49 protein-coding genes (2 of these 49 cut by a window edge) are annotated in these 57671 nt (G+C 63.6%); 25 read left to right on the top strand and 24 right to left on the bottom strand.

Translation table 11 applies throughout. From position 1 onward, the window contains the following. On the top strand, positions 1-730 hold the 3' portion of the coding sequence (locus tag OXT71_11325; protein MDE2926977.1) for a metal-dependent hydrolase. It extends 386 nt beyond the left edge of the window; the window shows 730 of its 1116 coding nt (coding positions 387-1116); its start codon lies off the left edge, out of view; its stop codon occupies positions 728-730. A gap of 72 nt (positions 731-802) precedes the next feature. On the opposite strand, the gene OXT71_11320 is transcribed toward OXT71_11325, so the two are convergent. The 3 genes from OXT71_11320 to OXT71_11310 all read right to left on the bottom strand — a co-directional run bounded on the left by OXT71_11320 (position 803) and on the right by OXT71_11310 (position 2966). Further along, the gene (locus OXT71_11320) at positions 803-1789 is read right to left on the bottom strand and encodes an electron transfer flavoprotein subunit alpha/FixB family protein (GenBank protein MDE2926976.1); all 987 of its coding nucleotides are present in this window, start codon (positions 1787-1789) and stop codon (positions 803-805) included. An 83-nt stretch (positions 1790-1872) separates the two neighbouring features. Then, complete coding sequence (locus tag OXT71_11315; protein MDE2926975.1) at positions 1873-2655, bottom strand: electron transfer flavoprotein subunit beta/FixA family protein; 783 nt, start codon at positions 2653-2655, stop codon at positions 1873-1875. Then, entirely contained in the window at positions 2652-2966 is a 315-nt protein-coding gene (locus OXT71_11310; GenBank protein MDE2926974.1) for a hypothetical protein, read from the bottom strand. Before OXT71_11310 ends, OXT71_11315 begins: the two co-directional genes overlap by 4 nt. Positions 2967-3333: 367 nt before the next feature. On the opposite strand from OXT71_11310, the gene OXT71_11305 reads away from it, so the two are divergent. The 5 genes from OXT71_11305 (at position 3334) to OXT71_11285 (ending at position 7130) form a co-directional block, all read left to right on the top strand. Further along, entirely contained in the window at positions 3334-3591 is a 258-nt protein-coding gene (locus OXT71_11305; protein ID MDE2926973.1) for a glutaredoxin family protein, read from the top strand. A gap of 22 nt (positions 3592-3613) precedes the next feature. Then, positions 3614-4159: a cob(I)yrinic acid a,c-diamide adenosyltransferase gene (locus OXT71_11300; GenBank protein MDE2926972.1), complete on the top strand. Its 546-nt coding sequence runs from the start codon at positions 3614-3616 to the stop codon at positions 4157-4159. After that, positions 4156-4917, top strand: coding sequence for an ATP-binding protein (locus OXT71_11295; GenBank protein ID MDE2926971.1), 762 nt, complete (start codon positions 4156-4158; stop codon positions 4915-4917). Before OXT71_11300 ends, OXT71_11295 begins: the two co-directional genes overlap by 4 nt. Positions 4918-5006: 89 nt before the next feature. Continuing rightward, entirely contained in the window at positions 5007-6293 is a 1287-nt protein-coding gene (locus tag OXT71_11290) for a DUF1015 domain-containing protein (GenBank protein ID MDE2926970.1), read from the top strand. A 75-nt stretch (positions 6294-6368) separates the two neighbouring features. Beyond that, positions 6369-7130 (top strand): RNA methyltransferase, encoded by a 762-nt coding sequence (locus OXT71_11285; protein MDE2926969.1) that lies wholly within the window; start codon positions 6369-6371, stop codon positions 7128-7130. Between the two features lie 54 nt (positions 7131-7184). Here OXT71_11285 and OXT71_11280 read toward each other — a convergent pair whose 3' ends face one another. After that, complete coding sequence (locus tag OXT71_11280) at positions 7185-7490, bottom strand: HPF/RaiA family ribosome-associated protein (protein MDE2926968.1); 306 nt, start codon at positions 7488-7490, stop codon at positions 7185-7187. Between the two features lie 246 nt (positions 7491-7736). On the opposite strand from OXT71_11280, the gene OXT71_11275 reads away from it, so the two are divergent. Further along, on the top strand, positions 7737-10538 hold the full coding sequence (locus tag OXT71_11275; protein ID MDE2926967.1) for a VCBS repeat-containing protein: 2802 nt from the start codon (positions 7737-7739) through the stop codon (positions 10536-10538). A 37-nt stretch (positions 10539-10575) separates the two neighbouring features. Here the strand turns inward: OXT71_11275 and OXT71_11270 are convergent, their stop codons facing one another. Continuing rightward, positions 10576-12477 (bottom strand): hypothetical protein, encoded by a 1902-nt coding sequence (locus OXT71_11270; protein ID MDE2926966.1) that lies wholly within the window; start codon positions 12475-12477, stop codon positions 10576-10578. Positions 12478-12640: 163 nt separating this feature from the next. On the opposite strand from OXT71_11270, the gene OXT71_11265 reads away from it, so the two are divergent. Next, the gene (locus OXT71_11265) at positions 12641-15409 is read left to right on the top strand and encodes an immune inhibitor A (GenBank protein ID MDE2926965.1); all 2769 of its coding nucleotides are present in this window, start codon (positions 12641-12643) and stop codon (positions 15407-15409) included. Between the two features lie 10 nt (positions 15410-15419). Here the strand turns inward: OXT71_11265 and OXT71_11260 are convergent, their stop codons facing one another. The 5 genes from OXT71_11260 to OXT71_11240 form a co-directional block, all read right to left on the bottom strand. Beyond that, positions 15420-16586: a LysM peptidoglycan-binding domain-containing protein gene (locus OXT71_11260; GenBank protein ID MDE2926964.1), complete on the bottom strand. Its 1167-nt coding sequence runs from the start codon at positions 16584-16586 to the stop codon at positions 15420-15422. 20 nt (positions 16587-16606) lie between these two features. Beyond that, positions 16607-17782 carry a dihydrolipoamide acetyltransferase family protein gene (locus tag OXT71_11255; protein ID MDE2926963.1) on the bottom strand — a complete coding sequence of 392 codons (1176 nt, stop codon included), beginning with the start codon at positions 17780-17782 and terminating at the stop codon, positions 16607-16609. A 10-nt stretch (positions 17783-17792) separates the two neighbouring features. After that, the gene (locus OXT71_11250) at positions 17793-18770 is read right to left on the bottom strand and encodes an alpha-ketoacid dehydrogenase subunit beta (protein ID MDE2926962.1); all 978 of its coding nucleotides are present in this window, start codon (positions 18768-18770) and stop codon (positions 17793-17795) included. 21 nt (positions 18771-18791) lie between these two features. Next, a complete protein-coding gene (locus OXT71_11245) occupies positions 18792-19880 on the bottom strand; it encodes a thiamine pyrophosphate-dependent dehydrogenase E1 component subunit alpha (protein MDE2926961.1) in 1089 nt (362 codons plus the stop codon). Between the two features lie 95 nt (positions 19881-19975). Beyond that, positions 19976-20986: a PmoA family protein gene (locus OXT71_11240; GenBank protein MDE2926960.1), complete on the bottom strand. Its 1011-nt coding sequence runs from the start codon at positions 20984-20986 to the stop codon at positions 19976-19978. A gap of 163 nt (positions 20987-21149) precedes the next feature. Here OXT71_11240 and OXT71_11235 point away from each other — a divergent pair, with 163 nt between their 5' ends. The 4 genes from OXT71_11235 to OXT71_11220 all read left to right on the top strand — a co-directional run bounded on the left by OXT71_11235 (position 21150) and on the right by OXT71_11220 (position 26255). After that, entirely contained in the window at positions 21150-22001 is an 852-nt protein-coding gene (locus OXT71_11235; protein MDE2926959.1) for an amidohydrolase family protein, read from the top strand. A 77-nt stretch (positions 22002-22078) separates the two neighbouring features. Beyond that, complete coding sequence (locus OXT71_11230; protein MDE2926958.1) at positions 22079-24331, top strand: nitrite/sulfite reductase; 2253 nt, start codon at positions 22079-22081, stop codon at positions 24329-24331. Between the two features lie 8 nt (positions 24332-24339). Continuing rightward, the gene (locus OXT71_11225; GenBank protein ID MDE2926957.1) at positions 24340-24921 is read left to right on the top strand and encodes a hypothetical protein; all 582 of its coding nucleotides are present in this window, start codon (positions 24340-24342) and stop codon (positions 24919-24921) included. A gap of 140 nt (positions 24922-25061) precedes the next feature. Continuing rightward, positions 25062-26255, top strand: a complete 1194-nt coding sequence (locus OXT71_11220; GenBank protein MDE2926956.1) for an aminotransferase class V-fold PLP-dependent enzyme — start codon at positions 25062-25064, stop codon at positions 26253-26255. A 24-nt stretch (positions 26256-26279) separates the two neighbouring features. On the opposite strand, the gene OXT71_11215 is transcribed toward OXT71_11220, so the two are convergent. The 7 genes from OXT71_11215 to OXT71_11185 all read right to left on the bottom strand — a co-directional run bounded on the left by OXT71_11215 (position 26280) and on the right by OXT71_11185 (position 32136). Continuing rightward, positions 26280-27344: an exo-alpha-sialidase gene (locus tag OXT71_11215; GenBank protein MDE2926955.1), complete on the bottom strand. Its 1065-nt coding sequence runs from the start codon at positions 27342-27344 to the stop codon at positions 26280-26282. A 192-nt stretch (positions 27345-27536) separates the two neighbouring features. Beyond that, a complete protein-coding gene (locus tag OXT71_11210; protein ID MDE2926954.1) occupies positions 27537-28421 on the bottom strand; it encodes a histidinol-phosphatase in 885 nt (294 codons plus the stop codon). 112 nt (positions 28422-28533) lie between these two features. Further along, complete coding sequence (locus OXT71_11205) at positions 28534-29241, bottom strand: hypothetical protein (GenBank protein ID MDE2926953.1); 708 nt, start codon at positions 29239-29241, stop codon at positions 28534-28536. A 44-nt stretch (positions 29242-29285) separates the two neighbouring features. Then, positions 29286-30041, bottom strand: coding sequence for a hypothetical protein (locus OXT71_11200; protein ID MDE2926952.1), 756 nt, complete (start codon positions 30039-30041; stop codon positions 29286-29288). 3 nt (positions 30042-30044) lie between these two features. Next, positions 30045-30572 (bottom strand): PEGA domain-containing protein, encoded by a 528-nt coding sequence (locus OXT71_11195; protein MDE2926951.1) that lies wholly within the window; start codon positions 30570-30572, stop codon positions 30045-30047. Positions 30573-30670: 98 nt separating this feature from the next. Continuing rightward, a complete protein-coding gene (locus OXT71_11190; GenBank protein MDE2926950.1) occupies positions 30671-31264 on the bottom strand; it encodes a hypothetical protein in 594 nt (197 codons plus the stop codon). 11 nt (positions 31265-31275) lie between these two features. Then, positions 31276-32136, bottom strand: a complete 861-nt coding sequence (locus OXT71_11185) for an alpha/beta hydrolase (protein MDE2926949.1) — start codon at positions 32134-32136, stop codon at positions 31276-31278. A 136-nt stretch (positions 32137-32272) separates the two neighbouring features. On the opposite strand from OXT71_11185, the gene OXT71_11180 reads away from it, so the two are divergent. The 6 genes from OXT71_11180 to OXT71_11155 all read left to right on the top strand — a co-directional run bounded on the left by OXT71_11180 (position 32273) and on the right by OXT71_11155 (position 37712). After that, positions 32273-32998, top strand: coding sequence for an ABC transporter ATP-binding protein (locus tag OXT71_11180; GenBank protein MDE2926948.1), 726 nt, complete (start codon positions 32273-32275; stop codon positions 32996-32998). Next, complete coding sequence (locus OXT71_11175) at positions 32995-34344, top strand: ABC transporter permease (protein MDE2926947.1); 1350 nt, start codon at positions 32995-32997, stop codon at positions 34342-34344. The genes OXT71_11180 and OXT71_11175 overlap by 4 nt, the downstream gene beginning before the upstream one ends. A 242-nt stretch (positions 34345-34586) precedes the next feature. Then, positions 34587-35021: a hypothetical protein gene (locus OXT71_11170; protein ID MDE2926946.1), complete on the top strand. Its 435-nt coding sequence runs from the start codon at positions 34587-34589 to the stop codon at positions 35019-35021. Positions 35022-35236: 215 nt separating this feature from the next. Further along, positions 35237-36214 (top strand): VWA domain-containing protein, encoded by a 978-nt coding sequence (locus OXT71_11165; GenBank protein ID MDE2926945.1) that lies wholly within the window; start codon positions 35237-35239, stop codon positions 36212-36214. 88 nt (positions 36215-36302) lie between these two features. Further along, on the top strand, positions 36303-37382 hold the full coding sequence (locus tag OXT71_11160; GenBank protein ID MDE2926944.1) for an Mrp/NBP35 family ATP-binding protein: 1080 nt from the start codon (positions 36303-36305) through the stop codon (positions 37380-37382). Between the two features lie 21 nt (positions 37383-37403). Beyond that, entirely contained in the window at positions 37404-37712 is a 309-nt protein-coding gene (locus OXT71_11155; GenBank protein MDE2926943.1) for a DUF971 domain-containing protein, read from the top strand. A 1-nt stretch (position 37713) separates the two neighbouring features. Here the strand turns inward: OXT71_11155 and OXT71_11150 are convergent, their stop codons facing one another. After that, complete coding sequence (locus OXT71_11150; protein ID MDE2926942.1) at positions 37714-38514, bottom strand: SDR family NAD(P)-dependent oxidoreductase; 801 nt, start codon at positions 38512-38514, stop codon at positions 37714-37716. A 90-nt stretch (positions 38515-38604) separates the two neighbouring features. Next, positions 38605-39333: a hypothetical protein gene (locus OXT71_11145; protein MDE2926941.1), complete on the bottom strand. Its 729-nt coding sequence runs from the start codon at positions 39331-39333 to the stop codon at positions 38605-38607. Between the two features lie 178 nt (positions 39334-39511). Between OXT71_11145 and OXT71_11140 the strand changes: the two genes are divergently transcribed. Genes OXT71_11140 through OXT71_11130 form a run of 3 tightly spaced genes read left to right on the top strand, consistent with a single transcriptional unit; the run spans position 39512 to position 41085 of the window. Then, positions 39512-39934, top strand: a complete 423-nt coding sequence (locus OXT71_11140) for an arsenate reductase ArsC (GenBank protein ID MDE2926940.1) — start codon at positions 39512-39514, stop codon at positions 39932-39934. A gap of 18 nt (positions 39935-39952) precedes the next feature. Further along, positions 39953-40270 carry a hypothetical protein gene (locus OXT71_11135; GenBank protein MDE2926939.1) on the top strand — a complete coding sequence of 106 codons (318 nt, stop codon included), beginning with the start codon at positions 39953-39955 and terminating at the stop codon, positions 40268-40270. Between the two features lie 17 nt (positions 40271-40287). Next, entirely contained in the window at positions 40288-41085 is a 798-nt protein-coding gene (locus tag OXT71_11130) for a hypothetical protein (GenBank protein MDE2926938.1), read from the top strand. Positions 41086-41118: 33 nt separating this feature from the next. On the opposite strand, the gene OXT71_11125 is transcribed toward OXT71_11130, so the two are convergent. After that, the gene (locus OXT71_11125; protein ID MDE2926937.1) at positions 41119-42576 is read right to left on the bottom strand and encodes a sulfatase; all 1458 of its coding nucleotides are present in this window, start codon (positions 42574-42576) and stop codon (positions 41119-41121) included. Positions 42577-42597: 21 nt separating this feature from the next. Next, positions 42598-44874 (bottom strand): Ig domain-containing protein, encoded by a 2277-nt coding sequence (locus OXT71_11120; GenBank protein MDE2926936.1) that lies wholly within the window; start codon positions 44872-44874, stop codon positions 42598-42600. Between the two features lie 100 nt (positions 44875-44974). Between OXT71_11120 and OXT71_11115 the strand changes: the two genes are divergently transcribed. Next, the gene (locus OXT71_11115; GenBank protein MDE2926935.1) at positions 44975-46891 is read left to right on the top strand and encodes a hypothetical protein; all 1917 of its coding nucleotides are present in this window, start codon (positions 44975-44977) and stop codon (positions 46889-46891) included. An 85-nt stretch (positions 46892-46976) separates the two neighbouring features. Further along, a complete protein-coding gene (locus tag OXT71_11110; protein MDE2926934.1) occupies positions 46977-48197 on the top strand; it encodes a M24 family metallopeptidase in 1221 nt (406 codons plus the stop codon). Between the two features lie 57 nt (positions 48198-48254). Here OXT71_11110 and OXT71_11105 read toward each other — a convergent pair whose 3' ends face one another. From OXT71_11105 to OXT71_11095, 3 genes are all read right to left on the bottom strand, one after another. Beyond that, positions 48255-48575, bottom strand: coding sequence for a heavy metal-binding domain-containing protein (locus OXT71_11105; protein MDE2926933.1), 321 nt, complete (start codon positions 48573-48575; stop codon positions 48255-48257). Between the two features lie 352 nt (positions 48576-48927). After that, a complete protein-coding gene (locus OXT71_11100; GenBank protein ID MDE2926932.1) occupies positions 48928-50556 on the bottom strand; it encodes a sodium-coupled permease in 1629 nt (542 codons plus the stop codon). 75 nt (positions 50557-50631) lie between these two features. Next, on the bottom strand, positions 50632-52509 hold the full coding sequence (locus tag OXT71_11095; protein ID MDE2926931.1) for a gamma-glutamyltransferase family protein: 1878 nt from the start codon (positions 52507-52509) through the stop codon (positions 50632-50634). Positions 52510-52800: 291 nt separating this feature from the next. Here OXT71_11095 and OXT71_11090 point away from each other — a divergent pair, with 291 nt between their 5' ends. Further along, a complete protein-coding gene (locus tag OXT71_11090) occupies positions 52801-56430 on the top strand; it encodes a TonB-dependent receptor (GenBank protein MDE2926930.1) in 3630 nt (1209 codons plus the stop codon). Positions 56431-56534: 104 nt separating this feature from the next. Then, positions 56535-57671: the 5' portion of a Gfo/Idh/MocA family oxidoreductase gene (locus OXT71_11085; protein MDE2926929.1), read on the top strand. The gene runs 159 nt beyond the window's last position; 1137 of the gene's 1296 nt are visible here — the first part of the coding sequence; the start codon lies at positions 56535-56537; its stop codon lies off the right edge, out of view.

Genomic DNA, 57671 nt, shown 5'->3' with positions numbered 1-57671 from the left:
TCTGGTCTACATCGTGGATCCCTACCTCTGGTTGATCCTGGGCGGCGCCGTCTTCCTGACCGCCCAAAGGACGCGTGTGACGCGCCCGGTCTGGATCGCGGTTGTGGTCTTCATGTCTTTCCTGGTGGCAAGGAACGCCGAGGCCCGCCCGGACGGTCCGGTGGTGGCGGTTGTTTTCTTTTCGGCTCTGGCGTTGATCCTGGCTCTCAAGCAACGGCGGACGGTTTGGAGCCGCTCACTGAATCTCTGGGCCTTGGGTGGAGTCGCGGTCTATTGGGGTTTGCTGCTCATCTCCCGAACCGTGACCCTGACGGGAGCGGCTCCGGAGATCGCTCGGGAACATCCGCAGGTCCAAACCGAAACTCTGGCCGCTTTGCCCCGTCTGGCCAATCCCTTGAGTTGGGAGATCCTGTGGCAGGATCGAAAACGGGTCCGCATCTGGAGAGCGTCCCTGGACGGCGGCCGGCTCGAGGGACACCAAGCCTACCGGAGGCGCCTGGATCACCAGGCCGTCCAAGCGGCGCTGGACACTTGTCCCGGGCGGGTGATGAAGGCTTTCGGCCGCTTCACCTTCTACGACGTGAAACCGGAACCGGACCGCGTCCTGGTGCTGGCGCGGGACGCCCGTTTCTCGCGAATGCAGACTTCCGGATTCGGAGTCGTCCCCATCCCCATGAGTCCCGACCTCTCGCAGAGCCTGAGTACCCTGGCCTGCCCGTGCCGGGATTGAGGTGGATGAAATCCGCGGGGGCGGCCCTTCCGGTTGTCCGGGCTTCAGACTCGGGCCGGGGTGGCCAAGGAGCTAACGCGACTGTTCTTCGCGCAGCTTCCTGGTGAGCGCCGGCACGATCTCCATCAGGTCCCCGACGATTCCGTAGTTGGCCAGATTGAAGATGGGGGCGTCCGGATCGGTGTTGATGGCCACGATGTTGGCCGAATTCCTCATGCCCACCACGTGTTGAATGGCGCCGGAGATGCCGCAGGCGACGTAGAGCCGGGGCGCCACCGACTGGCCGGAGCTGCCGATCTGGCGGTCCCGCTCCAGCCACTCGCTGTCGACGGCCGCCCGGCTGGCTCCAAGCTCGGCCCCCAGCACCTCCGCCAGCTCCTCCAGGAGGCGCAGGTTCTCCTTGCGCTTGATGCCGCGGCCCGCCGCCACGATCATGTCCGCCTTGGCCAGGTCCACTTTCTCCTTCACCGCTCCGACGGTTTCCACCACGGTGCGGCGATGCGCCAGTCCCGACAGATCGACGGTTCGCTCCACTACGGGGGAACTGCCCTCCAGCAGGTCGTTGCCGGCGCCGGCTCCCGACTGGAAGGTGGCGATCCAGGGATGAGAAGAACGGACCCGGACGTCCGCGTTGATTCGATTTCGAAACATCTGGCGGACGAAGACCATGCTCTCGCCGTCGATTCTGCAGCCGATGCAGTCGGTCACCAGTCCGCACTTCAGGGATGCGGCAAGCTTGGGAGCCAGGTCGATGTTCTGGTAGCTGTGTCCCATCAGGAAGGCCAGGGGACGGTCCTGCTCCAGGATCCGGGTCAGGGCGAGGCAATGGGCGTCCGGATCGTACCCGTCCAACCGATGGTGAGAGACGACCAGGGCCGCGTCGGCCTGCAATCCGGCCGCGTTCTCCACGACGGAACGATTCGGTCCGCAGAGAAGAAGCGCTTTGACTCCAAGTCCGTGCGAGCGGCCGAGCTGCTGCGCCAGGGCCAGGGTTTCCCGGGAAAGGGTGTCCACCCGCCCATCGGAGTGGTCCAGCAGTACGTAGATCCCGCCCGTCATGGTTTCTCCTCTGATCGTCTGGGCGTTGCAGAACCTCTGACGCTTGTATGCGCCGGGGAGGGGGGACAAGACTGTCCCCCCTCCTACAGGACCTTTGCCTCTCGCCTGAGCCTGTCCACCAGCGTGGAGGCGATTTCATCCGGCGTGCCCTCGATCATCTCCGCCTTGCTGGTCTGCTCCGGGAAATAGAGGCGTTCGATCTCCAAGTGAGGCAGGGAAGAAAGGTCCAACCCCAGCCCGCCCAACTCGATCTTCCGGATTTCCTTGCGCCTGGCCTGCATGATTCCCCGCAAGGTCGCATAGCGGATCTGAGAGATTCCGGCCTGGACGGTCAAGACGGCAGGGAGGGGAATCTCGACCCACTCGAACCATCCGCTTTCCATCTCCCGGAGGGCCCTGACGCTACGCCGATCCTCCTGGACCTGGATCTGCATGACGATGGTGGCGTGGGGAAGGCCCAGAAGGTGGGCCAGGATGGGCCCGGTCTGGGCGTAGCCGTAGTCGTCCGATTGGGTCCCGGCAAGGATCAGGTCGTAGTCCTGGTCCCGCAGAACCTTCTCCAGAGCCGCGGCGACCCGGTGGGGACTCGAAAGCTCACGTTCCCGGTCCAGTATCAGGACGCCTCGATCGGCTCCCATGGCCAGACCCTTGCGCATCGATTTCTCCGCTTCGGCCCGTCCGGCCGTCAGCAGGACCACCTCTCCCCGGTGCCGCTCCTTGAGCTTCAGAGCTTCTTCGAGCGCGTACTCGTCGCACTCGCTGATCTCGTGGGTGACTTCCGCGTTCCCGATCCAGGAGGAATCGGACGACAGCTCGTATCGGGTATCCCGGCTCGGAGTTTCCTTGAGGCAGGCGAAGACCTTCATTTCCGGAACAGTCTTTCGAACATCTCCCGAGGCTCCAACGGCCGCTCCCGGACCGAAGTCGTGGCCTTCTCCACTGCCGTTTGAATCTCGAAGAACCGGCAGTCGTTGCGGTCGTTCTTGTTGCCGATCCGCTGAGGGATCGGCTCAGAGCATTCGAAGCGGGCGCCGGGATCGAAATAGACGCAGTTCTTGCAGGTGTGCAGGTCGGTGGCGCACTTGGGGCACTGGCTGGTTGTGCCCACTTCCGAGAACGAGGGGGGGAGGGTCACTCCACAGATGGAACACCGAATCACCTGGTGAAACTTGGTCATGCGGGGAGATCGGGGTCCCCCGCGGGATGAGCGTGGACCGAACGGGCGCCGACCGGACGACCTTCGCGGTCTTTCGCGCCGTCCCCGGTTGTCGTCATAGCCGTGCTGGCGGTATTTTCTCATCGTTGCACTCCTGCCGAAAATTCGGGCCGGTATCGGCGACTCAAGCGGTCCGTGAGATCAATCCAGTTGAGTTGGAAGCAGCCGGCGGTTACATTGGCCCCGTCCGGAGCATCCTGATTCGGTTCAGCTCGTCGACCCGCCGAGAATCGAAATCGGGCCGGGAGCCCGGAAGCCGACGGGAACGATGTCAGTGAGCCTTTGAAACACCTTGGAAAAAAGGGCGTCCGCCCTTGGCATGGACCCTGTGCAAATCAGATTCTACACGCGTAAGGGCTGCCACCTCTGCAAGACGGCGCTGACAGTATTGCAGGAACTTCAGAAGGAGTTCAAGTTCCGCGTGCGCCTCGTCGACATCGACGCTTCGCCGCATCTCCTCGGCGTGTACGGACAAGACATTCCGGTCGGTGAAATGGAGGGACGGGAAATCTTCAGGCACCGGGTCGACAAGCACGCCATGCGGGAAATCCTTCGGGGGAGGCTCAAGATCCGAAGACCGGCGTGATGGAGCCGGACGCCCCATCGTCATGAAGATCTACACGGGCAGAGGAGATGGCGGACAGACGTCCCTGTTCAGTGGTGAAAGGGTCGGCAAGGACGCCAGGCGGGTGGAAGCCTACGGCACTCTGGATGAACTCAACTCCCTGTTGGGTTGGGGTGGGGCACAGACTCGCTGCCCCGAAGTCTCCGAGATTCTGACCGCCTTGCAGTCTGAACTCTTCGAGGCCGGCGCGGACCTCGCCACGGTGGGCCGCCGCCGCCGGGTTCGCCGCCTGGACGAGGATGACTGGAGGCGGCTGGAATCGCTGATCGATGAACTGGACGGGAAGCTGCCGCCCTTGAGGAATTTCGTGCTCCCCGGCGGTTCCACCGCAGCCTCCGTCATCCATCTGGCCCGATCGGTCTGCCGCAGGGGAGAACGCCTGCTGGTTCGCCTGATGCGGACTGAACCGGACGTCAACGAACACCTTCTGGTATACCTGAACCGGTTGTCGGATCTGCTCTTCGTGCTGGCGCGCTACGAGAATTTCCAGGCCGGCGCGGAAGAAACTCCTTGGAGACCGAAGAATTGAGGACATGGGACTCGGAATGTCCCGATTGCCGGGGCTCGGGCTGGTCCCTGGTGGAGAGAGACGGGACCGAGACCGTGGTTTCCTGCCCCACCTGCGGATCTGAGGATCGCCGGGCTCAATTGCTTCGGCGGGCGAGCATCCCCGATCGCTATATTTCCAAGGATTTTCGCGCCTACCATCCGGATCCGAAATTTTCCACCCAACTGGAGGCGCTCACGAGTTCCATCCGATTCGCGGAAAACTACCCGCAGGTTCACCGGGGACTCCTCTTCAGCGGGCCTTGCGGCGTCGGCAAGACGCACTTGGCCGTCGCCGTCCTCAAGCACCTGGTCCTGGAGAAGCATGTCAGCGCCCGGTTCGTGGACGAAACCGAACTTCTCCGCAGGCTCCAGTATTCGTACGGGCCGGACTCCCCCGAAACCGAGCGGGAAGTGCTGCGTCCTCTCTATTCCGCGGACCTTCTGGTCTGGGATGATCTGGGTGCCGGCCGGCCGACGGAGTGGGTCGCGGAGACCATCCGGACGATTCTGAACTACCGGTACACTCGCCGGAAGCAAATCGTGCTCACCACCAACCTGCCCTTGAAGTCGACCGGCGGGGGCTACCCCGAAAACCTGGCAAGGGAGCAGAACCTGGCCGAGAGGATCGGCGCTCCGCTCTACTCCCGGATCATGGAGATGTGCGAAGTCGTCGATGTGCGCGGACACGACGCCCGGACGGGGCTCTACAAGGCAAGTCTGGACGCTCAGAAGGTGTAGCAGGCCAGGAGCGAGTTTCCACCCGAGTCCCGATCCAAGACTGCAGCCCAATCCACCTCAGATTCACGCCGGACTGATAGAATTGCGCCATGGCAAGACTATTTCCCTTTCGAGGCTACCGCTACGACTCCCGTCTGGTCCCGCGATTGGACGATGTTGTCACCCAGCCCTACGACAAGATCACTCCCGGCATGCTCCGGCGCTACCTCCGGAAGGACCCCCGGAACATCGCCCGGGTCATCAAGAATCGGGACTACGCCGACGCGGCGCGAAATCTCGCCGATTGGATCGAATCGGGGGTCATGCTGCGCGACGGGGCCCCGTCGTTCTACCCCTACCGGCAGGTCTTCGAGATCCAGGGGCAATCCCACGCCCGGTTGGGTTTCATCGGCCTGATCTCTCTGGACGAGGCGGACCTGGCCGTCCGCGGACACGAAAGGGTGCTTCGCGGGCCACTTGAGGACCGTCTCAACCTGATTCGCCACACCGAGGCCAACGAGGGGCTCATCTTCATGCTCTATTCGGACCCTGAACTGTCCGTGGACCGGTTGCTCGCCCGATTCACCGAGTCCACGGAACCCGTGATCCAGGTCCGGGACGAGTACGGGGTGCGGCACGAGTTGTGGCAGCTCACCCAGTCGGACCTCCAAACGGACATGGCCGCCGCGCTCATGAGGCACCGCCTCTACATCGCCGACGGTCATCACCGTTTCCAGACCTCGGTCGAATACCGCAACGAGTGTCTCGCCCAAGGCTGGCGAACCTCGGGTCCGGAGAGCTTCGACAAACGGATGATCGGGCTCTTCAACATGGAGAGTCCCGGACTCAAGGTCCTGGCGACGCATCGCGGAATCAAGAACGTGGACGAATCCCGGATCGGCCGCCTCCGGGCCGGTCTGGAGCCGTTCTTCCAGGTGGACAGCGTTTCCTCCGCGGAAGATCCGGCCACGCTCCTGGAGGGTCAAGGCCACCGGGCGGGTCTTGTCCTCAATGGGTCGGACCAGGCCTTTCTGCTGCGGCTCCGGGAGCGTTCCGCTTCCGACCCGTCCTTCATGCCGGGCATCCAGGGACCGGCTCGTTCATTGGACGTGAACATTCTTCACGAGGGCATTCTCGACCCGCTTCTGGGGATCGGCGCCGAGGAACTCTCCAGCCAGAACTACGTCGAATATTTCCGGGATCCCGGGGAGCTGACGGCAAAGGTCCGAAAGGGCGAGCTTCAGGCCGGATTCCTGTTGAACGCGACTCGCTTGGGACAGGTGAGGGAAATCTCCGATCTGGGCCAGAAAATGCCTCAGAAATCCACCGACTTCTATCCCAAGCTGTTGACCGGACTGGCCCTGATGAAGATGGAGATGGCGAAGGGGCCGGAGTAGCCCGCTCCGGTTTCGCCGATGGGCCGGATGCTCGTTCCGGCAAGGAGCCTGCCCGCATTTCCCGCCGGAGACGCCATGATCGAAACCGAGTTGGCCCGGCGCCTGTCGGTCGTCCTGGTCGGAACCCGAAACCCCGGCAACATCGGTTCGGCGGCCCGCGCCATGGTCAACATGGGCCTTTGCCGCCTCAAGCTGGTCCGCCCGGTGGCGGAGTGGGGGGAGGAGGCCAGGATGATGGCCTCGGGAGCCCTGGATCGGATGGACCCGATCCAGGTGCACACCTCGTTCGATGAATCGGTGGCGGGAGTTCAGGTTCTGGTGGGCACCACCTCCGGCCGGGAGAGAAGAACCCATCAGCCGGTCTACACGCCGCGCCGGATCGCCCCGCTTCTGAAGCGGCATGCCCGAACCCAGGAGGTGGCGCTTCTCTTCGGTCCCGAGAACCGGGGACTCACCGACCTTCAGCTCTCCCGCTGCCGGTACCTGGTGACGGTGCCTTCCAACGACGCTTTCCCGGTGTTGAACCTGGCTCAGGCCGTCATGGTCCTCGCGTACGAGATCAACACCTGCGGGGAAGCGGATCGCGACGTCCAACCCGACCTCGTCACCCACGGCCAACGGGAGCGAATGTTCCGTCACATGGAGCGGGTGCTGATCCGTATCGGCTTCCTGAGCTCGTCGAATCCGGACCACGTCATGAAGGCCATTCGCCGGTTCCTGGGGCGAGCGGACCTGTCCGAACGGGACGTCCGGATCCTGAGAGGCATCTTCAGCCAAGTGGAATGGTACGAGCGGCAAGGAGACCGGCTTCCAGCCGATCAGGTGCGCAAACCGTGACGGACCGTGACGGGATGCGGGGGCCAATGTGGAACGGAGGTGATCTGTCCGCCGTTAACGCGCCGCCAGCCGGCTCTTGAATTTCTGAACCCGCCGCACCAACTCGTGAAACGCATGGGTGATGCTGGTGGCAGGGTTGTTGGCGGTTTCCCGGACCCGGATGGCCGTCTGCGGAACCATCAATACCAGCACCGTTTCACACTGCCGTCCCCGAGGCAGCATCTCGACCACGACTCGCAGATCCAGATCGTGAGGCTTGAAGCTGGGCAGAAGCTTGCGGACCTTGGCGCTCTGTCTGCCGATCAGACTCTGTAGGCTGGGATCCAGCCGCAGTCGGCGGCCTTGAACCTCGATCTTCATGATATCCAAAAAAATTATACTAGCAACGCTCGACGAGCATCAACTGACTTCCGTAGGGGCGACGTGTGGTCGCCCTCTTCCCGGCGGCATGAACCGGTTTGAAACGAAGAGGGCACTCAGAAGGGGTACCCCTGCTGGTTCTCCGAACAAATGAATCGGGAAAGTCCTGACTCACAGGGGGTGCCCCTGCGTCGTACAGGCTGATAGACTCCGCTGTCCTGACCGCAACATCGATGGAGTCGTGAAATGCACAAATCGCTGACGGTAGTGGTGTTCCTGACGGCGCTGGCCGGACCGGCTCTGGGCCGGGACGACTACGAGAGTTGGATCACCCACTCCAGCTTCGAGGACTTCGCCTCCGGGCGGATCGCCGACGGCGGGACCAATCTCTACATCGCCCGTTCGGGACAACTGGAGATGACCTACCGTTGGGACCTGAACAACGACGGCTACCTGGACCTCCTGGTGATCCAGGACCACAACCCCTTGGAAAACACCGACGCCCTGGTCTATTGGGGCAGGAAGGGGGGACCGGAATCGATACTGCCTCCGTTGCCCGGCCATCAGCCGCTGGCCCGGCTGTTGAGGCAGATCCGGATTCGCGACCGGGGAGTCACCCGTTTGCCCAGTGACGGAGGCGGCCGTTCCCTGGTGGTGGACCTGAATCACGACGGCTATCCGGAGCTGGTCTTCTGCAACTTCATTCACAACTACTCGGTTCACATGATGGCCCTCATCTATTGGGGCAGCCCGGACGGCTACCAACGGGGCCGTCGCACCGAGCTTCCCACGCTTCTGGCCGGGGGATTGGCGGCGGGCGACTTCAACGGGGACGGCTGGATCGATCTGGCCTTCTCCAACCGGGGGATCGAGGGGGGCGAACGTTTTGGGTTCGACCTCCACCTGGAGTCCTACGTCTACTGGAACGGGCCCCGGGGTTTTCGGAATGAGGACCGCGCCGTGCTGGCCACCACCAGCGCGGCCGACGTGGCGGCGGCGGACGTGAACCGGGACGGCTACTCCGATCTCCTCTTCGCCAACAACAATTCGAAGCACCAGAGCCTTGTCCTGTACCGGGGCGGGCCCGAAGGGTTCCAGGCGCCCGGGGAACAATGGCAGGGAGGAGACGCCGTCGGAGCGACCTTGGCAGAGGTTTCCGGCGACCGGAATCCGGACCTGATCCTGGCCCACAAGGACGACCGGGTGACGATTCACAAGGGTACCGGCCAGGGAATCTCCCGCGAGACCTGGGTCGAGGTCCCGTCGCTGGGCGCGAAAGACAGTCGAGTCGGGGACCTGAACCGGGACGGACGACCCGACCTGATCCTGCCCAACGAGAGTGGAGAAGCGTCCTACATCTACTGGGGAGGACAGGATGGATACTCTCCGGACAGACGCCAGGAACTTCCCACGCTGGCCGCCACCGACGCCGTGCTGGCCGACTACAACGAAGACGGTTGGGTCGATCTGGCTTTTTCCAACAATCACGACGGCGCGACCCGCGACGTTGCCTCCTATCTCTACTGGAACGGTCCCGATGGATTCCACGCCGCCTATCGCCGTGAGCTCCAGGGCTTCGGCGCCGTGAGCCTGGCCGCCGCCGACATGGACCTGGACGGGCACCAGGACCTGGCCCTCATCAACCAGAACAGCGGGTCCCAAGGCCCCATCGACTCGGTGGTCTACTGGGGCAACCCCAGGCACCATTACTCTCCCGCCGCGGCCAGCATCATTCCCTCCAAGGGGGGGTTGGCGACCACGGCCGACCTGGACCAGGATGGCTGGGTGGATCTCATCTTTCCCGACGGCTCCATCTTCGGCGGCGGCTCCAACGGCTTCCGCTTGCAGACGAAACTGGAGATGGAGCCGTCCAACGGTGTCATCGTCGGCGATCTGAACCGGGACGGCTACCTGGACCTGATCTACATCGTCGGAGGCGTCTATCGGGACCTGGCTCCGACGGCTCGAATCCTCTGGGGCGCCAAGAACGGCTACGATCCGTCGCGCCGAACCGACCTGAAGCTGGGAATCCGCATCGGACAGGCGGGCCGGGTCGCCGATTTCAACAAGGATGGGGCCCTGGATCTCATCTTCACCGACGTGGATTCGGGACACGTGGATCTCTTTTGGGGGAACCTCGTGTCAGGGTACAGCCAGGACAACCATACGGTCCTGAAGATCCAACCCACGTCCAGTCCCGAGATCGCCGACCTGAACGGCGACGGCTGGCTGGATCTGATCTTCGGAGGGGGTTGGGATCCCGAGCGGTTCGGACGCCCCACACGCCAGGCGATTCTGGTCTGGGGAGGAAGGGACGGCTTCCATTCGGACCGGATCACCGAGCTCGAGGCCTTCGACTCCTTGGAGCAGGCGGTGGCGGATTTGAATCGAGACGGGCATCTGGACATCGTCATGACCAACTACCACGCCTACCACACGCGGACCCTGCCCGCCTTCATCTACTGGGGTGCGGACGGGGGCTCCTACAGCGAATCGCGCCGCACCAGCCTGCCGGCGGAATCCTCCAGCGCCTTGACCGTCGCCGACATGAATCAGGACTCGTGGCTGGATCTGGTGGTCTTCAACCACTTGGAACGGGGGGACCATTCGGTGGGCAGCAACATCTATTGGGGAGGCGCGGACGGCTACTCCTACGATCGCCGGCATTGGTTCCAGACCTTCGGACCCCACTTCGGACGGCTCCGGGACGTGGGGAACATCTACGACCGCAGACTGCGGGAGGAGTACGTCTCCGCAGCCCTGGAGGCGCCCGCCGGCAAGAGCCCCGGGCGGCTCCGGTGGAAGGCCCTGACCCCCCATGGGACCGGTGTCCGATTCCAGGTTCGAAGCGCTTCGTCCCAGGCGGCGCTGGAATCGAGTCCATGGAGAGGGCCGGAGGGACCTGCCAGCTATTTCCGGCAATCGGGAACGGCGTTGCGGTTGCCCCCGGGAGAGGGCTGGCTCCAGTATCGCGCGATTCTGACGACTCCGGACGGCGGCAGCACGCCGGTGCTTCAGGAGGTCGCCATCGACGTCGGACGCCAATAGGCGGCGAAGCGGATTCCGCGGAAACGGACCGTCGGCTTCAATGCCAGGGAAAGCTCAGAGTCGGCGGATTGGCGTAACGGCGCATGCTGATGGTCAGCTCCGCCCCCGCTCCCGGAGCCAGGCTGACGTGAAAATACCGGCCTCCCACCGTCCATTCCTGGTCGCCGATCCGGACTCCCACACACTCGTGCTCCCCGTAGGCCCCGGTCTGTAGGATCAACTCGCGCCCGTGGACCGGGTTCAGGTTGACCAGCACCAGCCGAACGCTGTCCGGCTTCAGTTGCGTCACCAGGGAGCCCACGTCGGGAGGAATCCCGGCCCGTCTTCGCTCCGGATCGAAATAGCGGACCCGGGTGTGTGGAACGTAGATCTTGCCGTACAGGTGGCCGCCCAGCATGAGCCGGGTCAACTCGAAGGGAGCAGCCGGATTGAACCCCAGCGGCCAGTCGGCCAACCGGGTGTCGGGTGTGGTGAGATCGCTGCGAATACCCTGGATCTTCTCCCGGATGAAGGACAGCTCCCGGCGGAGCGCTTTTTCCGGATAGTCCGGGTCCTTGCCTTCCAGGAACGCGATCCAGCCGGTCATGGGAATGTGTTCCAGGTCGTCCCGGTTCATGGACCAGAGGTAGATGTCGATGAGCTCGTCCACGAAACGGTGCGAGCTCCAGTTGTACCAACCCGGTTCGCTGGTTTCCCGCTCCTCCCAATAGAGCTTGCCGTCGACGGTCGTGAAGATGGGCGGCTGGGTCTTGGGTCCCTTGACGCCGTAGTTGTTGGGAACCTGAATCTTGCCGTCCACCACCTTCTTCTGGCGGTAGATGTTGTCCATCTGACGGCGCAGGACGTCCACGTATTTCTGGTCCCCTGTGATCATCAGGGCGTTTCCGAACCCCGGCCACATGCCCTTGGCGAACATGTTCCGATGCGCCACCACCTTGTGCTCGGGAGACCAGGGAGAGAAGTCCCAGCCGTAGGTTCCGCCGAACCATTGGCCGTCCGTCTCTCCTCCGATGCTCCCGTCCAGACCGATGTTGGAGGGAATGTTGCCCCCGTTCTTCTCCGTCCGCTCCTTCCACGCGTCCACGTATTCCACCAGCCATTTTTTGTACTTGTCTTCGTGGGCGATGGCGTAGGCGTTCAGGTGCAGTTGAGTCGCGATCAGGTTCAAGGGGTGGTCGCCGGCGCTGTGCAGGTACTCGGCGCAGTGGGCCAGCATCTCGGGGTAGGACTCTTCGGCGTCCAGCATCTGCTCGCGTCCGCCCGCGCTGTGCAGGATGTGGTACCGCCCCTTGAAGGGGTCGCCCACCCAGTCGTAGCGGGTCGCACGCCGGATCATGGCTCCCCGGCTGCCGTTCCAGATGCTGCGAATGACCTTGTGTTCGGGGTCGTAGTTGGGAGCATCCGGATCCTCGCCCATGTACATGCCCGCGAACCGGCGCATCCGCGCCTGGAAGGAGCGGTCGTTGGGGTCGGACAAGCCCTGGTTCATGAAGCCCTGCATGCCCTCGCCGGTGTGGTGCCAGTCGGACATGGGCAGGAACTCCTTGTAGTAGGCTCCCTCGGCGGCGACCGTCGTCTTGACGGTCTTCAGCTCCTTGTATTGGAGGAGGTGCCCTTCAAGACCCTGCTTGTAGCGGTTCAGCACCAGGTCGGACGCGCCCAGCATGTGCAACAGCGTCCAGTTGGCGTAGCACTCGATGGCATCGTCGGTGCCGTCCAGAGTTCCCCAGCGCGGTGTGTGCAGCAGGTAGCCCCGGTCGTCGTGGTAGGTCGTGTAGAACTCCTCGACGGCCGCGGCGTTGGCGTCCAGAAGCTGCCGTTCCAGCAACGCCCAGGCCGGCGGCGGCATGGGAGTCGAGATCTCGATGCGGGTCCCGGCCTGCCCCTGGCCGTGCCAGGAGATCCAAAGCAGGCAACAGAGAATACGAACCTTCTTCATGGCAGGGTCCTCCACCCGGATTCCGTTTACGGCGCTACGATATCCGCCGAGATTAACAGTCCGTGGCGAAAGTCGCACGCGGCGCCGGGGGATGCCGTGACGGCATTTCACCCGGACTGCTAAACTCCCCCTTTCAACCGACCGACACCATTTGGGAGGCGCCATGCCGTTGATCCTGCTGTTCGGGCTGTACCTGGTCCTCACGGGCTCGCCGCTGCGGGGAGCCGACAAGGACCCGGCGGCCATCGTCGAGTCCCTGGCCCATCTGCGGTTCGATGAGCTGGGACATCCCCAGATTCAATCCGATTCGGTGCGTCCCGTGCGCAGCAGTCCCGATCGCCCGCACCGGCTGCTCATCATCCCGGTCCAGTTCTCCGACCTCCGTTTCGAGCGCTTCCGGGGAGAAGCGGATGCCGAGGAGAAGAACCGCCGTTACCTGCAGGAGCTGCTCTTCTCGGAAAACCTCCGGCAGCCTCGGACCAAGACCCTGACCCATTACTACCATCACCAGTCGCGCGGGAGGTATTTCGTGACCGGGACGGTCTTTTCCCTGGTCACCGTGGACAAACCGCTCTCCCACTACGGCCGTCCCTCCCGCCTCTCGGACGGGGAATGGCGGAACGACAACTCGCCCGAGAGCCTTGTGGAAGACGCCTTCCGCGCCGCCTACGCGGCCCGTCCCGACTTCCCCTGGGGGGACTTCGACGTCTGGGACCCCACCGACTACGACGGCGACGGGGTCTCGGAAGAACCGGACGGCTACATCGACCACTTCGTCCTGGTCTACGCCGGGAAGGGCCAGTCCTCGTGCCAGGGCCTCTACAAGCTCTCGGAGAAATTCACCCCAAACGCGCCCGCCGACCTGGTGAACCGGCTCAGCCCCCGGGAGCGGGAGTGCGCCGACCGGATCTGGCCCCACCGTTACGCCCTGAGCAAGAACCTGGGCCGGGGTCCGGCGTTGGAGGGCATCACCAACGACCGCGGCGGGATTCCGGTTCGCGAGGGGCTCTGGGTCTACGACTACAACATGCAGTCCGAGTACACCTCCGTCTCCACCTTCATCCACGAATTCGGCCATTCACTTGGACTGCCGGACATCTACGCCCGCCGGACCAACAACTCCACCGCGGCCTGGGACGCCATGAGCAGCACGGCGGGAAGGTATCCGCAGGAGCTGAGCGCCTGGTCCCGGATGATGCTGGGGTGGCTGGAGCCCTGCGTGCTTCGGCCCCCGGAGTTCGGGGGAGCCGGGAGCCGCTCGTTTCACCTCAAGACCATGAACGACTGGTCCGGCACGCCTGGCGGGAGCCGTCCCCCAGGGCTGTGCGACGCCGTCATGGTGATCCTTCCCCCCAAGGTCCGGTCGTTGGACCTGGGGCCTCTGACCTCCCGCCATCAGCGGCAGGCCGTCTACACGGGGCAGGGAAACGAGATGAATCGATACCTCTCCCGGACGTTCGATCTGACCGGGGTCGGGGAAAAGCCCATCCTGGAGTTCGACCTCTGGTTCGAGATCGAAGGAGACTACGACTATCTCTACGTGGAGGCTTCCACCGACGGGTTGAACTACCGGCGCCTTCTGCCTACGGACAAGGACTCGGCGGAGGACTCCCAGAGCATCATGCCGTCCCGAAAGGGTCATGACGGCGACGGCACCCTCCCCGGTTTCACGGGCCGCAGCGGCGATCTGGACGCCGACGGCAAGGTGGAATCGGCGCCCGGGTGCGATCCGTCCCGTCCCAAGCAGTTGGCCGAGGACCGGGTGGGGGGAGAGAAAGACCCGTGCGAGATCGGGCAATGGATACGCGCCCGCTTCGACCTGTCGGCCTACCGGGGCAAGAAGGTCGAGATCCGCTTCCACTACTTCACCGACATGGCCGCGGTGGAGGCGGGAGCCCTCATCGACAACCTCAAGCTCGAGGCCGTGGGTTTCTCCGAAGATTTCGAAAGTTCAGGCCTGACCGGATGGGAGGTGGAAGGATTCAGTCTTTCGGGAGGCGTCCACCGGCTCCCGGTCCCCCATTTCTACGTGCTGGAGTACCGGGACCCGTGGCAGGACTTCGAATCGGCTTTCAACTACGACAGCACATTGCGCCGCGAGTCGCAGATATTTTATCGGGATCCGCAAAGCGGCGAGTTCCGGGCCTTCGATGTCCGCTACCGGTCCGGGGTGGTGCTCTGGTATGCCAACGGCTCTTTTCTCTGGAGCCAGAACGAACCCTCCATGCAGGGTCCCGGCCAGGGTTTTCTGTTGGTCGTGGACTCGATTCCCCAGGAGTACCGTTATCCGGCCGTGCCGGAGCGGTATTTCAAGCGGGAGAAGGATCGAAGCTACTATGAGTTCGACGAAAAGGCCCAGGAGTGGCTGCGCCGAAACTACCTGGATGTGCTCTGTTTCCAGCGCCGTCCGGAGTACTTTCCCCCCGACCTGCCCGCGATCGACCGGGAAGCGTGCCGCCAGGCGGAGGACGGGCCGCCTCTGGAACGTCTCCGGTTCGGGGACAAGAAACTGATCTACGGCTACACGCTCTACAACGAGTTGTTGCCGGGACCGGACCGGAGCCCTTACCGTGGAACCACCAACCTGGTCGATATTCGTCTACGGAAGAACCGTCTGACCTACCGGCTCTACGACCGGTTGCTCCGCCACAATCACTCGGCGGACGCGCCCTTCGCCCTGGAGCCGTTCCGGGATGGGATCGTCCTCTATCGGGAGGAAAAGGGGCAGATGGTCCCCTTCGACGGCGTCGACTTTCCGGCCCTCCACGAGTTCAGCGACTCCGATCCCGCCCGCTATCTGAACCCGCACCTCCCCTTCGGCAGCGCCCGGGTTCCCACTGCAGGATTCGGATTTCGACTGGTGAGACCGGGTTCGGGCGCTCCTCAGGGTGCCCGGGTGAAGGTGGAGATGAACTGGAGCCGGCGGCCGTGATCCTGCCGCTTCAGTCTGCGCAGGGAATGAGCAGCTTCTGGCCGGGACGGATCACGGTGCTGTTCAGGCCGTTGTAGAGCATGATCTGATTCGGCCCTTCCACTCCGCAATGCTTGAAGCGCCTGGAGATTCTGAAGAGGGAGTCGCCACTCTGGACCCGGTACTCGATGGCCTGTCCCGGGGCCGGATAGACGTTGGCTACGAAGCCGTGGAATTCCTCGCGGAGCGGGTGTTTCTCGATGCGCTCCGGGTAGGTTTCCTGGAAGATCCGGGGAATGGTCACCTCCTCCCCCTCCTTGAACCAGACCCGGATACTGTCCCGGGGATTCAGGTTGCCCAGGTTCCAATGGTCGGTGCCCAGCAGCAGCCCCAACTCCAGATGGTGGAGGCTGCGTTCCAGCGGGATCGTCACCGTTCGCGGGTCCAGCCGGGGAATGTCGAGTCCGAATCGCTCGGGTGCCATGCCCATGGCCGTGGCGGCCAGGACTCGCGGGACGTAGCGGCGGGTCTCGCGTGGGAGCCGGCTGGCGATCCTGCGAAACGCATTGGGGTTGGAGCTGTAGCGGGCAAACTTGTGGCCGGGTCCATAGTTGTAGTCCACCAGCACCAGCTCCAGGTTCCAGGAGAAGACCTTCACCAGGTCGCGGAGGTACTCCAACTGCTTCTGAGTGGATTTGACGACGTCGAAATAGTCTCCTCCCCTCAGACCGTATCGGCGGCCCGCCCACTGCATCTGCCAGATGCCCTTGGCGTTGGCGTAGGAGACGCTGTAGTTGCGGTAGAGGCTCTCCTGCAATCCCAGTCCGTATCCGAACTCCAGCGGAATGCCCGCCTGCCGGTACAGGGGCCGGATGATGGGCTCCACGAACTGGAACCGGTTGGTCGCGCCCAGGAATGAGGACCGGCCGTCGGTGAGCCAGTAGAGGATTTCCCGTTTGACGTCGGAGCGGTCCCGGATGTGGTGGAACAGGTCGTCCACCATTCCGTATCGCCGGCTGCCCTCTTCTTCCGGAACCACCCGATAGGAATCCGCAGCGGCGCCAAGAGCTGAAAGCGACCCCCCCGTCAATCCAACGGCATGGCCCTGCGCCTCGGCCAGGGAGGGTCCGGCCACCACGCCCGCGGCCGTCGCGCCGCATGCGTATTGGAGCAGGGAACGTCTCGTCAGTTCGTCCATAGGGCGATGGAGGCTCCGGGTCAAAGGCCGGTCTCGGGGGATTCCAGGCGGGCGATCACATCTTGCAGAAACCGGGCGCCGACGGCGCCGTCCACGACCCGGTGGTCCTGGGACAGGCTGAGATGCATGATTTCCCGAATCACGATCCGGCCCGAGCGCACGACCGGCCGGGGCGCGATCTTGTGAACCCCCAGGATGGCCACTTCGGGATAGTTGACGATGGGCGTTGCGACAATGCCTCCCAGGGCGCCCAGGCTGGTCACGGTGAAGGTGCTTCCCTGCAGGTGCTCCAGCTTCAGGTTCCCTTCACGGGCCAGTTGCGAGATCCGGGAGATCTCCCGGGCCAGTTCCGGCAGGCTCTTCCGGTCCACGTTCCGGATCACCGGAACCATGAGCCCTTCTTCCGTCTGGGTGGCGACGCCGATGTTGTAATACTTCCGGAGTTCGATCTCCCCCGCATCCAGGTCCAGACGGGCGTTCAGATCGGGATGCCGTTTCAGCTCGTGGGCCAACGCTTTCAGGATATAGGGCAGAAAGGTGAGACGGACTCCCTGGAATTCCTCGCTGCCTTGCGCCCTTTGGCGCATCCGGACCAACTCGGTCACGTCCACCTCTTCCACATAGGTGAAATGGGGGGCGTGGTTGGAGGCCTGGAGCATATGGTCGCCGATCCGCCGCCGGATCCCCCGGTAGGGAATCCGTTCGGTGGGCCCGGCTGCGGTCGGCACGGCCGGAGAGACCGGCGCAGGCGCCTGGGCCCGGGTCAGGTCCTCCCTCGTGATCCGTCCGCCCGGACCGGTGCCTTTGACCCCTTCCAGGTCGATCTTCATCTGTTTGGCCAGGCGCCGGATGGCCGGGGTTGCCAGGATCCGAGCCGTTTTTCGCCGACGCCGGATCGGTGGCCTGCGAGTGGGTGTATGAGACTTGGTGTGGACCGGCTGAGACTCGGCTTCCTCCTTGCCGGTCTCGATCACCACCAGCACGGATCCGACCTGGACCACGTCTCCTTCATTGCCTCCCTGCTCCACGACGCGGCCCTTGACGGGTGACGGGATCTCGACGGTGGCCTTGTCGGTCATGACCTCCACCATGGGCTGATCCTCTTCGATCTCGTCCCCGATCCGAACCAGCCAGCGAACCACCTCGCCTTCCACGATGCCTTCGCCGATATCGGGCAGCCTGAATTGGTACGGCATAGGGCTCTACTCAGAATTCGACGATCTCGCGGAAGCCATTTCGGATTCTTTCGATCCCAGGCAGGTAGTCTTCTTCGCGAGCATAAGGGAAGGGGGTGTCGAAACCGGTGATCCGCGTCACCGGGGCCTGCAGGTGCAGCAACGCCTTCTCCCCGACCGTCGCCGCCAGCTCCGCGCCGAACCCACAGGTCCGGGGGGCCTCGTGGACAATGACCAGGCGGCCCGTCTTCCGGACCGAACTCAAGACCGTCTCGACGTCGAAGGGCATCAGGGTTCTCAGGTCCACCACTTCGCAGGAGATCCCCTCTTCCTCCTCCGATTGTTCCGCCGCCTCAAGGCAGTTGTGGAGCATGGCGCCGTAGGCCGCGACAGTCACGTCCAGACCCTCCCGAACGACGCTGGCCTGGCCCAGTTCCACGGTGTAGTCGCCGTCCGGAACTTCGCCCCGGGCCGCCCGATAGACTCGCTTCGGTTCCAGGAAGATGACCGGATTGTCATCCCGGATCGCCGAAATCAGAAGTCCCTTGGCATCGTAGGGAGTCGCCGGCACCACCACCTTGAGACCGGGAGTATGGACGAAATAGGCTTCCGGACTCTGGGAGTGGTAGTGCCCTCCCCGGATGCCTCCGCCATAGGGAGTACGGATCACCATGGGACACGTGTACTGGCCGCCGGAACGGTACCGCATCTTGGCCAATTCGTTGACGATCTGGTCGAAGGCGGGGTAGATGAAGTCCGCGAATTGAACCTCGGGAACCGGCCGAAAACCGTACATGGCCATGCCGATGGCGGTCCCGATGATGCCCGACTCGGCCAGCGGCGTGTCGAATACCCGTTGATCCCCGAACTCTTTCTGGAGGCCCTGGGTGGCGCGGAAGACCCCGCCGAAATGCCCAACGTCTTCACCCAGAACCACCACGCTGGGGTCGCGCCGCATCTCGGTGCGCAGACCGTCGTTGACTGCCTGGATGATGTTCCGAATCGGCATCTGGTTTTTCGCGGAAGTGGGTCAGGTTCCCTGCTCGACGGGCTGAAACTCCTCAGGCAGGCAGACCGACTCCATTTGCTCCCGGAGATGCCAGGGCATCTCGTCGTAGACGTCGTCGAAGATGGTGTCCAGGGAAGGGGGTCCGGAACTGTAGGCCTCCTCCAGCGTGCTGCGAATATGCGCGCGGATCTCCTCCTCCTGCGCCTGCTCCTTGTCGTCGTCCCAATGTCCCTGGCGGGTCAAGTACAGCCGGAACCGCAGTATCGGATCGCGTTCGACCCAGGGCTCGACCTCGGCGATGTCCCGATAGGCATTGGGATCGTCGGAGGTGGAGTGGCCTCCCCGGCGGTAGGTCACCGCTTCGATGAGCGTCGGACCATCGCCCCTTCTTGCCTTCGCCACCGCTTTCGAGGTGACGTCGTAGACGGCGAAGACATCGTTTCCGTCGACCCGGACCCCTTCGATACCGTATGCGACCGCCTTGACGGCCATATTGCGGGAGGCGGTCTGGGATTCTACGGGAACCGAAATCGCCCACTGGTTGTTCCGGCAGAAAAGGACGGTCGGAGTCTTGAAGACTCCCGCGAAGTTGGTGGCGACATGAAAGTCCCCTTGGGAGGTGGCGCCATCGCCGAAGTAGACCAGCGCCACGTCGTCCCTGCCCGCCAGACGGGCGCCCATGGCCAGACCGATGGCATGGGGGATCTGGCTCCCCACAGGGCTCGAAATCGACGTTACCCTCAAGTCATAGCTGGCGTAGTGGTTCGGCATCTGCCGGCCCTTGGTCAAGTCCCGGGAAGTTCCGAAAAACTGGGAGAATAGATCGATCAGGGGAAAGCCCTTGACCAGAGCGGCGCCCATCTCCCGGTAGCAGGGGACCGCCCAGTCCCGCTGCTCCAGGGCGAACGCGCTCCCGATGATGGCCGCCTCCTCGCCTCGTGCCCCGACGTAGAAGGCCAGCCGTCCCTGCCGCTGAAGCCGGATCATCTGGTCGTCGACCATCCGATTCAAGCACATCAACCGATAGAGATGGAGCTGCTGATCTAATCCGAGGGCCGGAATGTCGGCCTCCGAATTGACTTCGCCGTCGGGAGAAAGGATAGAGAACATGGTCCCGGGCATGCGTCAGGAATTATAACGGCCCCTCTGGAGCAGGACAAGAAGACCCGGCCGCCTGAGCTGCCGTGTGCGGGGGCGCCCGCCCGTCACGGTTTCGTTGCTTGATATTCCTCGTATCGAGCCGCCATCCGGGACTGGGAGAGGTGCCCCGAGTGCACCAGTATCCGGTAGAGGAAGAGGGCCGATTCGCCCGGTTCCAGGGAGACGTTCAGAGGTGGGGAACCCTTCTGGAAATCCTTTTTCCCGAAGGGGTTGGCAGAGAAGAGCCCATAGCCCCGGGCGTGCCAGAAGGTGGGGAATTCGATGCTCTTGGGGTGATTCATGATGGCCAGCGTCAGGTCCTCTCCCTGGACCGATCCCCGCAATGCCACCCATGAAGACCTCTTGCCCCAGACGGCCTTCGACAGCTCCAGACCTTGCGCGTTCAGGTAGCGGCCGGTCCGGTCTTCCCGCAGGTTGGGGGCGACGCGGATGGCCATCATCCCCTCCTTGGTATCGTTGAAAGTCACCGCATTCTCCTGGGCCGTCAGCTTGAACCTCAGGTCCAGGGTCCGCCACCCGGAGCCCGCCCCGATGGTCATTCGGGAGTCCTGTTTCAACACCACCTCCCCCGAGGGCGCGATCCAGTCCGACGTGGTTTCCATGACTCCCTTCTCCCCGTCTTCCAGCCGGGTGAAGCCGGTGTGGCGGATGCGGCCGCTGCCGGGCTTGTCCCGGCCGCCGGACAGCTTCGACCAGAAGTCCACACCATTGACGTTCCCGTAGGTGAACGAGATTCCTTCGTGATGCCAATGGTCGGAATGCTCGTCGGGTATCCCGAATTCCATGGGGAACGCGCGCAGGAGCCGGTGGCCCTTGGGGCTGAGCATGGGATGGAAGATCGGCTTGTGAAAGCCGATGCCGTATTGGTACGAGGCGAACAGGTCCTTGCCGACGTAGATGTCCACCCGAGCCGGTTCGGTCTTGACCAGCCGGACCGCATGGTGAGACTCCCCGAAGGCGGGATAGGTCAGACAGAAGACCAGGAGCGCCGCGGCCACGATGCCGGAGCGGCGGAGTGTCGTATCTGTACGGACCCGATTGGATAGGAATTTCATGGGAACTGCAGTGCCTCCTACGCCTGAAAAAGGTGTCGCCGAATTCGGCAACATGTTAGCAGTCCGTGGCAGAGGCCGTCACAGTCAAGAGGGGGTGATCCGATCCTGGAAGTTGCTTCGGGAACGCGCTACCCTGCTCTGGCCCATGTTCAGGAGGTGAGATGTGATTTTTGACGTGCACACTCATGGCTGGAAATATCCGGACCATTTCTCGGACCGGTTTCGCCAACAGGCGATCCGAATGAGGGGCTACGAGATCCCTTTGGAAAGCATTCTGGAGGACTATCGCGCCCACTGCCGGACGGTTCCGGATCGAGTCAAGACCGTCGTCTTCGGCGGGAAGGCCAGGCTCTCGGGCCTTTGGGTTCCCGATAAGTTCATCGTCGAATACTGCTCCCAGGACCCCGAAAACCTGATCCCGTTTCTCTCCCTCGATCCGACCCAACCGGGCTGGCGGGAGGAACTGGAGGAGAGCCACCAGGATCTGAAGATGAGGGGCATCAAATTGATGCCCATGTATGCCGGATTCTATCCCCAGGCCCCGGAGCTGGATCACCTGTGGCAATATGCGGTCCGCCACCAACTGCCCGTCCTGCTCCACACGGGAACGACCTTCATCGACCGGGCTCCTCTGGACACCACTTTGCCCCGGCACCTGGACCCCGTCGCCATCAAGTATCCGGAGTGCCGGATCATTCTGGCGCACCTGGGTCATCCCTACGAGGCTGAGACGGTGGCGGTGATCCGGAAGCATCCCCACGTCTACTCCGACGTTTCGGCTATTCACTACCGGCCCTTCCAGCTCTACCAGAGCCTGATGCTGGTGCAGGAGTACGGTGTCTGGAACAAGCTCCTGTTCGGGACCGACTACCCCATCACCAACGTCGACGAGTCCCTGGCCGGGCTGCGGTCCATCAACGATCAGTTGGAAGGCACGTCCCTGCCGCGGTTGGATCCGGACCAGATGGAGGCGATGATCCATCGCGACGCCGGTCCGTTGCTGGGACTTGATTAGGCCATTTTGATAAATCCGATCAATTGAGTAAACTTGGTTTCATCTCACAGGCCGAAAAGCCTTGGAGGAGACGGATCATGACTACTTGGAAGGAGCATTTGGGCACGGATATCCCGGACGATCTGGGCCGCGAAATCGACATCTTCGAGATGCAGATGGAGCTGAGGCGTCAGGGAAAGCTGGATGAGAAGATCTTCGCCGAGACACGGTTGCGGCGCGGCATCTACGGCCAGCGATACGACAACGGTTTCCGCCACGACGGGATCCGGTCGCAGCAGCTCCCCTATCCCTCCGGTGACGTCATCAAGGGGCCTGAGACCCTTTGGGACGCTCCCGGGATGATGCGCATCAAGATCCCGTACGGGGGGGTCAATCCCCGCCAGCTCGAGGTGCTGGCGGATACGGCGGAGGAGTATTCGGATGGAGTGCTCCACGTCACCACGAGACAGGACTATCAACTCCATTTCGTTCACATCGACGACACTCCCAACCTGATGCGGAGACTGGCATCGGTGGGGATCACGACCCGGGAGGCCTGCGGGAATTCGGTGCGGAACGTCACGGCCTGCCCCCTGGCCGGTGTCTGCCACACCGAGGCTTTCGACGTCAGTCCCTACGCCAAGGCGTGCAGCGCTTTCCTGCTGGGGCATCCCGACGCCCAGGACTTCGGCCGCAAGTTCAAGATCTCATTCTCGGGATGCCGGGAAGAGGCCTGCGGGCTGGCCAGCATGCATGACATGGGAGCCATTGCGGTGGTGCGGCGCGAGGGCGGCCGGATCAGGCGCGGGTTCGAGCTGTATGTCGGCGGAGGTCTGGGAGCGGTGCCTCACCAGGCCAAGCTCTTCGATTCCTTTCTGCCTGAAGAAGAGTTGCTGCCCACGGCGCAGGCCATCTCCAGGGTGTTCGCCCGCTTGGGAGAGAAGAAGAACCGGGCCCGGGCCCGCATCAAGTTCCTGGTGGCGAAACTGGGGATCGACGAGTTTCGCAAGGAGGTCCTGAAGGAACGCGAGATCATGCCTCCCGACGGGCGGTGGACCGCGTTTTTGCCCGAGGTTCCGGAATTCCAGGAAACCGCGGTCCGGCCGGCGGCCGCATTGAACGGACATCAGCCGCCTCCGGGATTCGAGGACTGGTTCCGGACCAACGTCTACCGTCAGCGGCAGGCGGGTTACGCCGTCGCCACCCTGACCCTTCCCTTGGGAGATTTGTCGAGTTGGCAGGCCCGGGAACTGGCTCAGATCGCCCGGCGCTTCTCCGGTGAAAACATCCGGACCACCGTCGAGCAGAACATGGTGCTGCGTTGGGTCAGCGAAGCGGACCTGCCGGAGCTCTACGGTGAATTGGACCGGATCGGTCTGGGCGCCCACGGCGCCGGAACGATCATGGACGTGACGGCCTGCCCGGGTACCGACACCTGCAAGTTGGGAATCGCCTCGTCGCGGGGACTGGCCGCCGAACTCCGGAGGACGCTCGGCGCCAAGTTCTTCCAACTTGACGATTCGATCAAGAACCTGCGCATCAAGATCAGCGGCTGTTTCAACTCCTGCGGTCAGCACCACGTTGCGGACATTGGATTCTACGGAACCAGCCGGACCATCAAGGGCCACAAGGTGCCTCACTTCCAGGTCGTGCTGGGGGGGAAGTGGACCGAGAACGCCGGCTCTTACGGACTGGCCATGGGGTCGGCGCCGGCGCGGAACGTTCCGGAGGTTCTGGAGCGGATCACGGGCCGATACCTGGAGCATCGGAGCAACGGCGAGAGCTTTCAGCAATTCGTCCGGAGCGTCGGCAAGAAGGACCTTCGGACCATGCTGCAGGACCTGTTGCTGGTTCCGGCCTATGAGGTCGACTCCTCCTTCTACAGCGATTGGGGCGATCCGAGAGAGTTCTCGATGGGAGACCTGGGGACGGGAGAATGCGCAGGCGAGGTGGTCACCCTGACCCAGTTCAATCTGGCTTCCGCCGAGCAACTGGTCTTCGAAGCCCAGATCAGGCTGGATGAAACGGATTATGCCGGCGCCGACGCTTTGAGCTACCGAGCCATGGTGGAGGCCGCCAGAGCCCTGGTCAAGACCGAGTTCCTGGACGTTCCGGGTGCTCCCGACACGGTCGTGTCGGAATTCCGGCGCCGCTTCTACGATACCGAACTGTTTTACGACAAGTACGCCGGCGGCAAGTTCGCCAATTACCTGTTCCGCCGTCACAAATCGCCTCCGCAGAGCCCCACGCGGGACACGGCCCATCAGTCGGTGGAAGAGAGCCAGCTTTTCATCGAGGCGGCGCATGCCTGCTACGAGCGCATGGCCCGGGAGATTTCGGGAGTCCACTAGGCTGGCGTATGAGCGGCTGGCAGAAGCTCGGTTTCAAGATCTTCCTGGAGGAGCCCCTCAGGGCCGAGACGCAGGAGTTCATTCCCGTCTTCCACTCCTGGATCCAGAACCAGGACGTCGATGGACACCTGCTCATCGACGTCCATGACTACAGTCACGTCCACAGGGGACCCGGCATACTGCTGGTGGCCCACGAGGGCAACTTCAGCCTGGACCAGGCCGATGACCGGCCCGGACTTCTCTACTATCGCAAGCAGGATCCGGACGGGAACCGCGAGGAGTGTATCCGGGATGTCTTCAGACAAACGCTTCTGGCCTGCAGCCGGCTGGAAGCGGACCCCATACTGGGCGGCCGGGTCCGCTTCCATACCCGGGAGATGCTGCTGCTGGCCAATGATCGCCTCCATACGCCCAACAGCCCGGAGACGTTCGAGCAGCTCAGGCCCGAGTTGACCCAGGCGCTGTCCCGAATTCTGGGTCGTGGCGTCTTCAGCCTGGACCGGGTCGAAGATCCGCGGGAGCGTTTTTCGGTCCGGATCCGCGCCCGGCGATCCTTCCGTCCGGGATACCTGTTGCGGCGCCTCAACTGAGCTGAGAGACTGTCGCGGTTTTTTGCGGAATTCCCATGAGAAAGAACCGGCCCCGGTCCAAGAGCCGCAGACCGCCGAGAAGAACCTTCTTGAAATCCGCGTCGCTGGCCGCAGCGGCGGGGCCAACCTGGATAAAAAGTATGGAACAAGCCGTCGCTACCGCCAGTCAAGCCACAATTCCCGCGTGGGTGAACCGGGTTCGCAATGAAATTCCGACCACCTCGGAATCCGCCTATTTCCTGACCGGAGGCATAGGTCCCTCGCCCACTCCCGTCATCGAAAAGGTCAAGGAGCTTCTGGACCTGCAGAACCTTGGACCCGGAGATCCCCGAATCAACCCACGGATCGCCGTGGTGGAGGAAGAGTGCCGCGCCCTGGCCGCCGCCGTCCTGGGCGCCGATGAAGAAGAGGTGACGCTGACCCACAATACGACCGAGGGGCTCAACATCGTCATCTGGTCCATCGACTGGAAGGCGGGAGACGAGATCCTCATCAGCAACCATGAGCACCCCGCTCTGTTGCAGCCGTCCTACAACCTCCACGACCGTTTCGGCGTCGTCTATCGCCGCGCTCCCATGGACGTGGGAGAGGACGTCCTGGGCAGCGTTCTGGGCCAGATCTCGCCGCGCACCCGATTGGTGGCCATGAGCCATGTCTCCCGCCGCAACGGCCGGGTCCTTCCGGCGCGGAAGCTGGCGCGGGAGCTGCACAAGCGTGGCGTGCGGCTCTTGCTGGACGGCGCTCAGGCTGCTGGAAACATCCCGCTGGACTTCCACGATCTGGGCTGCGACTACTATTCGTTCTGCGGCCACAAGTGGCTCCTGGGTCCCAAGGGGACGGGCGGACTCCTGACCCGCAAGGAGATCCTGGCCACCACACCGGTCTCGTGGACCGGCGCCCACAGCCAGGCCGTCATTGAGGACGACGGGGAATACGAATGGCATCCCGACGGCCGCCGGTATGAATTCGGAACCCGGGCCCTGCCTGTCTTCGGAGGATTCGCCGAGACCCTGCGTTGGCTCGACAAGGTGGGCTGGGATCGGATCCATGCCCGGACCGCCGATCTTTCCAAGAGATTCTCGGAATGGGTCCGCGATTCGAGGCGCTTCCAGCTGATATCTCCCCTTGAAGACGGAAGCCGAAGCGGTGTGGTGAGCCTGAAGCTGCCGGAGGGGTTTCTGGGGATGGACTTCTACGAACGCCTGGCCGAGAAGGAGGGGATCGTGGTGGCGCCCTTGGAGGACCCCCGGGACATCCGCGTCTGTGTCCACTTCTTCAACACCTGGGAAGAGATCGATCGGTTGGGCGTCAAGCTGAACGAGTACTGCGCCTGAATATTGCGGCGGATCCCCAGGTACTTACGAACAGCCGGAGGGCGGATTCATCCGCCAAAAGATCCCGAACAGGTTGGCCTCCCGACGGGGAGTGCTCCGATCCTCCCAGTGGTAGAGGGTGAGAAACTGTCCCGGCTCCATTTCCAGGGTCTGGGACAGCCCCACGTCGGTCGCCGGAGCGTCGTCTGCCAGGGCCGCGGGCGGTCCCCAGCTCTTTCCCTGGTCGCGGCTGGTCCGGATGGCCACGCCGTAGGGCTTGTGCCGCACGCTGTAGGTCATGACCAGTTCGCCCCATGAGGACTCCAGCAGAAAACCCTGCATCTCGGCGGCGTCCGTCACCTGCCGGGGACGGGACCAGATTCTGCCTTCGTCCCGGGACTCGCTCACCAGAGTGCGCGCCAGCGGCGTTTTGAGGGACTCCTCATAGGTCATGGCCTCCGCCAGCTCCGCGCTGCGAAGCGACGCCAGGAGCACGCCGGAGGAGAGGCGCAAGAGATGGGGCTGGGTGGTGAAGCGGGCGATCAGGCCGCCGTACTCCCATCGATCGCCGTCGCGGGAGCGGAAGAAGCAAGTGAAATCGCCCTTCCGTTCCCGCGGCTTGTCCCCATGTTCGTAGACCGGGTAGTAGCCGCCGTAGGCGGTGAGCAGGAGTTCGCCGTCGGGAAGCGCCGTCACGCCCCCGAATGGATAGACGTAGTCGAACGGTCCCGGCCCCAACTGGAAGGGATGGTCCCAGTTCCTGCCTTCGTCGGGTGAGGTCATGAGCATGCCCTTGCAGGCGCCGTTGGACCGCCGGGTGAAACCCAGCAGGAGGGCCCCGCCGGGAAGACGGCTCATCATCTGCACCCGCTCGTCGTCCCGCGAATCGATGATGGTGCGGGGTCGGGTCCAGGTCCCGCCTCCATCGCGGGACTCCACCAGGGAGACCGAGCTGTTATCGGCGACTCCGGTCAGTCCGGTGCGGGCGGCAACCAGGAGATGATCGTCTCCGAGCCGGACCACTTTGGGTGCGTGTCCTCCCGGGCACACCAGCACTCGGCCGCCGATTTCGATTCGAGGTGTTCCTGGCTCTTCTGCGGAATGGCTCATGGGTAACTCCGTAACTTCGACCTAGGAGCCTGCGCCGCAGAAATCAATCTACTGCGAAAGCGGCGAATCGGTCCATATTTCCCCGATTTCTCGGCGAATAGAACAACTATGCACCTCAAAATCGTGAAAATCTGTCCTCGATTCTCCACTTTCTCGCTACGATCATTTCTACGGCGCAGACTCCTAGTGGATTCAGCGAAGCGGGATGGATCTGCGGACCACCCGGTCCCCTTCCCTGGCCAGCGTCCGGATCTCGGAAACGCCGTTGTCCAGCAGGTAGAGGCGGGCCTCCTCGATGCCGGCGCCCACTTGGTGGGGGCCGTGACTGTCGTCGCCGAAACAGACGCCGATGCCCATCTCATGGGCTTGCCGCAACAACCAGGGCTCGGGGTAGGGGCATCCCAAACCCTTGCGGTATCCGGCCGTGTTGAGATCCAGAATGCAGCCGTGGCTCCGGATCACCTCCAGAGCCTGGCGCGCCGACCGCCGGATGGCCGGTGTATCCAGCCGGCCGTAGTTCCGGCCGTTCTTTCGAATCAGGTCGAGATGCCCCACCACCTCGGGCCGGAGTGCCTCGACCATTCGAGCGACTCCCTCGTAGTAACGGATCGCCAGGTTTTCCAGCCCGCCGGCCCGGTTCAGGGCGCGTTCGAAGTCTTCGGGCTCGCCGTCGATAATGATTTCCCCCACGAAGTGGACGGAACCCACCATGTAGTCGAAGTCCATGTCCGACCGGTAACGGCGCATGACGTCGGCATAGGTCGCGCTGGGGACGACCTCGGCTTCGAAACCTCTCAGGACCTGCAGACGGGGACTGAACTCGTGAACCAGGGGGTCCAGCGCCAATCGGTAGGCTTGAAAGTCCCGTTCCAGCTTGGGGACGTCCCATCCCAATTCGATTTCCCGGGTATAGAGGAAGCGTTCTCCCAGGCGGGGAGCGTGCTCCGAGATCCCGAATACCGACATCTGCTGCGCCACCGCGGCTTCCAGAATCTGCTGGAGGGTCCCTTCGGCGTGATCGCAGAAGGCGCCGCTGTGTCCGCCGTGAAGGGAAACCTTCCAGGGCACGGATTCCATTGCACAATCCTACCAGCAAGAAAAACGAAATCCGGTATGAAGATGAATTTGAGAAGGGGACGCCCGCGTTGGGCGCAAGTGGGCCGCCGGACTGTCGAGCGGCCGGGTCGTTCTATTTCCCGGGAAGGACCAGGACGGTGGCTTCGCCGTTTCCACGGTATTCGAGCCGGTGCTCCGCCTTCCTGCGGAACTTGCCGACTGCGAAGTAGAGGTAGCCGGCGACCGGCGACCCGGTGAAGCCCTCGGGGAGGCCCTTGTCCTCCAACTCCGTCTTCATGACCTGCCGGTCCCGGCCGGTGGAGGGCCGGGGGGTTCGGTCGCGCAGTACTCCGATCCCGATCGTGGTGCGGGGGCCGCCGGACCTGATGTCGTCATTGCGGCCCCGGCGGCCGGGATAGGCTTCCGGATAGCGTTCCCGGCGCGATTCGTATCCGATGGTTCCCGAAGAAACCACACCGGTCCGCCTGGTTGACGACGCTTTCCGTTGTATGCCGGCTGCGATCATCCCCGGTTCCCGGGGGCGGAAGACCTGCTTCTTGCCGGAAACCTGCAGAACGAAGTCGCCGTTGTCCACCGAAATGCCGGACTTGCCGGGGTAGAGAGCCACTTCCACGACAGCGTATTTCCCCTTCAGGGGAGTCGCGAAGGCCTGCAGGACTTCCAATTCGCTGAGCAGCCGGGCGCCCAGACGGTAACCCTGCTTCTCAATGGCGGCGGGATACTTGTCGACCGTGCTCCGAGGACGAGTTCCGTCCGTGCTTGCCCAGCCGAAGACGCCGCAGAGCAGAGTAACGGAAAGGTATCGAATCAACGGTTTCATGGTCATGCACTTGAGGTCGTCGGCCACACCGGCAAAGGCTGGTTCTATTTCGCGGGAAGGACCACGGTGACGGATTCCCCGTTTCCGCGGTATTCCAGCCGGTGCTTCGCCTTCTTCTTGTACTCCCCGACTGCGAAGTAGAGGTGGCCGGCGACCGGCGATCCCACGAACCCCTGAGGAAGACTCTTGTCGTGCAGTTCCGTCTCCATGACGTACCGATCCTGGTCGCTGGAGGGCTGGGGCTGACGGTCGAGCACGACGCCGACCCCCACGACCGTCCGGAGGCCGCCGTAGCCGCGGTTCCGATCGCGATCGCGGCGATCCCAGTCGGGGTCGTCGACGTCGCGCCGGTCACTGCGCCTGGGGAAACGCCGGTGATCGGGGTAGTGGCCTCGACCCCTCTCGTATTCGATGTTGCCGTACGGGACGATGCCGACCTGCCTCTTGGGCTTGGTCGTCGTCCGCTGCTGGCCGATGGCGATCCGGCTTGGCTCCTGGGGACGGAACGACCGGTCGAAACCGTCAATCCGGAGTACGAAGTCCCTGTTGTCCACCTCGATGTCGTTGATGCCGGGGTACATTCCCACTTCCACCACGACGTATTGGTCCTTCAGGGGAGTGACGAAGTTCTGCAGGACCTCCTTCTCGCTGAGCAGCCGGGCGCCCAGGCTGTAGGCGTCCTTCTCGACGGAGACGGGATATTTCCTGACATTGCTCAACGGACGAGTGCCCGTCGAATTGGGGACGACGAGGTTTACGGAGAGCAGTGCAACGGAAAGGAATTGAATCGACTTCTTCATAGTCTACTCCTGGGATCTTTCCTGGAAATTGGGTTCAATCCGTACGGTCTTGCCCGTCAGCACATAGACCCGGATCTCGAAGGGCGCGAGCCGATCGGGTTCCACCTTCAACTGGTAGACGCCCGGTTCCAGCCAGATATCCTTGAGGTCCTTGGCCAAGCCGGCGAAGGCGCCGTCCAGGTAGACGCTCGCCTCCTTGTGTTTCGTCTTCAACTTGATGCGGCCACCCCGGGCGGTTCGTCCGTAGCCCGCGAAGTAAGCGGGATGGTAGAAATCGGGATAGGCCCAGGCGCCGGTCAAGTGGTGGAACGGGTACCTGCCCCAGTAGGAGTAGTAGGGGAAGTAACCGAACGGGGGGTAATAGCGAAACCGGCTGTAGCTGGCTCCGGCTCCCAGAGAAAACCCGTGCAACTTGAAGAGTCCGGTCTTTTCGACGGTTGCGGCCCCTTTGGACGCCCCGGCGTCGGCTTTCTTCTCGGCAGCCAGGGGGTGGAGGAGAAAGAGGGCAATGAGGACTAGTCTAAGTATCATGATCAGGTTTCCCGTTAGTCTATACCATGGGGCTCTTAATGGTTTAGACCGTCACCGGATCGAAATGGTTCATTGTCCGTGAACAACTGGCGATCCGTTCAATCGGGGGGCCGGATCATGGTTTCGGCGATGGCGAAGACGCAGGAACTCCGGTCTCCGCCTCCCAGCGCTTCCCGCCAGATGCTTCGCGGGTAGGGGGCTCCGTCAACGCGGCGTCCATCCAGCAGGACGCACGCGCCCCGGCAAAAGAAGAGAACCGTAAAGACGGGTCTCCGGCTCTGGAGTTCCGGATCATCCCGATAAGCCACCGCGGGAGGCTCCAGCCGGGTCCAGGTCACGCTCAGATGATGGTCGCGAGTCTCCAAATTCCATGACGGCGACTCGCTCAATTCGCCGCCCCGGCGAAAAACGGCATCCACGACCGGAAGGCAGGGGGCGAAGGGCGGCGCCTTCCCTCGAAACATGGTCTCCCGGACGAACTCCAGAAAGGCAGGGTTGTCAGTCAGGACAGCCTGGAACCGGCCGGGAACGGCCACGAACGCCACGTGCCCCTCGCCTGCGGGGCTGTAGTGGGACCGGTAGAGGCTCACTCGAGCCTTGTCCTTGCAGGTTCCGGGCGCACGCAGGAAGCAGATCCAGTGTTCTCCCGACCAGAGGAGGCGGCCGGGCACGATCGGATTTTTTGCGGCCATGGTGCCGGCGGCTATCCGGAAGGGAAGAGTTCCTTCAGGAAGCGGAGGACTTCATCCCGGACCGGATCGCCCTTGCGACCCAGTCCGGCGATGATGTTCCCGTGGTTGCGGTCCGGTATCTCCACGCTCCGAACCGTTCCTCCCGCGTCGCCGAGGGCGCCCTCGAGACGCCGGGTTTGATAGTCGAACGTGGGCAAGTCCCTGTCGGCATAGAGCAGGAGGAAAGGCGCCGGTTTGCCCTGCACGCGGAGGGCCGGAGAAGCGGACTGGAGCTGCTCGTCCCGGACTCCGAAGACATCCTGGAACAGGAGCTGCCCGGTCACGCCGAGCCGGGTCAGATCGTAAATGCCGCTGACGCCCACCACTCCGCCGATGATGTCCGGGGTCAGTCCGTGCTCCTTCAGATACATAGCGTCCAGCGCGGTCAGGGAGCAGAGGTGCGCGCCGGCCGAGTGCCCCACGAGAACGATCTTGCGGGCGTTCCATCCGTACAGTGAGGCGTTTCTGTGGACCCAACTGACGGCTCGCGCCACGTCCCGGGCGTGCTCGGGGTGGCGCACCTCCGGCGTGAGGCGGTAGTTGATCACCGCGACGGCGAGTCCCTCGGCGGCCAGGCTCCGGCCCATGGCGCCGTAGGCCCCCCCGTAGGCGTCCTTGTCGCCCCGTTTCCAGGAACCGCCGTGGACGAACACCAAAACCGGATGACCCGCGCTTGCGGACGGCAGGAAGAGGTTCAAAAGGTGCTTGCGGGGGTGCGCGCCCGGCCCTTCGTAGTAGGCGAGGTTCCTCAACTCCCGGGGTTGATCCGTCCCGGATGGGAAAACGAAGGCGATCGCCGCCCAGAGCGACAGCGCGGCACAAGCATGCTTCATGGGGATACGATGCTGGACCACCGGCGGGGATCTTGCAAGCACGCGGCCGGGAAGCCGGGCCTGCTCCGACTCAGCCGGATTGTCCGGGACGAATCTTCGGGCACCAAAAACCAAAATCGGTCACAATACGCGCGTCGTGGAGTCATTGAGAGTCGAGAACCTCACCAAGGACTACCCCATGGGAGAGCGGGTGGTCCGGGCCCTGGACGGAATCTCGTTGGAGGTCGTGCCGGGCGAGTTTCTGGGGGTGGTCGGCCGCTCCGGTTCCGGGAAGTCGACCCTGCTCAACCTGCTGGCCGGCCTGGACCGCCCCAGCTCCGGCTCGCTCTGGATCGGCGACCGGGACCTTGCGCAAATGAGTCCCGGCCAATTGGCTCATCATCGCCAGCACACCGTGGGAATGGTGTTTCAGTTCTTTCACCTGGTTCCGACCCTGACCGCTCTCCAGAACGTGGAACTTCCCATGGCGTTCACCGGACTGGCCCCCGGCGCGCGTTCGGATAAGGCCAAGTCACTGCTGGGTAACGTGGGACTCTCCCACCGGCTGGACCACGTTCCCTCCCAGCTCTCCGGCGGCGAGCAGCAACGGGTTTCCATCGCCCGTTCTCTTGCCAACGACCCCCAGTTTCTGCTCGCCGACGAGCCCACCGGCAACCTGGACAGCGCCACCGGCAGCGAGATCCTGGAGATCTTCAAGCGGCTCCACCAGGAGGGACGCACCGTGATCTGCGTGACGCACGAGCAGGACCTCTGGATGGAGTGCCTGGACCGCGTGATCGAGTTGAGGGACGGCCGCCTGTTTCGGGAGGAACGGCCGGGGTCGAGCCACGCCGCCGGCAACGGAAACCCGGGAGAAGGATGATGCCCTGGAGAGACGTCTTGCAGATGGCGTGGCGCAACATCGGGCAGGCGCGCCTCCGCTTCGTTCTGACCTGTCTGGGAGTTCTGATCGCCATCTCCACCCTGGTGGCCCTGGTGAGTTTCGGGGCCGGGCTGCGCCAGCAGACGGTCGAGAACCTGGAGGTTCGGGAGGTCTTCACCTCCTTCCAGATCCTGGGGCCCGGCCGGGCCCAGAGTTTCCGGCGATTTCGCGATCCCGATCCGGATCCGAGTACGGGCGGCTCCCGCGCCCGCCCGGTTCTGGACGAGGACCTGGTCCGGAAAGTCGCCGCCCTGGATGGCGTCGTGAGCGTCCAACCGGACATACGCTTCGCGGCTCGTCTGGAACACGGGGACAAGGTTCACCTGACCCGGGTTCGCGGCGCCGGTCCACACGTGGCCCCCCTGTCGCCCTATTCCAAGATTACTGACGGCCGGTTTCTCTCCGGCACCAACGGCGCCGAGATCGTCCTCACCGGCCGGGTGGCCCGCAGGCTGGGCTTCGAGCCCCCAGGACAGGCGGTGGGGGAGACCATCCAGCTCCTGACCGATCGTCTCAAGCCGGAGGTCACCGAGGGGGACCTCCCGTTCGAGACGGTTCGACTCGACTTTCAGGTCGTCGGCGTCCTGCCGCGCCTCCTCCCCAATCAGACCAATCCGTTTTTCCGGGGTGTGGTCGTCCCCCTGGACGAGGCACGCCGGCTCTGGAAGGAGAATGCGAGCGGGATGGCTTCCCTGTCCGGTCTGACCTCTTTGGAAGAAGGGCGGGGACGGGAATACGACAGCGTCGACGTGCGAGTGGCGGATCTGGTGAGTCTGGAGCGGGTTCGGGAGGAAGTCCGGTCGTGGGGAGCGGCGACGTTCGCCATCGTCGACCAGATGAAACGAATCCAGGAGGCCTTTCTGGTGCTGGAGGTGGTCCTTGGCGTCCTGGGCGGAATCGCCATGCTCGTGGCTTCCTTGGGCATTGCCAACGTCCTGATCATTTCGGTCATGGAGCGCCGCCAAGTCATCGGAATCATGAAGGCCATCGGAGGAACCGACCGGGACGTGCGCCGCATTTTCCTGGCGGAGGCGGGTCTGATCGGGTTTTCAGGCGGCGTTGTGGGCCTCCTCGCGGGCTGGACACTGACTCGAATCGCGACGGTGTTCATCGACCGCTACTTCCAGAGTCACGAAATTCTGAATCCCCCCGACCTCTTCGCCTATCCACTTTGGCTGGTTGCGGGCGCCATCGGTTTTGCGGTGGGCTTGAGCCTGCTTTCGGGAGTCATCCCGGCCAATCGCGCCAGCCGGGTCGATCCGGTCCAGGCCCTCCGGCAAGGCTGAATCGAGATGGCCTCCCAGTGAGAAATGCGGGTTGACAGTCCGTGGTGAAAGTCCCGCGAGCACCGAGACCGTTCCTGCGCCCGCCGGACAAGGCGCTTACGGCGCGCATACCGGGAGTATGTGCCCGAATCGCAACGCAGTCCGCGCCTGTGCAGGGACGGTCGAATGCCGTGACGACTTTTGCCACGGGCTGTTATGGACCAGGCAGGCGTTGCTCCGGGGCGGATGATCGCACGGGCGGGGTGGGCGCCGGGTCGCCGGTCTGCCGTTTCTCTTCGGGGACGATATTCCGGGGAGGCCGCATCAAGGGTCGAGCCGGACGACTGCCGGAGGGAGGCGTGACGGGAGGAACCCGGGACGTCCGCGAAGCCGGGGACCGGCTCAACGGCGTCGTCCGGGATGGAGTTGGCGTCAATCCGCGAGGCGCCGCCGTCTGGGGCCGGCCTCCCAGCCGCCGGACCGGACTTCCAACGACCGCGGCCGGCGGCGGCGTGGTCGAACTCGTGGCCGGCGACTCGACCGGGGCCGTCTCCGATCCGGGCCGAGGAAGCCTTCCGGGCGCCGGACTCCGGCGTTCCGGGCCCGGCATCGACACCTCGGGCGAGAGGCTCTCGCCCGGGCTTCCCTCCTGGCGGATGGGACGCGCGATCTCCTCGGCCGGATCGGTGCTCCAATAGGTCTGAGTCAGAATGTAGACGACGAACAGGGCCGAAGCGGCGACCAGGGCGGTGTTGATCTGATTGGCGTATTTCACGGCGGGTGACTTGCTCCCGTTGACCTGGATAGCTTACCAGTCCGTGGTGAAACTCCCACGCCGCACCCGGGCCGGGGCCGCGGCCACCGGTTTTCGGTTCGCATTTGAACCGCTGGTAGGCTATCTTGAGGTTTCCCAATGCTCAGGCGCACCCCCTGGATCTTGACCAGTCTTTTGGCTCTGAGTGTTCCTTTCCCCGCTACAGCGCAAGATGCCGCTCCGAAAGAAAAAGTTGACGGCGCCGGCACCTCGAGAGTCGAAGTCGAGATGGCGGTGGAGCACATCCGGGTCACCTTCCTGGTTCGCGACGACCGTGGTCACCTGATCCGCAATCTTTCCAAAGACGACTTTGTCGTGATGGAAAACGGCCGGCCCCAGAACGTCACCCTGCTGGAAGAGCAGGAGGTTCCCATCAACGTGGCGGTCATGGTGGATACCAGTTGGAGCCTCCAGGATCTGCTGAAGAATGCCGTGGAGACGGCCATCGACTTTTTCCGCGGGTTGGAGAACGAGAGCGCAGCCGTCGTCCGGTTCTCCCGGACTCCGGAGTTGATCCTGGACTGGGACGAGAGGCCGCAGGATATCCGGTCGCTGATGGCGCGTGTCTCCAGCGACGGCAAGACGGCTCTCTACGATTCGGTGATCTGGGTCTGCCGAAATGTCCTCAGTTCGCGATCGGGCAAGAAGGTGGTCGTCCTGATCAGCGATGGAATCGACACCGCCAGCCGGTCCAGTTTCCGCGAGATGATCCGAATCTCGCGGCAAGAGGGAATCACCGTCTACCCCATCATCTACACCAACCAGTTCATCCAGAACTATCGCCGGGAACTGGGGGACCGGGAGGCGCCGGTCCGGAGCAACATCAGCCGCGCCTTTCACCGGTTCGTCGTGTCCCAGAACCGGTTTCTGGACCAGACTCGGCGCTATGGAGGACGGACCATCTTCTCGGACGCCTTCCTCGATCTGAGACAGATCTACCGGGACATCATCGAGGAGATGAAGAGCCGCTACGTCCTGTACTACCAGTCGGACGGCCGCGATGAGGACGGGGCGCACGAAGTCCGGATGTTCACCCGGCGGGTTGCAGGAAGGATCTTCGTCGAGTTCAGTCAGTGACCGGCTGCGCTGCCAAATGGATGAGGCGTGTAGAATGTGGGTGCGATGTTTCGGCTGGCCAACGACCCATAACGACTGGATGTGAGAGATGAGTGACAAGCAGGCGATTCTGGACGCGCTGAGAAAGGTTCAGGACCCGGACCTCCGGCGGGACATCGTCTCGCTGGGGTTCGTCAAAGAGGTCAAGCTCTGTGGTCCGGCGGCCGCCGTCACCATCGAATTGACCACGCCGGCCTGTCCGGTGAAGGACCTGATGCAGGAGCAGGCGCGGCAAGCCATATTGTCGCTGCCGGGAATCGAAGAGGCCCACGTCACCATGACGGCGCAGGTCCGATCGTCGATGGGATCGCGCGGGGCCGCCCTCCTGCCCGACGTGAAGAACGTCATCCCGGTGGCCAGCGGAAAAGGCGGGGTGGGGAAGTCGACCGTCAGCGCCAACCTGGCCCTGGCCCTGGCCCGGAGCGGCGCCAGCGTCGGCCTGTTGGACGCCGACGTCTATGGGCCCAGCATTCCCACTCTCATGGGGATCTCCGGCAGGCCGGACATGGCGCCCGGGAACCGCATCCTCCCGTTCCGGCAATACGGCGTGGGCGTCATCTCCATGGGTTTCTTCCTCCCCAAAGACAAGGCCGTCATCTGGAGGGGGCCCATGCTGGACAAGATGATCGGCCAGTTCCTGGGCGGGGTCCAGTGGGGAGCGCTGGACTACCTGGTAATCGATCTGCCGCCGGGAACGGGGGACGTTCAACTGAGCCTCTGCCAGAAGATCTCCCTGACCGGAGCGGTGGTGGTCTCCACCCCGCAGGACGTGGCCCTGAACGTGGCCCAGAAAGCCATCATCATGTTCAACCAGTTGAACTGCCCCGTCCTGGGGATGGTGGAGAACATGAGCTATTACGTCTGCAAATGCTGCGGCGCGCGCGAAGCCATCTTCGGTGATGGAGGCGCGCAGCGGGTCAGCGAGCAGTTGGAGCTTCCGATGTTGGGGGACATCCCTCTCTCCACCGACATTCGAGTCCAGTCCGACCGGGGACGCCCCATCGTTCTGGACGCTCCCGAGTCGCTGGCCGCCCAATCATTCGTGAGCGTCGCCGAGAACCTTGCGGCGCAGATCAGCATCCGCAACATGTCCAGCGAGCTGAATCAGGAGATCCAGATCGCCTTCTAGCTCCGAGGCTCAAGCAGCTCGTTGAACATTCCTCGCCGGATCATCCGGGCCAATCAGCACGATGTCGCCATCACCTGGAGCGACGGGCACGAGTGCCTCTATCTGGCCCGGGATCTCAGGCTGGCCTGCCCCTGCGCCTCCTGCGTCGACGAGATGACGGGTCTCCGCATCCTGCAGCCGGGCCAGATCGGCGAGGGCGTCGCTCCAGCGTCTCTGGAACTGGTGGGGCGTTACGCGATCCGGATCTGGTGGCAGGACGGGCACTCCAGCGGCATCTACACCTTCGACTACCTGAGGGAGCTCTGCGCCTGCAGCGAATGCCGGGGTTGATTTACACGATCTTCTTGAGCTGACGGCGGCCCACCCAGGCTGTGACGTGGGCGGTCAGGGCCGGCGACAGGCGGTTCAGGCCGATGAGCAGTTTTCCGAGTCCCGTCATGTGCACTTCCCGCCGCCGCCGCCGGACCGCTCCGACGATGGCGCGCGCCACCGATTCCGAGGTATCCGGACGGAATGGCCGGCTGGCGGCTTGGGCGCTCTCGGTGCGAGTGGCCGCCTCCTGAAACTCGGTTGCCGTATAACCGGGGCAGATGAGGCTGATTCCCACGCCGCTCCCTCTGAGCTCGCCCCAAAGCGATTCGGCCAGGGCCACCTGCGCGAACTTGGTCACGCAGTACGCCGAATTGAAGGGCATGGCCCTTTTCCCGATGACGCTGCTGACCAGGACGATGTGTCCGCTTCGCTGCCGGAGCAGCCCGGGCAGAGCGGCGTGGATGGTCTCGTATCCGGACTGGAAGTTGACCTGCCAGATACGATTCACGGCCTCCGGGGGAATCTCGGTCACCGGACCCACGACACCGTAACCGGCATTGGAAACGACAACGTCCAGACCCTGGAGCTGCTCGCGGCACTCGCGGACGATTGCTGCTCCACGTCCAGGGCGGCTCAGATCGTGGGAAGCCCAGACGGCTTGGGGCGCGCCTCTGCGGCGGCACTCATGAGCCACCTGCTCCAACCGTTCGCTTCGGCGGGCCACCAGAAAGAGCTCGCACTCTTTCGCCGCAAAGGCGTAGGCAGTGGCTTCACCGATTCCGGCCGATGCACCGGTGATGAGAACCTTCTTCTGCTGCATGGATCCGCGATGAGCCGCCGAATTTTACTCAGCGGCCAGGATCGATCTTCGGACGCCGTGACGAGTCGATTCCGCCAGGTCCCGGGTGGTTCATCGTCGAGTCTTGGCCAGACTCATTGCACCTCTCCAGCGGATCGACTTGAGTTGCTCCAGCTTTATCTCGAGGGAGGTGCCGGGCAGGTCGCTGTCCGCCAGGGTCAATAGCAGGGGAATGGCCCTGCCGGACTTGGGTTTGATGCTCATTTCCTTCCAGGCGAAGAGAACTTCCACCGTGGCCGTCTCCTGTTTCTGCCTGGCGGTGACGATGGGTGCGGACGTGGCGGTCTCCATCCCCCGGTAACCCTTCAGCAGGCGGTGCCATCCAAAGGGTCCCCGGCTCTCGATTCGAGGCGTCATCCAGAAGGTGTAGTCGTAGTCGGACCGCCGAATGTGGAATTTCAGGTAGTCGTAAAACAGTGTGCGGTCCCGGCGCCTCCGATCGGGCGTCATCCAGACCGCGTCCCGCCTCCGGACCCGCTCGATATCCCAGACGTCGTCGGTCCACTGCAACGCCAGGTAGAGGTTCTCCTTGTCCCAGAGGCCCTGAATCCGAAGTTCGACATCTCCCTCCTTGAACCCTTCGTCGCCGGCTGAAGGAGAGAGCTTCACCCAGGGCACTCCCTGCCACTCGTCCGTGAACCCGTCGATCTGGATATGCCTCTCCCGTTGAGGAATCTCCCAACGCTGCTGCGCCCGAACCGAAACCGCGCCCAGTACGAGACAGGCCGAGAGAATCATTGATGCCGGCTTGGACGGTATTCCGGTATGGCTCCAGGTCAAGGCCGTCAGTCCTCCGTTGATTCGGTCAGAGTCTTCAGGAGCGTCCGTATTGTAGCACCGGCGCGCCCAATCCGGCACGGGAAAAGAGGTCAGCCCCCTTCTGCCGGGGTTGTCAGACAGTCCTTTTGAAGCGTACTCTCTGCCGGTAGCCGGGATCAGCCCGGCGGACACAATGGTGATGAAGATGCCCTCGGTTCTTTTCGTGTGCACCGGCAACTCCGCCCGTAGCCAGATGGCCGAGGGCTTCGCTCGTCGCCATGGTTCCAAGTGGCTCCGGGTGGACAGTGCGGGTGTGCGTCCGGCCGGTCTCAACCCATATGCCGTCTGGGCCATGAACGAGGTGGGCATCGACATCTCGCAACAGACCTCCGACGCGCTGGGAGACAAGGACCTTCGGCGCTACGACCATTTCATCACCCTGTGCGGGAACGCCCGGGACTCGTGTCCGGTGCTGCCGGCTGAGCTTCGATCGGAACATTGGGACCTTCCCGACCCGGCGGGGACCTGGGGGACGCCCGAGGAAAGGATGGGCGGCTTCCGCGTGGTCCGGTATCTGATCGAGCAGCGGGTCATGGAGTTGCTGAATCGGCTCGCCCGGTGAAGGAGGATGTGACGGGGGATGTTGGAGACTGCTAGAATTCAAGCCATGTTCCGGTCTTTTCTCTGCGCCGTCTTGTTGCTGACCCTATTGCAGCCTGCCTGTTTCTGGCGGAAGAAACCCATCGAAGAAAGGGTCTTCGACGTCTACGGCACGGTGGAGTCCATCGGTCCGGACGAGCTGGTCATCAGCGCCCGCAAGAAGGGCCGTCTCACCTTCTCCATGACCGACGCCTCCATCAAGGGGGGGGACTTCGGACCCGGCGCCTACGTCCACACCTACTACAAGCTCAAGGGGGACGTGAAAGAGGTGACCATGGTCGTTGAGAAGATCGATTGACCGCGTCCCTTGGAACCATGCGTGATCCGATTCGACTTCCCGGGAATTTCGATCGTTACCTGACCATTCCCAACGCCGGGGCCCGCTTGGAAGAGGCCCTGGAAGTGGGAGAGAAGATGGCCGGAGCCGGGATTCCACTTCTGCCCAATCCGGACCATGCGGCCATCTTCAGCGACCCTCCGCACCTGGTCGCCGGACCGTTGAGGGAACTGGGCTACGTGGCCGGTTGGGACGCCCGCTGCTACCCCTCGCCGGTGGACGGCCACGACTACATCAACGTCCCGTCGGGCCTGGTGGGAAACAGCGCCGCCAGGGACCAGGGCTGGTTCGACTACGTCGCGGTGGTCCATCCCGTCGACGAGTCGGCCCGGGATCAAATGCTCCGGCAGGGACAGGGCAACCCGTTCATCCATCACATCACCTGGGGCATCGAGCCGCCGCCTTCGGATGGCCGGGAAGCGCCTCTGGAGCGGGCCGGCCGCATCATCTCCTTCATGGCGCAGATCCGGACCCGGATCCCGGGCTTGCTGGCTTCAGAGCCGGGCACTCTGATCATGGCCCTCCCACGGGAGATCGCGGAAAAGCCGGAGTTGGAACGCCGGCTTCCCGGGTGGATCGGAGACCTGACGGAAGAGGACTACCAGATCGAGACCATGCAGGGAGGCGGATTCCTGCTCCAGTTCTTCGTCCTCACCGGCGGCAGAATCGAGGTCGCCCTTCGGTCCGGCACTCGGCAGACCTTCAACCCCAAGAGCGTCCACAAGATTTCCCGCGACGAGATCAGCACCGACCAGCTCGACAAGCCTCACATGTGACGGCCGTCGGCCAACCCGGCTCCCGGTTCTGCGTCACCGCAGGGCGTCCGGACTGCGCTGGGCGAGCCTGTCCTCACCGAAGACCATCTCCGACCGGTGGCCGGCCACCAGCTTTTCGATGTCTTGAATCACGTCCGGATACAGGTGGGCCACGTCGTACTGCTCGCCCGGATCCCGGCCCAAGTGATACAGCAACGGCGGGTCGTGGTGCGTCTCGGTTTCGGTCCGTCTGGTGTAGACCGGCTTGGAGATGAAGTGAGCCTTGAATTCGCCCTGCCGAACGGCGTAGAGCTTCGACTCTCGGTAGAAGAACATGTTCTTGCGCGGACTCTCTCCGCTGCCGAACAACACAGGTGACAGGTCGTAGCTGTCCATGATTCGGTCGGACGGCACCTCGGCGCCGGCGATCCCGCAGAAGGTGGAGAACAGGTCGAGGGTGGAGCCCAGCTCCATCACCACTCCCGAATCGAGGCGGCCCGGCCACCAGAAAATCGTGGGTTCCCGCATGCCCCCTTCCCAGGTCGATCCCTTTCCCTCGCGCAACAGCCCCGCGGAGCCTCCATGCTCCCGGTAAGGCAGCCAGGGGCCGTTGTCCGAGGTGAAGACCACCAGCGTGCGTTCGGCAATGCCCAGCTCGGTCAGGGCCTGCATGATCTGCCCCACGCCGTGGTCGATCTCCTCCACCACGTCGCCGTACAGGCCGCGCCTGCTGGTTCCCAGAAAGTCCTCCGACGCGAATAGCGGCACGTGGGGAAGGCTGTGGGCCAGGTAGAGGAAGAAAGGCCGCTCCCGGTTTTCCCCAATGAACCGGACCGCCTCTTCCGAGTAACGTTTTGTGATAGTCCGCTGGTCGGCCGGACGCTCCACGACCTCCCGGTCCCGAAGCAGGGGGACGTTCCAGTACTCGATTCGGGCTTCCTTCACCAGGTCCCGGGTCGATTCTTTCCGGGTCTGGTCCATGTCGTTGGAATAGGGGATGCCGAAGTAGGAATCGAAGCCGTTGTTGGTGGGCAGGTATCGGGGCAGATGTCCAAGGTGCCACTTCCCGACGCAGGCCGTGGCGTAACCGGCATCCCGAAGCGCCTCCGCCAGCGTCACCTCCGCTTCGGGAATTCCGCTTGCGGAATCGGGGAACAGCACCCGGTGCTTCGGACTCATCATGCCGTTGCGCACCGGCAACCGTCCGGTGAGGAGGGCGGCGCGGCTGGGAGTGCAGACGCTGGCGGCGGAGTAAAAATGGGTCCACTTCTGCCCTTCCCGGGCCATGCGGTCCAGATTCGGGGTCCGGATGGTGGGATGGCCGAAGCTTCCCAGGTCGCCGTAGCCCAGGTCGTCGCAAAAGATGACGATCAGGTTGGGCCGGAGCGCGTCAGTAGGTGTCTGGCAGGAGAGAAGCGAAAGCGTGAGGACCAGGAGCGAAGCGGGCGTCCAATGGGGACGGCCGGGTCGCCGCGCCGCACCGATGCTGAACAGTGAATTGCGATTCGCCATGGTCAGCCTCCCCAGCCGCAATCAGTATCGCCGGACGCGGGAAATCCGGATCTCGCCGATCTGTCCGAAGAAGTTCCCGTACCCCAGCCAGTTGAATTTCCCGCCGTAGCGGGCGCGTCCGTCCAGACGGCTTCCCACCGAGAACTGGGCCAGGTGCCTGCGGTTGTTGACCAGCTTGCGGCCGTCCGGGCTCTTCATCTCCCAGATCAACCGGCCGTCCAGGAAGAGTTGGTGGAGGTCCTCGGCGTAGGAGTACTGCCAGGCGATGTGGTGCCACGCGGTATCGCGGATTCCCACCCACTTCGGATCCGCCACCGTGCCCTCGGGACGGCTGTAGGGATGAAGGTCCCTCAGGGCCTGATCCGGCTCGGCGCCGAAAAAATGGACCCCCGGCGCCATGCTGCCGTCGGATGAACCCTGATCGGAGAGATAGAGTTCCCAGACCCCCCGTTCGGTGTTGTCGTAGGTGCCGCAGACATGACCGAAGTGAAACTCTCGAAAATAGCCGTCGATGGGTCCGGCCCGGCGGACCCAGGCCTCCAACGTCCACTCGTCCTCGATGGTCTGGAGGTCCACCTTCCGGTTCCACTGAGGCCCCACGAAGCCTCCTTCTCCGCCTCCGATGAAATGGGGATATTGTCCCCAGCCCGGCCGGGGCAACCGGGTATCGCCTTTGGTGTTGACCCAGGTCAGAGTCAATTCGGCATCTCCCATCACGTCCGGAATGTACCTGCCGCCGGGTCCCTGCCAGTCCCAGAGGGCCACGGTCCGGTCGTCGGGGCCGATGCTGCGGAGCTGCCCCGGAGCGACCTTCAATTCGAACCCTCTCGACGCACTCTGGCCCGCCGCGTCGGTGGCCTGGAGCCGAACCCTCTCGAGTTCGAGCGCCGACGGGTTGCCGATGAGCTCACCCTGCCTCGCGTCGAGGGAGATCCCTTCCGGCAAGCTTCCCTCCTTCAGGCTCCAGGTCACCGGCTCCACCATGTGACGAGTCTCGAGGGTGTGGCGGTAGGGGACTCCGATGAAACCGACGGGGAGGGAGGCGGTGACCACCTCGGCCGCGGCGACGGTGACGGCGAAGGTGTGCTCGTCTTCATTCCCCGCCGAATCCGTCGCCCGCAGCGTGAAGGAACGTTCCCGGACCGGTTCCGCCGGCCGGCCCTCCAAGGTCCCGGCAGCCTCGTTGAAGGTCAATCCCTCCGGCAGCCTTCCTCCAACATGCTCCCAGCGGACGTCTCCCCGGGCTGCGTCGGCGGAGAATCTCACAAAATACGGAGCGTGCATTCCGGCTTCCGGAAGCAGCCGCCGGACGATGGCCAATTTCTCGGCCACCGGGTAGCGCATGACGTCGGAGATGCGGAGCTCGTCCACCTCCCCTTCGAAATCGTAGGTCTTGACGTGGTAGGGCGGGTCCAGCGAGTTGACGATCCCGCCGACCGTGAAGGGAATGTCGTTGTGTTTTGCGTCGTTGATCACCCGCCGGCTGGGGGTGGCCTTCCAGATCAGCTTCCCGTCCAGGAACATGTAGTGGGTCTGGTCTTCGTAACGGAACTGCCACGCCACGTGGCGCCATTCCGGCTTCTGGATGGCGTCGGCATGGACCTGCGTGCCGTATCCGGCCTTGCGTCCCGCATAGGCGAATCCGCCGGTGTCGCTGTGGGGCGCCCGCTTCTGCGAACCCATGAACCGGGCCCCCGGCAGCAGTCCGGGGCTCACCGGCCATTCGTCCAACCAGGAATGCAGGCTGAAATCCCATCCGCCGCGGACCCCCGGCGGCAGGCTGAAGCCCTCGTCGTCGGTCCCGCAGATCTTGGCGAAGGGTCCCGCGGTGCCCGACCCGCGCGGCCGGTAGGAAGCCGGATGGTTCAAGCGGATTCCGCTCAGGGCGAATCCGTCATAGCGCACCCAGGCCTCTACCGTCCAGGCCTCGGTGCAGGTGCGCAACTCCAGCTTGTCGTTGTTCACCGGTCCGATCCGGAGGTTGGCGTCGTCCTCGCGGACCGTGAACCGGGCCGTGGAGCCGAATCCGGGACGGGTTCCCCACAAGGCCTTCTTGTGGGCCTTCAGAGTCAGGGCCGGGTCGCCCATGGCGTCGTGGGCTTCCTCCCCCTGTCCTTCATCGAAATGGTACAGCACCACGGTGTGGGAGTCCGGGCGAAAGGGTTCCCGCAACGAGGACAGCAGGTGATGGGAGGCAGGGGTGGAAACGGCCCAGGTTCCCAGCAACACTGCCGTGCTGATCCAACCCACCCCGGTCAGGAATCTCCTCAGAAACGGCCGGTCACTTTCAAGATGCATGACGGACATTCAAAAAGCCGGGCGAAACGATGTCAACAACACCCGTGCGAGACTGAAGGGGATCGTATACCCTGAATCCAATAGCCTCGGGGATCCAACGATGACCGCTCGTTCCAAATTCTGTTCCCTGATCTCGTTCATCGGTTTGACAATCTTGGCCTCGTCCGGCTGCCGAACCGGAACCCCGCCCCCGGAAGACTCCGGGAGCGATCCCCAACGCCTCGAGTTCACCCGGATGATCGTCCACTGGACCCGGTACGTGGAACCCGGCTACCTGGATTTCGTCCAGGAGGCCGAGCCGGAGATCGCCCAGGTCGGCTTCTACGGCGCGGACTTCTGGTCCATCGCCCATCTCCCGGACAAGAACAAGGGCGTCACCGGCCCCCTGTTGCCCATCCACGCCGGAGTGGTCCAGGCACAGGACCCCGCCGAACGGATCCGGCTCAGCGCCGACTACTTCGAAGAGATCAATCGTGAGCTCAAGCAACGGGGCGTGAGGCCCATCGGCCACTTTTCCGTCGCCAAGTACCTGTTGGGGAGGCCGGACGCGGAGGGCCGGCCCGGAGACGGTTTCTTCAAGTTCTACAACGAACTCTGGGACGAGAACGAGCTGGGTCCGAAACCGGTGGCGGACCCCTTGGACCTGTTGTCCAAGAACCGGGACGGCACTCCTTACGTCAGTTTCGACGGGGACGCGGCTCCATACGCCGTCTATTGGGGTTGCCTTTCCAACCCCGGCTGGCGCCGGGTTCTGAAGGCCTGGGTCAAGCGGGGGATCGAGCGGGGCCTGGACGGTTTTCAGATCAACTACTTCTACCGGGTCGACTGCCACTGCCGGTATTGCGTGCGGGGCTTCAAGGCTCACCTGGCGTCCCGTTACGATCCGGAGGAACTGCGCGGCCGGTTCGGGATCCAGGACCTGGAGGCTCACCGATTCAGCGAGATCGTCTCCCGGCATCCTCCCAGCGAGACCACCCCGCTGCGCCTGGAGATGCAGCTCTTCTCGGATCTGGTCAACAAGGAGGCCTTCGACGAGGTCTTTCACCAATACGGCCGCTCCCTCAAACCGGACCTGATCACCTCCGTCTGGGGCCACAGCTCCCAGGATTTCGGGAATCCCCCCACCGGGAACAACGACGAGCGGATGATGCTTCCCTCCGAACTCTGGGGGAAGGACGAGAGCTACCTCTGGTACTGCCTGGGCCGGCAGGAGCCGACCCTGCAACTGCGCTACATCCGGGGCGCGTTCGATGACAAGCCCTACACCGTCTGCCACTACGAGAGGGTCAAGATCCGGGCCTCCATGGCTGAGCTCATGGCCAACGGCGGAGCGCCCATGGCCCGTTACATCGATTTCACCGATCCGGCGGCCCGGAGGGAGTTCGTCCGCTATTACCGGTTCCTGAAGCGGTACGAATCGGTCTTCCGCGCCAATCGGCCCTACGGCGAGGTCCTGCTGGCGCATCCCCGCAGCCACAACCACCAGGGCCGGCTGATCCCGGCCATGACGGCGTTCCAGGAAATCGGACATCACCTGATGGACCGTCACGTTCTCTTCGACGTGATTCCGGACGAGATCATCCGGCCGGAGCAGAGGAACGCCTACCGCCGAATCTACGAGATCGATTCCGCCGGGGAATTGGAGACGGAAACCTTCTCGGACTTGAGCCGGTTCGATGCGCCGACGACCGTGCGGGTCTCGGCCAGCCGGCCGGCCGGAGGAGGCGAGGTGACGCTTCACTTCGTGAACTACGGCCGGGAGCCCGGCCCGGAGGGGTATGCGGGAACCGGTATCGCCGACGAGAATCCCATCGCCGTCGACGGTGTCGGCGTCGACTTCGTCGTTCCGTCCGGTTCCCGGGTAGTGAAGGTCGATTCGCTGTCGCCGGAGCGGCCTGATGCGCAACCGGTTGAATATCAGGTGGAAGCCGGCCGGCTCCGTTTCGCCATGCCGGAATTCCTGGTCTACGGCATGGCGCGAATCCATCTGGAGCCGGTCCTGTCGGCGCGGCGTTAGGCATGCCCGGTTTTTTGGGACGGCGGTTTTCAACCGCCGACTCCCCAGCCGGCAAGGGGCTGCCTCCAGTAGAAAGGGAGACATTATGAACGGAACCATCTCCGCCCACGAGTATGAATCCCGGCACGAGGGGGTCCGGGAGTTCCTGCGGGAACGGGACCTGGGCGCTCTCTTCGTCTATTCGCCTCCGGCGGAGCACAAATGGGGCCAGACCGCCCACGTGGCCTATCTCTCGGGCTGGGCCAGCCACGACCGCATCGTGGACTCGGTGGTCGTGGTCCCGGTCTCCGGCCGGCCGGCACTCCTGTTCGCCGGTATTCAATACATGCAGGAGCAGGCGGAGGAGGTGTCTCCTCTGGAAGACATCCGCCTGGTCCAGGCTGTCGATCCTCACGCGGTGGCCGTCGCCCGGGGACGGGGCAAGGGACCTCGCGACTTCGCCACCGAGACGATCGCCATCCTGGAGGAGAACGGAGTCGGGGACAAGGACGTGGGTGTCGTCGGGATTCAGAACATGCCGCTGGCCTTTTACGAGGCGCTGGCGGCCGGGCTCGGGTCCAAGCTGCGCCGGGCGGACGACGTGGTCGCCCGGCTGCGCGGCGTCAAGTCGCCGGCCGAAGTGGGACTGATGAAACGGGCCGCCGAATTGAGCGATCTGGGGTTCCGGACCATGCTCGAAGTGGCGCGGCCCGGTATGCGTGGCATCGAAATCCTGGCCGAGATGGAGCGGGTGGTCCGGCGCGAGGGAGCCGACCACGCCAAGTACTGGATGGCGTCGGGGCCGCCCACCGAATGGAGCGAGACCCGGTTGGACATCAAGCCCCACCAGCGGGTGCTGGGAGAGGGAGACCTGATGGCCTCCTGTTCCTACGTGGTCTACAAGGGTTACTGGTGCCATGGCCAGCGGACCGGGACCCTGGTCCGTCCCTCGGAGCATCTGGAGGAGATCTTCCGGACCGCGCGCCAGTGCCAGGACGCCGGCCTGGAACATCTGCGAGCCGGCGTGCCCATCGCCCGGATCGCCAAGACCATCGGCGACCTGGCCGCCCGCCGCGGGATGCCGCTGATGGGAGGCCGCATCGGCCACGGGATCGGCATGGACTACAGCGAACAGCCGGCGCCCCTCACCGAAGCCAACCCGGAGCCGCTGCAAGAGGGCATGACCTGCGTGATCCACGCGGCCTACACGCTGCCCGGGTCCGGAAAGATGTTCGTGCCGCTGGGCGACGTCTGCCACGTGACCGGGAACGGACCCGAGTTTCTGATGGACTTCACCCGGGACCTGTTTCTGGCGGGATCCGGATAACGAGAGCGGTCTTGGACGGGGAATCCTGCCGTCAACCGGGCGCCGGCAGCAAACCGGTCAGCGAACCCTTACCGCCGTGCCGCTGGCGGTGACCATGAGCATGCTGCCTCCCTTCCCCACGACCTCGTAGTCGAGATCGATGCCGACCACGGCGTCTCCGCCTCTCCGGCGGGCCGTGTCCGCCATCTCGTCGAGGGCGATCTCGCGGGCCCGTTGCAGTTCCTTCTCATAGGCGTGCGACCGTCCGCCCACGATGTCTCGAATGCCGGCGAAGAAGTCCCGGAAGATATTGGCGCCGACGATCGCCTCGCCGGTGACGACTCCGCAGTATTCGCGGATGGTCTTGCCTTCGATGTTGTTCGTAGTGGTCAGGATCATGGTCTGAGCTCCTTCACAGGAGGGGCGATTTCCAATCGCCCAGTCTTCGTCGCCAAGTTTGTCACACTCGTGTTCGGCGGTTAGGAAACCGCCGCTCCTTTCCTTTTTCTATCGGGCGTCCGCCGGACCGGGCCGGTGAGGAAGCTTCGGAGAACGGCGCCGCAAGTATGTGAATCGAGGCTGGCGGATGCAACCGGTTCCAGGCGTGGATTCTTCCCGTTGTGCGTCAAAGGATTGCGACCCGATGGAACAAGTTAGCGCTTCAATCCACGACCGGGTAGTAGGGCGGGCCCCAGCCGGCATCCGGGTGATCCATCATCAGTTCAATTGCATAGAACGTTTTTCTCCCGGATCAGCTTCCGGCGAGCCAGGGCCATCCCAGGATAAGCCCGGCCGCGGGGAGAAGGGGCAGCAGGGCGATAGCCGATTTAACGCAGATCCGTCCGCTGGAGTCGCCGGCTCGGATGGCCTTGCTGAGGGCGGCGCCGGCGGCCAGGTTGACCAGCAGCGATAGTGGGCTGATCCATTGAAAGCTGATGGGCGAGAGGTCGACGGCGGCGCTGGAAGCCAGCATGGCCGAGTCTTGAATAAGGCTGTAGAAGTTCCCCGAGAAGGCGATCAACGCTCCCACCGTAATTCCGTAGACGGCTCCCACCACCGCCCCGGCCGGCTTGCCGTAACGGTAGAAGAGGGCGAAGAAGAACAGGCTGAAGGCCGGGGTCGCCAGCAGGTTGGTGGTCCGTTGCGTCATGCCGGTGATGTTCCCCGGAACGTTCCCCATGTATGAGCTGCCGATGACCACGATGGCTCCCAGGCCGAAGGCCAGGCACTGGGCCAGCCGGACGTGTCCCTTCCGGGTCTTGGGCATGAGGCCGAACCGGTCCAGGAAATCGGTGGTCACCACTGCGGTAATCGAGTTCACGCCCGAGTCGAGGCTCGACATGGCCGCGGCGAACATGGCGGACACGACCAGCCCGGCGACCCCGATGGGCAGGTGGAAGGCGATGAACCTGGGGAAGATCTGGTCGCCCCCCGTGGCCAGGTTCAACCCCGCCGGCAGCTCATGGGGCCGGGCCTGGAAGTATCCCATGAGGGCGAAGCCGACGAAGAGCAGGGTGAAGAGGACGGCGGAGGCGACCAGGGCCTGGGCCAGATAGGCGCGCTTGGCGGCCTCGGCGTCGCCGGTGGACATGAACCGCTGAATGCTCAACTGGTCGCCACCCGCCGTGCAGACGGTCCAGACCAGGACCGACATGAAGGTTCCGAACATGGTGACCCGGACCCGGGGATCGAAGCTGAAGGCGGGTTGACTGTCCCAGGTGGCTTGCCAGGAAGTGGGGATCCAGCTCAGGTCGCCCAGCTCGACGGTCACCAGGACGATGACCAGCAGGGCTCCTCCCAACAGCAGGGCCGTCTGCAGGAAGTCGGTGATCACGACGGCTCCCAGACCGCCCAGCGAGGTGTAGATGATGGAGACGAATCCGGTGACCAGGACAATCCAAGGGATCCATTCCTCGCTGACGCCCAGCATCACCGTCATGGCTCGGGCCGCCACGAAGACCAGCAGGCACATCCAGCTCAGGCGCACCACGATGAACATGCCGGCGCCCAGGAGGCGCACGCCCAGCCCCAGCCGGTTCTCCAGCAACTCGTAGGCGCTGGTCACGCGGTGCCGCATGTAGACGGAAAGGAGGTACCGGCGCACGATGAAGTAGGAGACCGGATAACAGGGGATGATCAACAGGATCATGATGGGACCCTTGGAGATCGTCTCGCCCGGAACCGACAGATAGGAGATGGTGCTCAAGTGGGTGGCGAACAGGGAAACGCCCACCAGGATGGGATTCAGGCTGCCGCTCCCGATAAAGTACTCCCTGGAGTCCTTCTGCTTGCGGCTGTAGTACCAGCCCAGGGCGATGGTCGCGCTGGCGTAGACGACGATCACCGTCCAGTCGATCCAGGAGAGTCCCGTCTGTTCCAATTCAAACTCCCGTGTTTCAGTTGTCCGGCGCCGGACCGGGGAACATGAGCGGCCTTGGACTCGGCAGGCGGCCGCTTACCAGGCCAGGGCGGTGCTCCCTTCCATGCGGGGATTGGTGGCGGACACCAGGGTCCCCGTCTTGGGATCGATCATGACCACCATGGTGTTGTCCCCGCTCCAGGGATTGGCGATCTGCACGTCGTGCCCCCTCCCGCGGAGGTCGTCGGCGATTTCCTCCAGGTTGGCCAGGCGACCTTCCAGGACGGCCCGTCCGGGATACGCGCGGTGGGGGTAGAAGAGGCCGGGGAAATGGCGGGTCCAGACCTTGGGCGCGTCCAACGCGTCCTGCAGACCCATCCCGAAGTCCACCACGTTCAGGAAGAAGTGCAACGTCCCCTGGTCCTGGACGTCTCCTCCCGGCATGCCGAATCCCAACCAGGGGCGCCCGTCCCTGGTGACCAAAGTCGGAGTCAGGCTGGTGGAGGGCTGCTTGCCCGGGGCCAGAGACTTGGCCAAACCCTCCTCCAGGTAAAACATCTGCACCCGGCTGCCCAGGCAGAATCCCAGGCCGGGCACGATGGGAGAGGATGCGGGCCAGCCCCCGCTCGGAGTGGAGGAGAAAATGGTCCCGTGGGAGTCCACGGCCCGAACTCCGGTGGTCCCGTCATCCCGCAAACCCGGTTGGACCGGAGCCAGGCTCAGATTGGCGGGGCGCTTCTCGGGGTGGGCGTCGAAGGGAAAGGGGTCGCCGGGGCGCAGTTCCAGAGAAGCGGTCTTCCAATCGATGAGCTTCCGCCTCAGCTTGGCATAGGCGCGGGAGAGGAGGCCCTGCCGGGGAACGTAGACGAAGTCGGGATCCCCGTAGTACTTCTCCTTGTCGGCGTGGGCCAGCTTGGCGGTTTCCAACCAGAGGTGCAGGTAGTCGGCGCTATTGTGCTTGAGCGCCGCCAGGTCGTAGCCTTCCAGTAGCGCCAACTGCTGCAGGAAGACCGGTCCCTGGGTCCAGGGTCCGCACTTGTAGACCTGGTATCCCCGGTAGTCGAAGCTCCACGGCTCCTGGATCCGGGCTTCGTAGTCGGCGAAATCCTCCTCCGTCAAAAGGCTGTGGTGATAGCCTCCTTCGTTGTCCCGAACCTTGAACTCCCGGGAGAATCGGACCAGTTGCCGGGCGATGGGGCCCTTGTAGAAGTAATCGTGAACGGCCCGTAGCGCCTCGCTGCGGCCGGCTCCCTTCTTCAACGCCCTCTTCTCGGCGTCAGCCAACCGGCGGAAGGTGCGGGCCAGATCGGGGAGACGGGTCACCTCCCCCACCTCGGGGACCCGGCCGTCGTGAAGAAAAGCCTCGCCCGAACTGGGCCACTCCCGGCGGAAGGTCTCGGCTCCCCGGTATTTTTCCGATTTCTTCCGGCCCACGCCCCGGCGCCAGCGTTCGTCCACCGGAAACCCGTCGGCCAGGCGGATGGCGCCCTGAACGATCTGGGAGAAGCTGAGGGTCCCGTACCGGTCCAGGCTCAGGACCACCGCCGCCAGTACGGCGCAGACTCCCGCCGGCAGGAAGCCGTCTCCCGGAATCAGCCGGTATCCTTGCTGGCGGAACCATTCGATGCTGGCCGCCCGGGGGGTGCGGGTGTTGCCGTTGACCGCCACCACCCGCCGTTCCCGGGGGGAATAGATGAGGGTGGGCATCTCGCCCCCGAATCCGAAGGAATTGAACTCCACCACGGAGGCCGCCAGGATCATGGCCACGCCCGAGTCCACGGCGTTGCCTCCCTGATGAAAGATCTCCATTCCGATGCCGGCCACCAGGGGATGCCCGGCCGCCACCGCGCCCCGAAGTCCCCGGGCCTCGGTCCGAGTGCCTTTCGCGCCCATGAGAGATCCGGACGGGAGGGTCGTCTCCAGCAGGAGAGTTGCCGTCAGAATCAAAGCCGCCGGCGTTTTTCTGTCGAACATCGTTTTATTCCTATGTATCCATTGATCCGGGGGAAGATCCGGTTGAACCGGTCTGCTCGACTGCGAGCCGCGAAGGCGTTGGAGGCGGCATTCGAATCGCTCGCCGAGTCTATTGGGGGGCACCGACGGTTGCAAGAACGGCCGCCGTCCAATATTCATTCGACACGCCGGTATCGTGAGATATAATAAAAATGGAATTTATATCGGTCCGCAGAATGACAATTTTCGGCCCACCAAAGCGAAATTTCTCGACAAGATCCTCGGGAACACTCTCAAATGGGGAGACGTGCAATGTGCCATGAAAGAGCCAAATCGCCAGGTCACAAATCACGAAACAGCTGGATCGCGCTGATACCGATCCTGCTGGCCGCGTTCATCCCGGCGGCGGCGCAGGTTCTCACCTCCCGGGTCGACGGGACGGTGCGGGACCAGACCGGCGCCGTCCTGCCCGGGGTTTCGGTGACGCTGACCAACGCCGGCACCAATGCCGCCGTGGACGCGGTCACAAGTGACATCGGCCTCTACGTGTTTCCGCAGGTGCCCCGCGGCATCTACGGGATCACGGCCCAACTGCCCGGGTTCAAGACGGCGGTCGTCGAAGGGGTCCGGGTCGAGTTGGACACTCCCGCCTCGGTGGACGTGGTGCTGGAGGTCGGCGGGGTTGACGAACAGGTGACGGTGAGCGCGGCTGCGACGCAGGCCGTCATCAACCAGGTCAACGCCGAAATCAACACCAACCTCAACCGGGAGCAGGTCAAGGAACTTCCCCTGAACGGCCGCAACGTGACCCAACTGGCGCTCACCCAGGCCGGAGTGACCAGCGTAGGCGGGGCCAGAACAGCCTCCATCAACGGCACTCGGGGGACCTTCAACAACTTCACCCTGGACGGGATCAACAACCAGGACACGTTCATCCGGACCGATTCCCTGTTCGGCGTCATTCCGGTCCGTGAGAGCTTCATCGAGGAGATCAACATCACCACCGCCAACTCGGAGGTCGACGCCGGTATGGGAGCCTCTCAGACGCAGTTCGTGACCCGTTCCGGCACCAATGAGTTCCATGGGGAGTTGTACTACTATCATCTGAACGACGCCCTCAACGCCACCGACTTCTTCAACAACGCGGCCGGCGTGCCCAAGGAGAGGCTTCTGAACCATCAGTACGGCTTCAGCCTGGGCGGTCCCATCCTGAAGGACAAGCTCTTCTTCTTCGTCAACTATGAGCGGGAGCCCAGCCCTTCGACCGTCTCCGTCGTCCGGACGGTTCTGAGGAACTCGGCCCGCGCCGGGAATTTCACCTACGTCCGGCAGGACACCGGCGAGCCGGCCACGCTGAACCTGTTCGAGCTCACGGGACTGAGTCCGGACCCGGCCATCCAGTCCCTGGTGAGCCTGACCCCGCCGCCCAATGACGCCACCGTGGGCGACGGAAGAAACACCGCCGGCTTCCGGTTCAACAGCCCCGATTCCTCCACGGGCGAATGGATCGTCTTCCGGGGAGACTACGAGATCAACGCCAGCCACTCCCTCGCCGGCACGTTTCACCAGTTCACGCTGGATGTTCCCAACTCCGCGTTCAACGGTATCGATGCCGTCTTCCCGGGTCTTCCGGGCGCGGGCCAGGGCTCCGACCGCCGGCTGGGATCCTTCTCCCTCAGGAGTGGGCTGAGTCCGACCGTCACCAACGAGGGGCGGTTCGGTTTCCAGGTCGCCAGTGTCGGCTTCTTCACCAACGAGACATTTGCGCCGGGGTACCGGCTCAGTTTGGCCGGCGGATTCTCGAATCCGGTACAGGACTTCATGGCCCAGGGCCGCGACACCCGCAACCTGGACGCCATGGACAACCTGACCTGGGTCACCGGAAATCACACCATCAAATTCGGGGGAGGCGTTCGCTGGACCCAGGTCGACAATTTCAACGATGAAGGAATCGTGCCGACCTACTATCTCGGTTTCGGCCCCGGAAATCCGGACCCGCTGGTTCCCGGCCTCTTCCCCGGCGGGATCTCTTCCAGTGACCTGAGCGCGGCCTCCGGGATCCTGGCGACGCTGGCCGGAGTCGTCGACGAGGCGGATCAGACGTTCAACGCCGCGGCGGTCGGTTCCGGCTACGTCGACGGGGCTTCTGAAACCAGCATCCTGAATCAGAATTTCGTCAACATCTATCTCGCGGATACCTGGCGCGTCACCCCCGAATTCACCTTGAACTTCGGGTTTCGATGGGAATTTCATTCGGTCCCGGACGAGACCCGGGGATTGGCCCTGCTGCCGGTGGGAGGCCCCGAGTCCGTGCTCGATCCCAATGCCGTCATCGATTTCGCGGGAGCTTCCAACGGCAGGCCGTTCTTCAAGAACGACATGAACAATTATGCTCCCAGCATCGGGTTCGCGTGGCGAATCTCGGACAATACGGTCCTCCGTGCCGGATACGGCTTGAACTACGTGGTCGACAACAACATCACCACGGTGCTCAACGCGATGCGGGGCAACGATGGTTTGAGCCTGACGCAAACCGTCACCGGGATCAGCGGCACCGTCAGCAGCGGCGGCCTGGTGCCGATTCCGGTACCCGAGTTCAAGGTCCCCAGAACCGCGCGCGACCAGGTTCTGGCCGATCCCACGACGGCCCTTTTCACTATCGACGAGAACATGAGAACCCCGTATGTCCAGCAATGGAACATCGGCCTCCAGCACGAGTTCCTGCAGAACACTGCCGTGGAGTTGCGCTACGTGGGGAACCACGGCATCAAGCTGACCCGCGCCATCGACCTGAATCAGGTCCTGCTGCCGCCGGAATTCGTGGCGGACTTCAGGCGCGCTCAGAGGAATCTGGCCGCCTATGGAAGTCCCTACGCCGGCGAACCGTTGCAGATCTTTCCCCAACTCGGCTTTGCCGGATTCCTTCAGTCCGGCGGCGTCCAGAACTGGATTCGGAACGGTGAGATCGGGCAGTACATCGGCGGGTTCCTGGCGCCGAACCGGGTGTTCTTCTTCAACGGCGAAGGGGGAGAGAGGTTCGGAGCAACCCTGCCCATCAGCTTCTTCCTGCGCAATCCCAACGCCTTCGTCGCCGACGTGGTCGGTAACAATGCGTTCTCCAAGTACAATGGGCTCCAGTTCGAGATCCGGCGGCAATTCCGCGGCGGATTCTCGGGCCAGTTCAACTACACCTGGGGCAAGGTGCTGACGAATTTCGCCGGCTCCCAGTCCAATTTCCGCGGTTACTTCGACAACGCCCAGCAGCACCTGGAGATCATGCGCCCCGACTTCGACATCACCCACACCTACAACGCCAACTGGGTCTGGGAGATTCCCTTCGGCAAAGGGCGCAGGTGGATGAGCGGCGGCGGATTCATGGACTATATTGCCGGCGGATGGGACCTCAGCGGATTCTTGAGGATCCGTTCCGGCGAGGTCGTCAACCTCATCTCCGGAAGAGGAACCATCAACCGCGGCGGCTCCCGAGCGTTGACCAATACGGTTCATCTCCTGGGAATGGATAACCGCGAGCTCCAGAACAAGACCGGGTCCTTCCGCGACTCGCAGGGCCGCGTGATCCTGTTCGACCACCGCCTGATTGCAGACGGCGGAGGAATGGAATCGAGGTACTTTGCGAATCCCGCGATGCTCGAAGCGGGGTCGCTGGGACTGTCCCCCGTCAGTGGGCCCTGGTACGCGTCATTGGATCTCGGGGTGCGCAAGAGCTTCCCGATCCCGGTGACGGAGGAATCGCGGCTCCAACTCCGGTTGGACTTCTTCAACAGTCTCAATCGCACCAATTTCGCCGTCACCAACAAGGGCATCGGCATCACCGGCCTCGGCGTCACCAACATGCACAATCCCAACAGCCCGCTGTTCGGCCAGATCAGCTCCGCCTTCTCTCCCCGGACGATCCAGGTGGGGATGAAGATCAGTTTCTAGTGTGAAGATTCAATCGAGGTGGTTGTATTCCGCTGGAGGGTATCGATAGCATAAGGCAAGTTTCGTTGATCGATCCAATCTGATCCCAGGGAGGAAATCGTTTCATGAGTCAATCGTCCATTCACCGGCGCTCCTTCCTGTCCCGTTCGGCGGGGGCAGGGTTGGCGTTGGCGGGGTTTCCCGGAATCCTCAGCGCCCGCAACGTCAACAACAACATCAACGTGGGGATCGTCGGTCCGGGCGGGCGCGGCACTGGTCTCCTGAAGCAGTTCCTCAAGAGCGGAGACCAATACGGAGCCCGCATGACGGCGGTCTGCGATCTCTGGAACTACCGCCGCGACCGGGCCGCTTCGCTGGTGGAGGAGAAGGAGGGCCGGGCGCCCAAGATCTACCGTCACCACGAGGAGATCCTGGCGGACAAGGAGATCGATGCCCTCATCATCGCCACTCCCGACCACGCGCACGCCCAGATTCTCAAGCTGGCCGCCGACGCCGGGATGGACGCCTACTGCGAGAAACCCATGTCCAACGTGCTCTCCGAGGCAAACGAGGCCCTGGACGCAGTGCGCAAGGCGGGCGTCATTGTCCAGATCGGAACCCAGAGGCGCGCCAATTCCCGGTACCGGAAGGCCACCCGGATGATTGCCGACGGACTGATCGGCGACGTGGTCAAGGTGGATCTCCACTGGAGCTTCTACAGCCCCTACCGCTGGGCCCGGAAGAAAAAGGACCTCCTGATGGCCCGGGAGAGCGACCTGGACTGGAACACCTGGCTCATGGGACGGCCGCAGCGGCCCTTCGATCCCCGCATCTTTCGCAGCTTCCGACTGTTCAAGGACTTTTCCAGCGGAATCATCGACCAGTGGATGAGCCACGGGATCGATCTGGCCCACATGTTGACCGGAGTCTCCTATCCGGTGAGCGCCGTGTCCCACGGCGGGATCTACAAATGGAAGGACTACCGGGAGAATCCCGACACCCAGGAGGTCACCCTGGAGTACCGGAAGGGGGACGGCAAGTTCCTCGCCGTCTACTCCACCAACTGGATCAACGGTTACGGCAACGGCACCCGGGTCCACGGCACCCTGGGGAGCTTCGAGGGGGAGTCCTTCTCCAACCCCGACTCCGATTGGCTGTTTTCCGGCCAGGGTGTGAACGCCGACGGCAAGATCCAGGATCGCATCGTGGTTCCCAGAGAGTCCGTGGACATGGACGAAATGGGAATGGCTCACATGAACAAC

The sequence above is a fragment of the Acidobacteriota bacterium genome (assembly GCA_028874215.1).
GTDB lineage: Bacteria > Acidobacteriota > UBA6911 > RPQK01 > JAJDTT01 > JAJDTT01.
The sequence above is the reverse complement of the archived record's forward strand: the minus strand, read 5'-3'. Positions and strand labels throughout refer to the sequence as shown.

Excerpts from the sequence above, each read along its gene's own strand:
- OXT71_11320 (MDE2926976.1), bottom strand. The coding sequence starts at position 1,789 with ATGACGGGCGGGATCTACGTACTGCTGGACCACTCCGATGGGCGGGTG.
- OXT71_11315 (MDE2926975.1), bottom strand. The coding sequence starts at position 2,655 with ATGAAGGTCTTCGCCTGCCTCAAGGAAACTCCGAGCCGGGATACCCGA.
- OXT71_11310 (MDE2926974.1), bottom strand. The coding sequence starts at position 2,966 with ATGACCAAGTTTCACCAGGTGATTCGGTGTTCCATCTGTGGAGTGACC.
- OXT71_11300 (MDE2926972.1), top strand. The coding sequence starts at position 3,614 with ATGAAGATCTACACGGGCAGAGGAGATGGCGGACAGACGTCCCTGTTC.
- OXT71_11290 (MDE2926970.1), top strand. The coding sequence starts at position 5,007 with ATGGCAAGACTATTTCCCTTTCGAGGCTACCGCTACGACTCCCGTCTG.
- OXT71_11285 (MDE2926969.1), top strand. The coding sequence starts at position 6,369 with ATGATCGAAACCGAGTTGGCCCGGCGCCTGTCGGTCGTCCTGGTCGGA.
- OXT71_11280 (MDE2926968.1), bottom strand. The coding sequence starts at position 7,490 with ATGAAGATCGAGGTTCAAGGCCGCCGACTGCGGCTGGATCCCAGCCTA.
- OXT71_11275 (MDE2926967.1), top strand. The coding sequence starts at position 7,737 with ATGCACAAATCGCTGACGGTAGTGGTGTTCCTGACGGCGCTGGCCGGA.
- OXT71_11270 (MDE2926966.1), bottom strand. The coding sequence starts at position 12,477 with ATGAAGAAGGTTCGTATTCTCTGTTGCCTGCTTTGGATCTCCTGGCAC.
- OXT71_11265 (MDE2926965.1), top strand. The coding sequence starts at position 12,641 with ATGCCGTTGATCCTGCTGTTCGGGCTGTACCTGGTCCTCACGGGCTCG.
- OXT71_11260 (MDE2926964.1), bottom strand. The coding sequence starts at position 16,586 with ATGGACGAACTGACGAGACGTTCCCTGCTCCAATACGCATGCGGCGCG.
- OXT71_11255 (MDE2926963.1), bottom strand. The coding sequence starts at position 17,782 with ATGCCGTACCAATTCAGGCTGCCCGATATCGGCGAAGGCATCGTGGAA.
- OXT71_11250 (MDE2926962.1), bottom strand. The coding sequence starts at position 18,770 with ATGCCGATTCGGAACATCATCCAGGCAGTCAACGACGGTCTGCGCACC.
- OXT71_11245 (MDE2926961.1), bottom strand. The coding sequence starts at position 19,880 with ATGTTCTCTATCCTTTCTCCCGACGGCGAAGTCAATTCGGAGGCCGAC.
- OXT71_11240 (MDE2926960.1), bottom strand. The coding sequence starts at position 20,986 with ATGAAATTCCTATCCAATCGGGTCCGTACAGATACGACACTCCGCCGC.
- OXT71_11230 (MDE2926958.1), top strand. The coding sequence starts at position 22,079 with ATGACTACTTGGAAGGAGCATTTGGGCACGGATATCCCGGACGATCTG.
- OXT71_11225 (MDE2926957.1), top strand. The coding sequence starts at position 24,340 with ATGAGCGGCTGGCAGAAGCTCGGTTTCAAGATCTTCCTGGAGGAGCCC.
- OXT71_11220 (MDE2926956.1), top strand. The coding sequence starts at position 25,062 with ATGGAACAAGCCGTCGCTACCGCCAGTCAAGCCACAATTCCCGCGTGG.
- OXT71_11215 (MDE2926955.1), bottom strand. The coding sequence starts at position 27,344 with ATGAGCCATTCCGCAGAAGAGCCAGGAACACCTCGAATCGAAATCGGC.
- OXT71_11210 (MDE2926954.1), bottom strand. The coding sequence starts at position 28,421 with ATGGAATCCGTGCCCTGGAAGGTTTCCCTTCACGGCGGACACAGCGGC.
- OXT71_11205 (MDE2926953.1), bottom strand. The coding sequence starts at position 29,241 with ATGAAACCGTTGATTCGATACCTTTCCGTTACTCTGCTCTGCGGCGTC.
- OXT71_11200 (MDE2926952.1), bottom strand. The coding sequence starts at position 30,041 with ATGAAGAAGTCGATTCAATTCCTTTCCGTTGCACTGCTCTCCGTAAAC.
- OXT71_11195 (MDE2926951.1), bottom strand. The coding sequence starts at position 30,572 with ATGATACTTAGACTAGTCCTCATTGCCCTCTTTCTCCTCCACCCCCTG.
- OXT71_11190 (MDE2926950.1), bottom strand. The coding sequence starts at position 31,264 with ATGGCCGCAAAAAATCCGATCGTGCCCGGCCGCCTCCTCTGGTCGGGA.
- OXT71_11185 (MDE2926949.1), bottom strand. The coding sequence starts at position 32,136 with ATGAAGCATGCTTGTGCCGCGCTGTCGCTCTGGGCGGCGATCGCCTTC.
- OXT71_11175 (MDE2926947.1), top strand. The coding sequence starts at position 32,995 with ATGATGCCCTGGAGAGACGTCTTGCAGATGGCGTGGCGCAACATCGGG.
- OXT71_11165 (MDE2926945.1), top strand. The coding sequence starts at position 35,237 with ATGCTCAGGCGCACCCCCTGGATCTTGACCAGTCTTTTGGCTCTGAGT.
- OXT71_11160 (MDE2926944.1), top strand. The coding sequence starts at position 36,303 with ATGAGTGACAAGCAGGCGATTCTGGACGCGCTGAGAAAGGTTCAGGAC.
- OXT71_11150 (MDE2926942.1), bottom strand. The coding sequence starts at position 38,514 with ATGCAGCAGAAGAAGGTTCTCATCACCGGTGCATCGGCCGGAATCGGT.
- OXT71_11140 (MDE2926940.1), top strand. The coding sequence starts at position 39,512 with ATGAAGATGCCCTCGGTTCTTTTCGTGTGCACCGGCAACTCCGCCCGT.
- OXT71_11135 (MDE2926939.1), top strand. The coding sequence starts at position 39,953 with ATGTTGGAGACTGCTAGAATTCAAGCCATGTTCCGGTCTTTTCTCTGC.
- OXT71_11130 (MDE2926938.1), top strand. The coding sequence starts at position 40,288 with ATGCGTGATCCGATTCGACTTCCCGGGAATTTCGATCGTTACCTGACC.
- OXT71_11125 (MDE2926937.1), bottom strand. The coding sequence starts at position 42,576 with ATGGCGAATCGCAATTCACTGTTCAGCATCGGTGCGGCGCGGCGACCC.
- OXT71_11120 (MDE2926936.1), bottom strand. The coding sequence starts at position 44,874 with ATGCATCTTGAAAGTGACCGGCCGTTTCTGAGGAGATTCCTGACCGGG.
- OXT71_11115 (MDE2926935.1), top strand. The coding sequence starts at position 44,975 with ATGACCGCTCGTTCCAAATTCTGTTCCCTGATCTCGTTCATCGGTTTG.
- OXT71_11110 (MDE2926934.1), top strand. The coding sequence starts at position 46,977 with ATGAACGGAACCATCTCCGCCCACGAGTATGAATCCCGGCACGAGGGG.
- OXT71_11105 (MDE2926933.1), bottom strand. The coding sequence starts at position 48,575 with ATGATCCTGACCACTACGAACAACATCGAAGGCAAGACCATCCGCGAA.
- OXT71_11095 (MDE2926931.1), bottom strand. The coding sequence starts at position 52,509 with ATGTTCGACAGAAAAACGCCGGCGGCTTTGATTCTGACGGCAACTCTC.
- OXT71_11090 (MDE2926930.1), top strand. The coding sequence starts at position 52,801 with ATGTGCCATGAAAGAGCCAAATCGCCAGGTCACAAATCACGAAACAGC.